The sequence below is a fragment of the Butyricicoccus pullicaecorum genome, assembly GCF_002160355.1.
GTDB classification, from domain to species: Bacteria; Bacillota; Clostridia; order Oscillospirales; family Butyricicoccaceae; genus Butyricicoccus; species Butyricicoccus pullicaecorum.
This window is the reverse complement of record NZ_NFKK01000013.1, coordinates 1-57,671: the sequence shown is the minus strand read 5'-3', so window position 1 is coordinate 57,671 and position 57,671 is coordinate 1. Positions and strand designations below refer to the sequence as shown.

At 58.0% G+C, this 57,671-nt stretch carries 50 protein-coding genes and 1 riboswitch (1 of these 51 running past the window's edge); of the genes, 22 read left to right on the top strand and 28 right to left on the bottom strand.

Features of this window, described 5'->3' with window-relative positions:
* The 3 genes in view from B5F17_RS10665 to B5F17_RS10655 are tightly spaced (at most 13 nt apart) and all read right to left on the bottom strand, a layout consistent with a single transcriptional unit that may run on beyond the window.
* On the bottom strand, window positions 1-246 hold the start of the coding sequence (locus tag B5F17_RS10665; protein ID WP_087373703.1) for a GltB/FmdC/FwdC-like GXGXG domain-containing protein. Its footprint begins 492 nt before the window's first position; 246 of the gene's 738 nt are visible here — the first part of the coding sequence; its start codon is at window positions 244-246; the stop codon falls past the left edge of the window.
* 13 nt (window positions 247-259) lie between these two features.
* Entirely contained in the window at window positions 260-1,765 is a 1,506-nt protein-coding gene (locus B5F17_RS10660) for a glutamate synthase-related protein (RefSeq protein WP_087373701.1), read from the bottom strand.
* Window position 1,766: 1 nt separating this feature from the next.
* Window positions 1,767-2,861 (bottom strand): class II glutamine amidotransferase, encoded by a 1,095-nt coding sequence (locus B5F17_RS10655; RefSeq protein WP_016149263.1) that lies wholly within the window; start codon window positions 2,859-2,861, stop codon window positions 1,767-1,769.
* 408 nt (window positions 2,862-3,269) lie between these two features.
* Between B5F17_RS10655 and B5F17_RS10650 the strand changes: the two genes are divergently transcribed.
* The gene (locus tag B5F17_RS10650) at window positions 3,270-5,348 is read left to right on the top strand and encodes a glutamine synthetase III family protein (RefSeq protein ID WP_087373699.1); all 2,079 of its coding nucleotides are present in this window, start codon (window positions 3,270-3,272) and stop codon (window positions 5,346-5,348) included.
* Window positions 5,349-5,514: 166 nt separating this feature from the next.
* Window positions 5,515-7,236: an ammonium transporter gene (locus tag B5F17_RS10645; protein WP_087373696.1), complete on the top strand. Its 1,722-nt coding sequence runs from the start codon at window positions 5,515-5,517 to the stop codon at window positions 7,234-7,236.
* 88 nt (window positions 7,237-7,324) lie between these two features.
* On the opposite strand, the gene B5F17_RS10640 is transcribed toward B5F17_RS10645, so the two are convergent.
* Window positions 7,325-8,713 carry an MATE family efflux transporter gene (locus B5F17_RS10640; RefSeq protein WP_087373694.1) on the bottom strand — a complete coding sequence of 463 codons (1,389 nt, stop codon included), beginning with the start codon at window positions 8,711-8,713 and terminating at the stop codon, window positions 7,325-7,327.
* Window positions 8,714-8,848: 135 nt separating this feature from the next.
* Between B5F17_RS10640 and B5F17_RS10635 the strand changes: the two genes are divergently transcribed.
* The gene (locus B5F17_RS10635) at window positions 8,849-9,856 is read left to right on the top strand and encodes a BRCT domain-containing protein (RefSeq protein ID WP_087373692.1); all 1,008 of its coding nucleotides are present in this window, start codon (window positions 8,849-8,851) and stop codon (window positions 9,854-9,856) included.
* Between the two features lie 80 nt (window positions 9,857-9,936).
* The gene (locus B5F17_RS10630; protein ID WP_087373690.1) at window positions 9,937-10,761 is read left to right on the top strand and encodes an undecaprenyl-diphosphate phosphatase; all 825 of its coding nucleotides are present in this window, start codon (window positions 9,937-9,939) and stop codon (window positions 10,759-10,761) included.
* Window positions 10,762-11,225: 464 nt separating this feature from the next.
* Here B5F17_RS10630 and B5F17_RS10625 read toward each other — a convergent pair whose 3' ends face one another.
* Together B5F17_RS10625 and B5F17_RS10620 are read right to left on the bottom strand one after the other, a co-directional pair.
* Window positions 11,226-12,218 carry a ParB/RepB/Spo0J family partition protein gene (locus B5F17_RS10625; protein ID WP_087373688.1) on the bottom strand — a complete coding sequence of 331 codons (993 nt, stop codon included), beginning with the start codon at window positions 12,216-12,218 and terminating at the stop codon, window positions 11,226-11,228.
* 3 nt (window positions 12,219-12,221) lie between these two features.
* Entirely contained in the window at window positions 12,222-13,097 is an 876-nt protein-coding gene (locus B5F17_RS10620; protein ID WP_087373687.1) for a ParA family protein, read from the bottom strand.
* 872 nt (window positions 13,098-13,969) lie between these two features.
* Between B5F17_RS10620 and B5F17_RS10615 the strand changes: the two genes are divergently transcribed.
* Together B5F17_RS10615 and B5F17_RS10610 are read left to right on the top strand one after the other, a co-directional pair.
* Window positions 13,970-15,052, top strand: coding sequence for a hypothetical protein (locus B5F17_RS10615; RefSeq protein WP_016149255.1), 1,083 nt, complete (start codon window positions 13,970-13,972; stop codon window positions 15,050-15,052).
* Between the two features lie 774 nt (window positions 15,053-15,826).
* Window positions 15,827-17,611 (top strand): DnaB-like helicase C-terminal domain-containing protein, encoded by a 1,785-nt coding sequence (locus B5F17_RS10610; protein WP_162608155.1) that lies wholly within the window; start codon window positions 15,827-15,829, stop codon window positions 17,609-17,611.
* Between the two features lie 39 nt (window positions 17,612-17,650).
* On the opposite strand, the gene B5F17_RS10605 is transcribed toward B5F17_RS10610, so the two are convergent.
* Window positions 17,651-18,268: an FHA domain-containing protein gene (locus B5F17_RS10605; RefSeq protein WP_087373683.1), complete on the bottom strand. Its 618-nt coding sequence runs from the start codon at window positions 18,266-18,268 to the stop codon at window positions 17,651-17,653.
* A gap of 166 nt (window positions 18,269-18,434) precedes the next feature.
* The gene (locus B5F17_RS10600; RefSeq protein ID WP_162608154.1) at window positions 18,435-18,785 is read right to left on the bottom strand and encodes a P-II family nitrogen regulator; all 351 of its coding nucleotides are present in this window, start codon (window positions 18,783-18,785) and stop codon (window positions 18,435-18,437) included.
* 272 nt (window positions 18,786-19,057) lie between these two features.
* Here B5F17_RS10600 and B5F17_RS10595 point away from each other — a divergent pair, with 272 nt between their 5' ends.
* From B5F17_RS10595 to B5F17_RS10575, 6 genes are all read left to right on the top strand, one after another.
* A complete protein-coding gene (locus B5F17_RS10595; RefSeq protein WP_016149251.1) occupies window positions 19,058-19,384 on the top strand; it encodes a (2Fe-2S)-binding protein in 327 nt (108 codons plus the stop codon).
* Entirely contained in the window at window positions 19,381-20,502 is a 1,122-nt protein-coding gene (locus B5F17_RS10590) for an NAD(P)/FAD-dependent oxidoreductase (protein WP_087373677.1), read from the top strand. The genes B5F17_RS10595 and B5F17_RS10590 overlap by 4 nt, the downstream gene beginning before the upstream one ends.
* Window positions 20,492-21,055 (top strand): ATP-binding protein, encoded by a 564-nt coding sequence (locus tag B5F17_RS10585; protein WP_242968740.1) that lies wholly within the window; start codon window positions 20,492-20,494, stop codon window positions 21,053-21,055. The genes B5F17_RS10590 and B5F17_RS10585 overlap by 11 nt, the downstream gene beginning before the upstream one ends.
* Window positions 21,056-21,067: 12 nt before the next feature.
* Window positions 21,068-21,337 carry a (2Fe-2S)-binding protein gene (locus B5F17_RS15090; protein WP_242968739.1) on the top strand — a complete coding sequence of 90 codons (270 nt, stop codon included), beginning with the start codon at window positions 21,068-21,070 and terminating at the stop codon, window positions 21,335-21,337.
* Complete coding sequence (locus B5F17_RS10580) at window positions 21,330-22,499, top strand: NAD(P)/FAD-dependent oxidoreductase (RefSeq protein ID WP_087373675.1); 1,170 nt, start codon at window positions 21,330-21,332, stop codon at window positions 22,497-22,499. Before B5F17_RS15090 ends, B5F17_RS10580 begins: the two co-directional genes overlap by 8 nt.
* 184 nt (window positions 22,500-22,683) lie before the next feature.
* Complete coding sequence (locus B5F17_RS10575; protein WP_087373673.1) at window positions 22,684-24,102, top strand: TRAP transporter large permease subunit; 1,419 nt, start codon at window positions 22,684-22,686, stop codon at window positions 24,100-24,102.
* Between the two features lie 462 nt (window positions 24,103-24,564).
* Here the strand turns inward: B5F17_RS10575 and bilR are convergent, their stop codons facing one another.
* Together bilR and B5F17_RS14875 are read right to left on the bottom strand one after the other, a co-directional pair.
* Window positions 24,565-25,686: a bilirubin reductase gene (bilR, locus tag B5F17_RS10570; RefSeq protein ID WP_087373671.1), complete on the bottom strand. Its 1,122-nt coding sequence runs from the start codon at window positions 25,684-25,686 to the stop codon at window positions 24,565-24,567.
* Complete coding sequence (locus B5F17_RS14875) at window positions 25,659-26,030, bottom strand: hypothetical protein (protein WP_162608153.1); 372 nt, start codon at window positions 26,028-26,030, stop codon at window positions 25,659-25,661. The genes bilR and B5F17_RS14875 overlap by 28 nt, the downstream gene beginning before the upstream one ends.
* A 316-nt stretch (window positions 26,031-26,346) precedes the next feature.
* Here B5F17_RS14875 and B5F17_RS10565 point away from each other — a divergent pair, with 316 nt between their 5' ends.
* Window positions 26,347-27,528 carry a polysaccharide deacetylase family protein gene (locus tag B5F17_RS10565; RefSeq protein ID WP_087373669.1) on the top strand — a complete coding sequence of 394 codons (1,182 nt, stop codon included), beginning with the start codon at window positions 26,347-26,349 and terminating at the stop codon, window positions 27,526-27,528.
* A gap of 354 nt (window positions 27,529-27,882) precedes the next feature.
* Here B5F17_RS10565 and B5F17_RS10560 read toward each other — a convergent pair whose 3' ends face one another.
* From B5F17_RS10560 to fabF (B5F17_RS10545), 4 genes are all read right to left on the bottom strand, one after another.
* Window positions 27,883-28,764 carry a LysR family transcriptional regulator gene (locus B5F17_RS10560; protein WP_087373667.1) on the bottom strand — a complete coding sequence of 294 codons (882 nt, stop codon included), beginning with the start codon at window positions 28,762-28,764 and terminating at the stop codon, window positions 27,883-27,885.
* 112 nt (window positions 28,765-28,876) lie between these two features.
* On the bottom strand, window positions 28,877-30,109 hold the full coding sequence (gene fabF, locus B5F17_RS10555; RefSeq protein WP_016149242.1) for a beta-ketoacyl-ACP synthase II: 1,233 nt from the start codon (window positions 30,107-30,109) through the stop codon (window positions 28,877-28,879).
* A gap of 63 nt (window positions 30,110-30,172) precedes the next feature.
* On the bottom strand, window positions 30,173-31,795 hold the full coding sequence (locus tag B5F17_RS10550) for a class I adenylate-forming enzyme family protein (RefSeq protein WP_206396729.1): 1,623 nt from the start codon (window positions 31,793-31,795) through the stop codon (window positions 30,173-30,175).
* Between the two features lie 12 nt (window positions 31,796-31,807).
* Window positions 31,808-33,052 (bottom strand): beta-ketoacyl-ACP synthase II, encoded by a 1,245-nt coding sequence (gene fabF, locus B5F17_RS10545; protein WP_087373732.1) that lies wholly within the window; start codon window positions 33,050-33,052, stop codon window positions 31,808-31,810.
* A gap of 309 nt (window positions 33,053-33,361) precedes the next feature.
* Here fabF (B5F17_RS10545) and B5F17_RS10540 point away from each other — a divergent pair, with 309 nt between their 5' ends.
* Together B5F17_RS10540 and B5F17_RS10535 are read left to right on the top strand one after the other, a co-directional pair.
* Complete coding sequence (locus tag B5F17_RS10540; RefSeq protein WP_087373665.1) at window positions 33,362-34,036, top strand: hypothetical protein; 675 nt, start codon at window positions 33,362-33,364, stop codon at window positions 34,034-34,036.
* 144 nt (window positions 34,037-34,180) lie between these two features.
* Window positions 34,181-35,020: a YwqG family protein gene (locus B5F17_RS10535; RefSeq protein WP_087373663.1), complete on the top strand. Its 840-nt coding sequence runs from the start codon at window positions 34,181-34,183 to the stop codon at window positions 35,018-35,020.
* Between the two features lie 54 nt (window positions 35,021-35,074).
* Here B5F17_RS10535 and B5F17_RS10530 read toward each other — a convergent pair whose 3' ends face one another.
* Window positions 35,075-36,148 carry a 6-phosphofructokinase gene (locus B5F17_RS10530; protein WP_087373662.1) on the bottom strand — a complete coding sequence of 358 codons (1,074 nt, stop codon included), beginning with the start codon at window positions 36,146-36,148 and terminating at the stop codon, window positions 35,075-35,077.
* A gap of 195 nt (window positions 36,149-36,343) precedes the next feature.
* Window positions 36,344-37,114: an IclR family transcriptional regulator gene (locus tag B5F17_RS10525; protein WP_016149236.1), complete on the bottom strand. Its 771-nt coding sequence runs from the start codon at window positions 37,112-37,114 to the stop codon at window positions 36,344-36,346.
* Between the two features lie 183 nt (window positions 37,115-37,297).
* Between B5F17_RS10525 and eda the strand changes: the two genes are divergently transcribed.
* The 4 genes from eda (at window position 37,298) to B5F17_RS10505 (ending at window position 40,918) form a co-directional block, all read left to right on the top strand.
* Complete coding sequence (gene eda, locus B5F17_RS10520; protein WP_087373660.1) at window positions 37,298-37,942, top strand: bifunctional 4-hydroxy-2-oxoglutarate aldolase/2-dehydro-3-deoxy-phosphogluconate aldolase; 645 nt, start codon at window positions 37,298-37,300, stop codon at window positions 37,940-37,942.
* Window positions 37,935-38,282, top strand: a complete 348-nt coding sequence (locus B5F17_RS10515) for a VOC family protein (protein WP_087373658.1) — start codon at window positions 37,935-37,937, stop codon at window positions 38,280-38,282. The genes eda and B5F17_RS10515 overlap by 8 nt, the downstream gene beginning before the upstream one ends.
* A gap of 90 nt (window positions 38,283-38,372) precedes the next feature.
* On the top strand, window positions 38,373-39,392 hold the full coding sequence (locus B5F17_RS10510; protein ID WP_016149233.1) for a sugar kinase: 1,020 nt from the start codon (window positions 38,373-38,375) through the stop codon (window positions 39,390-39,392).
* A gap of 179 nt (window positions 39,393-39,571) precedes the next feature.
* Window positions 39,572-40,918, top strand: coding sequence for a trimethylamine methyltransferase family protein (locus tag B5F17_RS10505; RefSeq protein ID WP_330396595.1), 1,347 nt, complete (start codon window positions 39,572-39,574; stop codon window positions 40,916-40,918).
* 50 nt (window positions 40,919-40,968) lie between these two features.
* Here the strand turns inward: B5F17_RS10505 and B5F17_RS10500 are convergent, their stop codons facing one another.
* The 4 genes from B5F17_RS10500 to B5F17_RS10485 form a co-directional block, all read right to left on the bottom strand.
* A complete protein-coding gene (locus B5F17_RS10500) occupies window positions 40,969-42,870 on the bottom strand; it encodes an ABC transporter ATP-binding protein (RefSeq protein WP_407922592.1) in 1,902 nt (633 codons plus the stop codon).
* Window positions 42,863-44,596: an ABC transporter ATP-binding protein gene (locus B5F17_RS10495; RefSeq protein ID WP_087373654.1), complete on the bottom strand. Its 1,734-nt coding sequence runs from the start codon at window positions 44,594-44,596 to the stop codon at window positions 42,863-42,865. The genes B5F17_RS10500 and B5F17_RS10495 overlap by 8 nt, the downstream gene beginning before the upstream one ends.
* A gap of 6 nt (window positions 44,597-44,602) precedes the next feature.
* On the bottom strand, window positions 44,603-45,055 hold the full coding sequence (locus tag B5F17_RS10490; RefSeq protein WP_087373652.1) for a MarR family winged helix-turn-helix transcriptional regulator: 453 nt from the start codon (window positions 45,053-45,055) through the stop codon (window positions 44,603-44,605).
* A gap of 168 nt (window positions 45,056-45,223) precedes the next feature.
* Window positions 45,224-46,603, bottom strand: coding sequence for an MATE family efflux transporter (locus B5F17_RS10485; protein ID WP_162608151.1), 1,380 nt, complete (start codon window positions 46,601-46,603; stop codon window positions 45,224-45,226).
* Window positions 46,604-46,791: 188 nt separating this feature from the next.
* On the opposite strand from B5F17_RS10485, the gene B5F17_RS10480 reads away from it, so the two are divergent.
* Both B5F17_RS10480 and B5F17_RS10475 read left to right on the top strand, forming a co-directional pair.
* Window positions 46,792-47,223 carry a MarR family winged helix-turn-helix transcriptional regulator gene (locus B5F17_RS10480; RefSeq protein WP_016149228.1) on the top strand — a complete coding sequence of 144 codons (432 nt, stop codon included), beginning with the start codon at window positions 46,792-46,794 and terminating at the stop codon, window positions 47,221-47,223.
* 201 nt (window positions 47,224-47,424) lie between these two features.
* On the top strand, window positions 47,425-47,895 hold the full coding sequence (locus B5F17_RS10475) for a TspO/MBR family protein (protein WP_087373648.1): 471 nt from the start codon (window positions 47,425-47,427) through the stop codon (window positions 47,893-47,895).
* A 72-nt stretch (window positions 47,896-47,967) separates the two neighbouring features.
* Here the strand turns inward: B5F17_RS10475 and B5F17_RS10470 are convergent, their stop codons facing one another.
* The 8 genes from B5F17_RS10470 to B5F17_RS10435 form a co-directional block, all read right to left on the bottom strand.
* Window positions 47,968-48,417 (bottom strand): GNAT family N-acetyltransferase, encoded by a 450-nt coding sequence (locus tag B5F17_RS10470; protein ID WP_087373645.1) that lies wholly within the window; start codon window positions 48,415-48,417, stop codon window positions 47,968-47,970.
* Window positions 48,418-48,528: 111 nt separating this feature from the next.
* Complete coding sequence (gene pflB, locus B5F17_RS10465) at window positions 48,529-50,763, bottom strand: formate C-acetyltransferase (RefSeq protein ID WP_087373643.1); 2,235 nt, start codon at window positions 50,761-50,763, stop codon at window positions 48,529-48,531.
* Window positions 50,760-51,476 (bottom strand): pyruvate formate-lyase-activating protein, encoded by a 717-nt coding sequence (pflA, locus tag B5F17_RS10460; protein WP_087373641.1) that lies wholly within the window; start codon window positions 51,474-51,476, stop codon window positions 50,760-50,762. Before pflA ends, pflB begins: the two co-directional genes overlap by 4 nt.
* A gap of 71 nt (window positions 51,477-51,547) precedes the next feature.
* Window positions 51,548-51,629: riboswitch (ZMP/ZTP riboswitch) on the bottom strand.
* Window positions 51,630-52,010: 381 nt separating this feature from the next.
* Window positions 52,011-52,349: a hypothetical protein gene (locus B5F17_RS10455; protein WP_087373639.1), complete on the bottom strand. Its 339-nt coding sequence runs from the start codon at window positions 52,347-52,349 to the stop codon at window positions 52,011-52,013.
* A gap of 38 nt (window positions 52,350-52,387) precedes the next feature.
* Window positions 52,388-53,782 carry an MATE family efflux transporter gene (locus tag B5F17_RS10450; protein WP_087373638.1) on the bottom strand — a complete coding sequence of 465 codons (1,395 nt, stop codon included), beginning with the start codon at window positions 53,780-53,782 and terminating at the stop codon, window positions 52,388-52,390.
* 73 nt (window positions 53,783-53,855) lie between these two features.
* Window positions 53,856-55,259: an MATE family efflux transporter gene (locus B5F17_RS10445; RefSeq protein ID WP_087373636.1), complete on the bottom strand. Its 1,404-nt coding sequence runs from the start codon at window positions 55,257-55,259 to the stop codon at window positions 53,856-53,858.
* Window positions 55,260-55,367: 108 nt separating this feature from the next.
* Complete coding sequence (locus B5F17_RS10440; RefSeq protein ID WP_087373634.1) at window positions 55,368-56,231, bottom strand: DNA/RNA non-specific endonuclease; 864 nt, start codon at window positions 56,229-56,231, stop codon at window positions 55,368-55,370.
* On the bottom strand, window positions 56,228-56,635 hold the full coding sequence (locus B5F17_RS10435) for a ribonuclease Z (RefSeq protein WP_242968738.1): 408 nt from the start codon (window positions 56,633-56,635) through the stop codon (window positions 56,228-56,230). Before B5F17_RS10435 ends, B5F17_RS10440 begins: the two co-directional genes overlap by 4 nt.
* Before the next feature lie 619 nt (window positions 56,636-57,254).
* Here B5F17_RS10435 and B5F17_RS15005 point away from each other — a divergent pair.
* The coding region (locus tag B5F17_RS15005; RefSeq protein WP_206396720.1) for a hypothetical protein at window positions 57,255-57,671 on the top strand (417 nt) is incomplete at its 3' end.

Genomic DNA, 57,671 nt, shown 5'->3' with positions numbered 1-57,671 from the left:
CATGGTGTCGCCGGTGGCCTCCTGCGCCGAGCCGAAGACCTCGATCTTGCCGCCGCTCAGGTACTGCCCGAGACCGTTGCCCGGCGTGCCGTACAGGGTCAGGTTCTTGTCCTGCATCGCGCAGCCCAGGTACCGCTGCCCCATCACGCCGCGCACGGTGATTTCGCTCGCGCCCTGTGCGCGTAAACTGTCGTTTAATGCTCTATAATCCATGCCTGCGGCCTGCATTTCAATCGTTTTGTGCATTGTTCTGCCCCCTTTACTCACCCGCGTGCTTGACACCGAGCACGCGCAGTTCGGCTTCGGTCAGACCCAGACCGCGCAGCATCAGACGGTTGCCGCGCAGCGCCTCGACCGCGTTGATGCCCATACCGCCCATGATCTCCTGCAGCTCGTGATCCCATGCCGTGACCAGATTGATAAGTCTGCGTGCGGCCTCGTCGGGGTCTAAGCGTGCGACCAGATCGGGGCGCTGGGTGGCAATACCCCAGTTGCACTTGCCCTGCTGGCAGCTGCGGCACAGATGGCAGCCCATGGCGAGCAGCGCCGCCGTGCCGATGTACACCGCGTCCGCGCCCAGCGCGATGGCCTTGACCAGATCGGCCGAGCTGCGGATGGAACCGCCCACGATCAGCGAGACCTCGTCGCGGATGCCCTCCTCGCGCAGTCTGGTATCGACCGCGGCGAGTGCAAGCTCGATCGGAATACCCACGTTGTCGCGGATGCGTGCCGGGGCTGCGCCCGTGCCGCCGCGCCAGCCGTCGATCGCGATGATATCCGCACCCGACCGGGCAATGCCCGAGGCGATGGCCGCGACGTTGTGCACGGCTGCCACCTTGACAATGATGGGCTTGCGGTAGCCGGTGGCCTCCTTGAGCGAGAACACCAGCTGTCGCAAATCCTCGATGGAATAGATATCGTGATGGGGCGCGGGCGAAATCGCGTCGGTGCCCTCGGGAATCATGCGGGTTTTGGAGATGTCCGGACCGACTTTGATACCCGGCAGATGACCGCCGATGCCCGGCTTTGCGCCCTGTCCCATCTTAATTTCAATCGCCGCGCCCGTGTTCAGGTAGTCGGTATGTACGCCGAAACGACCGGACGCAACCTGCACGATGGTGTTGTCGCCGTAGGCGTAAAAGTCCTCGTGCAGACCGCCCTCGCCGGTGTTGTAGTAGATGCCCAGTTCCTGCGCAGCGCGTGCGAGGGCTGCGTGGGCGTTGTAGGAGATCGAGCCGTAGCTCATGGCCGAGAACAGAATGGGCTTGCGCAGGGCAAGCTGCGGGGTCTGGTTGGGAATCAGCTTGCCATCCGGCCCGCGCAGGATACTGCCCGGCTTCTTGCCCAGAAAGACCCGGGTCTCCATGGGCTCGCGCAGCGGGTCGATGGGGGGATTGGTGACCTGAGAGGCGTTGAGCAGCAGTTTGTCCCAGTAGATCGGGCCGGGCTGCGGATTGCCCATGGACGCGAGCAGCACGCCGCCGGTCTGCGCCTGCTGGTAGACCTCGCGCATGGCATCGCCCGTCCAGTTGGCGTTCGCTTTATAGGTATTGTCGGTGCGCACGATCTTGAGCGCACGGGTCGGGCAGACCGCGACGCAGCGCTGGCAGTTGACGCACTTGCTGTCGTCGGCGGTCAGTACGCCCAGCTTTTCATTGAATGCGTGCACTTCGTTGGCGCACTCGCGCACGCACAGCTTGCACTTTACACACCGTGCCGGGTCGCGTGCGACCTCATAGAGCGGAAAAAATTCCCGGATGTTCATCTTATTGTGCGCTCCTTTCGTTCAGTGTCACAATGACCGGCTCGCCGCCGCGCGGCGCGTACAGACGGTCGAGGTCGGGTGCGATGGTGCGGATGGCGCTCTCCTCGGATGCGAGATAGACCGTGTCGCCCTGCTCGCCGACCACCAGCGAGCGCAGTTTGAGGCGGTCATTGAGCGCCATCAGGCCGCCGTCAAAGCCGACCATGATGGAGAACGGGCCGGTGATGAGCAGGCTGGAAAAGGCATTGCGCAGATAGGTGTAATACTTCTTCTGCTCCTCGTCCATGCGCTCGATGGTCTGCCAGAAGGGTGCGGCGATGACGTGGGCAATCTCCTCATGCGTCATACCCAGCTTGCGGCCAAGGTAGTCGACAATATAGGTGATGACCTCGGTGTCGGTCTGCAAGTTGCACTTGTAGCCAAACATCTCAATGGCGCGACGGTTGGCATCGTAGGACGAAATCTCGCCGTTGTGCACGACCGTCGTGTCCAGCAGCGCGAAGGGATGCGCACCGCCCCACCAGCCCGGGGTGTTGGTCGGATAGCGTCCGTGACAGGTCCAGCAGTACGCCTTGTACTCTTCCAGACGGTAGAACGCGCCTACGTCCTCGGGATAGCCGACTGCCTTAAAAACGCCCATGTTTTTGCCCGACGAGAAGATATACGCGCCGTCGATCTGGTCGTTGACCCGGATGACGCAGCGTGCGACGTACTCGCGCTCGTCCAGCTGGGATGCTTCCAGCTTGACATGCAGCGGACGCACAAAGTAACGCCAAATCATCGGTTCGTCCACGATGCGCGGATGGCGGCGGGTGGGAATCTTGGACAGGTTTACAATGTCAAAGTGCCGGTCTAAGAACGCTTCGCACGCGACGCGCGCCTCCTGGGTGTCAAAAAAGACGTGCAGGGCGTAATAATCTTTGTATTCGGGGTAGATGCCGTAGCCGGCGAAGCCGCCGCCCAGACCGTTCGAGCGGTCGTGCATGACCTTGATCGACTGCATAATGCGTGTGCCGTCCTCGCGCGTGCCGTCCCGGTGAAAAATACCCGAGATCGCGCAGCCCGCCGGGATACGTACCTGACCTTCCCTCAGCATAGCGTATGTCCTCCTTCTGTGCTCCATAGATCAAAAAAAGACGCCCGCACAGCCTTGACCCAAACCCCTGCGGGCGTGCGGTCAGACCGTGCGGACGTCGTTGTCCTCTTGCTCCTATTGTATGCACCCAAAATGCCCGCGTCAAGCGGAAAATGCAGGGTATTTCCCACTTTCTTGCAATTTGTACAGAAATCCCTGTCCTCGTTTGTCCTTTTGCTGTTTATTTCGTAAAAGTGCGAATCAGGCCGAAAAGTTTTTGCGTTTTGCGCTTGACAGCGGTTACACGACGGGCTATAATGGGCAGCGTAAACAGCAAAGGCGCTGCCGGTCAAAACGACCCGCGGCGCCTTTTTCGCGTATTTGCAGGAATGACACCGGCAGCTCTCACATGATAGGAGGCTTATTCTTATGAACCATCCAGTCCCTGAATTATTCGGCAGCATGGTCTTCGGTGACGCAGCCATGAAGGAACGCCTGCCAAAAGCAGTATATCAGTCACTCCAGCAGACCATCCGCGAGGGTTCTCCCCTCGACCCGGCGGTCGCTGATGTGGTCGCAAACGCGATGAAGGATTGGGCGCTGTCCAAGGGCGCGACCCACTTCACCCACTGGTTCCAGCCCATGACCGGCATCACGGCCGAAAAGCACGACTCCTTCCTGACCCCGGCCGACGGCGGCGCAGCGCTGATGGAATTTTCGGGCAAGGAGCTCATCAAGGGCGAACCGGATGCCTCCTCGTTCCCGTCGGGCGGTCTGCGTGCCACCTTCGAAGCGCGCGGCTACACCGCTTGGGACCCGACTTCCTACGCATTCATTAAGGACGACACGCTGTGCATCCCGACCGCGTTCTGCTCGTACACCGGCGAGGTGCTGGACAAAAAGACCCCGCTTCTGCGCTCGATGGACGCGATCTCGCGCGAGGCCTGCCGGCTACTCAAGCTGCTCGGCAAGGACTGCAAGCGCGTGACCACCACGGTTGGCCCCGAGCAGGAATACTTCCTCATCAATAAGGAGGACTACGCCAAGCGCCGCGACCTCATCCTGACCGGCCGCACACTGTTCGGTGCACCCGCACCCAAGGGTCAGGAGCTGGAAGACCACTATTTCGGCACCATCCGCCCGCGTGTCAAGGCGTTCATGGACGATCTCGACCAGGAGCTGTGGAAGGTTGGCGTATACGCCAAGACCGAGCACAATGAGGTCGCACCGGCACAGCACGAGATGGCGCCCATCTTCGAGACGACCAACATCGCCACCGATCACAACCAGCTGACCATGGAGCTCATGCGCAAGGTCGCCGATCGGCACGGCTTTGTCTGCCTGCTGCATGAAAAGCCCTTTGACGGCGTCAACGGTTCGGGCAAGCACAATAACTGGTCGATCTCGACCGACGCGGGCGAGAACCTGCTCGACCCGGGCAAGACCCCGGCCGAAAACCGTCAGTTCCTGCTGTTTTTGACCGCGGTTATCAAGGCGGTTGATGAGTATCAGGATTTGCTGCGCATCTCGGTCGCTTCCGCGGGCAACGATCACCGTCTGGGTGCAAACGAAGCGCCCCCGGCCATCCTGTCGGTCTTTGTGGGCGACGAGCTGGGCGGCATCCTGCACGCCATCGAGGAAGGCCGCGACTACACCGCCGCCGAGGCCACCAAGATGACCGGCGCGTCGGTTCTGCCGCCCATCTCCAAGGACACCACCGACCGCAACCGCACGTCCCCCTTCGCCTTCACCGGCAACAAGTTCGAGTTCCGCATGCTGGGCTCGGCCATGAACATTGCGTGTGCAAACATCATGCTCAACACCGCAGTTGCCGAGTCCCTGCGCCAGTTTGCCGACGAGCTCGAGCAGGCAGACGATCTGGCAGCTGCCAGCGCCCTGCTCATCAAGCGCGAAATCACCGCGCACAAGCGCATTCTGTTCAACGGCAACGGCTACGACGAATCCTGGGTCACCGAAGCCGAGGCGCGCGGCCTGTCCAACCTGCGCTCGACGCCCGAGGCGCTGCCCCACTACACCGACCAGAAAAACGTCGATCTGTTCGTCCGTCACGGGGTCTACACCCCGGCTGAAATGGCATCCCGTCAGGAAATCCAGCTGGAAGAGTACGCCAAGACCCTGGCGATCGAGGCGCTGACCATGGTCGACATGATTCGCCGCGACATTCTGCCCGCCTGCGTGTCCTACGTGCATGAGCTGTCCGACACGGCAGCTTCCAAGCAGACCATCGGCGTGGACAACACGACCGAAGTCACGCTCGCGCGCACGCTGTCGGCTGCGACCGCCGATCTGCTGACCCACGTCACCGATCTGGAAAACGCCCTGCACTGTGTACCCGACACCGATGCTGCCGGTACGGCGATGTACTACCACGACGCCGTGCTTGCCGCAATGGAAGCCGCACGCGCAGACGCCGACAAGCTGGAATCCATGGTACCCAAGACCCGCTGGCCCATGCCGACGTACAGCGACCTGTTATTCTACGTCTGATTTCATCTTTTTTCACGCTCATATCCATTTCTCTTTATCTTTTTTCCCCTGCACAATGGTGTGCACCGTGCAAAAGCGTCCTCACACTCCGGACGCGCACGGTGTGCACCATTCTTTTTTTCGTCTCACAAAAAAATAAACATACATCATTGGGAGGGAACCAACCATGAACGACATCACCGCACTGGGCAATGCCCTGAATGTCGGCTGGATTCTGTTGGGCGCAGCGCTGGTCTTCTTTATGCAGGCCGGCTTCGCCATGGTAGAGACCGGCTTTACCCGTGCAAAGAATGCGGGCAACATCATTATGAAAAACCTCATGGACTTTTCGCTGGGCACACCGATTTTCTGGATTTTCGGCTTTGGCCTGATGTTCGGCGGCACGGGCGCACTGATCGGCGGCATTGACCTGTTCACGACCGGCGGCGACGGCGGCTGGGCAACGCTCATTTTCCAGACCGTCTTCTGTGCAACCGCTGCGACCATCGTGTCGGGCTCCATGGCCGAGCGCACCAAGTTTTCGGCCTACTGCATTTACTCCATGCTGATTTCTGCCATCGTCTACCCGATCAGCGGCCATTGGATCTGGGGCGGCGGCTGGCTGGCCCAGCTGGGCTTCCATGATTTCGCCGGTTCCTGCGCCGTCCACATGGTCGGCGGTACGGCAGCTTTCATCGGTGCCAAGATTCTTGGACCCCGTATCGGCAAGTATACCAAGGACGGCAAGGCACGCGCCATTCCCGGCCACTCGCTGACGCTGGGCGCGCTGGGTGTGTTCATCCTGTGGTTCTGCTGGTTCGGCTTTAACGGCTGCTCGACGGTCGCTCTGACCGACGGCGCGGCAGACGTTGCAGCCCGTGTCTTTGTCACCACCAACCTTGCGGCTGCTGTCGCAACCGTCACCGTTATGTGCATCACCTGGGTGCGCTACAAGAAGCCCGATGTCTCCATGACCTTAAACGGCTCGCTTGCCGGTCTGGTCGCCATCACCGCCGGCTGTGACGCGGTCACCCCGGTCGGCGCGGCCATCATCGGCATCATTGCCGGTTTCGTGGTTGTCTTTGGCATCGAGTTTGTCGACCAGAAGCTCAAGGTTGACGACCCGGTCGGTGCAGTCGGCGTGCATGGTCTGTGCGGCCTGACCGGCACCCTGCTGACCGGCGTATTCGCCTACTACCTGACCGACGACCTCGGTCAGCCCCTCGGCCTGCTGTATGGCGGCGGCGTGCACTTCCTGGGCGTGCAGGTACTCGGTATCGTGTCCGTACTGGCTTGGGTCGGTGTGACCATGGTCATCATCTTCCAGGCCATCAAGCACACCATCGGCCTGCGCGTCACTGAAGCCGAAGAGATTTCCGGTCTGGACCTGCCCGAGCACGGTCTGACCTCGGCTTACGCCGACTTCATGCCCGTACCTGCCACCGTTCTGGGTACCCGTGCGGGTGAGGCTGCGGCGCTGGCAAATCAGACCGCGGCACCGGCTGCGGCTGTCCCGGTGACCCGCGTACAGACCGAACCCGCAGAGGGCAAGCCGACCGCCATTCACAAGGTCGTCATCATCACCAACCAGTCGCGCTTTGAGGCGCTCAAGAACGCCATGAACGAAATCGGCGTGACCGGTATGACGGTCATTCAGGCGGCTGGCTGCGGCATGCAGAAGGGCGCCCCCGAGTATTACCGCGGTGTTCCGGTCGAGGCTACCCTGCTGCCCAAGGTCAAATTAGAGCTTGTGGTTTCGGCTGTACCGGTTGAGACCGTCGTCGAGGCTGCCCGCCGTGCACTGTACACCGGTCACATCGGTGACGGCAAGATCTTCGTCTATGACGTTGCCGACGTCATCAAGATTCGCACGGGCGAAACCGGTTATGATGCCTTGCAGGACGACTAAACCTTGCTCATTTTCCTTTCTCCATAGATCGATGTCCCGGACATCAAAAGAGCGAAGCTGCTTACATGCGGCTTCGCTCTTTGGCTTTTTATGCAGTTTTTTGCTGCGCCTGTTCGAGCGCGTGGATTTTGCGGAACTCGAGCGCGATTAAAATTGCGGTTGCAACGAAGGCGGCAAAGTCCGCGACCGGACCGGCGAACAGGATGCCGTCCAGACCGAAAAACAGCGGCAGCAGGAGCACGGCGGGAATGAGGAAGATGACCTGTCGGGTCAGCGACAGCACCGCGCCCTTGATGGGCTTGCCGATGGCCGAGAAGAAGTTGGACGAGATGAGCTGCACGCCGTTGACCAGCACCATAAAGAGGAAAATGCGCATAAAGTGCACGGCGAACTCGTAATAGAGCGCGTCACCCGTACCGAACAGGGCAATGATGGGCTTGGGGAAGAACTGGAACAGGATAAAACCCACGAGGGAGACGACCAGATTGCAGGAGATCGCCAGCTTGTAGATGCCGCGTACGCGGGCGTACTGCTGGGCGCCGTAGTTAAAGCCGATGATGGGCTGGGAGCCCTGCGAGATGCCGATGATGATGGCGAGCAGGATGGCGTTTGTCTTCATGACGATGCCGCAGGCGGCTAAGGGGATGTCCGAGCCGTAGGGCGACTGCGCGCCGTAATAAATCAGCGAGTTGTTAATGACGATCTGCACGAAGGTCAAGGCGACCTGATTTAAGCTGCTGCTCATGCCGAGCGAGGCGATCTTGCGGCAGATGGCGGGCTTGAGGCCGAAGTGATGACGGGTCAGACGGACGTGACGGAAATAGCGCAGGTAACCCACCGCCATGATGCAGGACGCCAGCTGACCGATGACGGTCGCAGCAGCCGCACCGGCGACGCCCCACTTGCAGACAAAAATGAAAATGGGGTCTAAGATGGTGTTGATGACCGCGCCCAGCAGCATGCAGGCCATGGAATACTTGGGGCTGCCGTCAGCGCGCGCCAGATTGCTCATGCCGTTTGTCAAGATGAGCAGCGGCATACCGACCGCGGTGATGCGCGTATATTCCTGTGCATAGGGCAGCACGTCGGCGGTCGCGCCGAAGGCGTGCAGCAGCGGATTTAAGAAAATCTCGATGACGATGACGTAGAGCACACCGAGCGCGACCATCATGCACACGGCGGTTCCGACCGTCTGCGCCGCGTCGTCGGGCTGACCTGCGCCCAGTTTGAGCGAGAAGCGCGAGGCACTACCGATGCCGATGAGCAAGGCGATGGCAAGACAGATGGTCGTGAGCGGATAAGCGACGTTTGTCGCGGCGTTTCCGAGGTATCCCACGCCCTGACCGATGAAAATCTGGTCAACGATGTTGTAGAGCGAGCTGACCAGCATGGCAATGACGCTCGGGACGGCGTAGGTACGCAGCAGGCGGGACAGTTTCTCGTAGCCCAAGGGATTTTTTTGTACAGATGCGTCCATGATTTCCTCCTTTTGGTACGCGGACAGGTTTTTTCTCCCATATATCATACCATAATCGCGGTTTTGCGACAAGCGCGCATGCTTGACCGCGCCGGAGAAAGACGGGTATAATGAAGAAAAAAAGGGGGTTTTTGCATGCAGACCGAGATTCGCGCACGCACGCGCATACAGTTTATAAACCCCATTTTGGCCGATTGCCTCAGGCGGCACGCGGCGCTGTTCCAGTACGCAGGCATTGAACCGGACTTTGACCCGGAAGGGTGTTTTTTCACCGTCCGCGACGACCTCTTCCCCATGCCGCACACCCTGTCCGACTTTGCGCCCTGCCTTGTGCGCTTTCTGGCGGGATACAACGACCGCGCAGACGCTGCCGCTCTGCGTGATCGGCTGCGCGCACAGGGTGCGGCACTGACCGAGGGCTACACCGCGCTGTCCATCGACCAGCAGGCGGTCCTGACCGGGACGTATGCCGCGCGATGGAACACCCGACCGACCAGCTACGCCAAGGACTACTATGCTGCACTCGTGCGACGCATCGCAGAGCGCGACGGCCTACCGCTCGAGGCGGTCACCCTCGATCGCTTCGCCTGCGCCGTGCGCACCGTCCCGGCGCGGGTGTCGGCTATCTTCAATTTTGATGGGACACAGTCCACCTATCTGCGCACCTATCGCCTGCGCGGTTTTGAAACCGACGCCGACCCGCTGGTTTTGCGCGTGACCGTGACCTACGACGACCGGAACCAGCCCCGGCAGGCCGTGACCTACGACGCGCGCAACCGTCCAACCGCGCACCGCTCGATGGGCACAGATTTTGCCCGGCAGATCGGGCCAAAACCACGGACGCTGGACTTTGCCGGTAAGCATTTCGTGCTCACCGGCGGCGACAAGCCAGCCATGACGCGGGTCATCCAGTCACGCGGCGGCATCGTTCACCCGAGCGCGGTCAAGGCCACCGACTACCTGATTATCGGTGACGACGTGCGCCGGGAGACGGCCAAAATCGCCCGGGTTAAAGAGTTAAACGCCACGCGAGCGCAGCCCGTGACCGCACTCTGGGAACACGAATTCTGGCAGCTGTGCACGGTCTGTCCGCCGACCGAGCAAGACGGTCAAAACGTTCCGGAAAATCCCGATACGCCTTGACCGCCCCCTTGCAACCTGATACAATGTCTTTATTATCGATTTTTTCACACAAACTGACAGAGAGGACGTGAAGCAAACACGTGATCGAAATTTTAAAAACGATTCTGTTCGGCATCGTCGAGGGCATCACCGAATGGCTGCCCATCAGCAGTACCGGACACATGATTCTGCTCGATGAATTTGTCAAGCTGGACGTGAGTGAAGCCTTTTGGGATCTGTTCCTGGTCATCATCCAGCTGGGCGCTATCCTGGCCGTCGTTCTGATCTACTGGGATAAGATCTTCCCCTTCCGCGTGCGCGGACGCTGGGGTGTTGACCGCCAGAAAATGAACATGTGGGGCAAGATTCTGGTTGCCTCCATTCCCGCCGGTGTCATCGGCATCCTGTTCGACGATCTCTTCACGGCCTGGTTCTATAACTATCAGACGGTCGCCATCATGCTGATTCTGTTCGGCGTGCTGTTCATCGTCATCGAAAACCGCAACCGCAATTCGGTTCCGCGCGTGCGCTCGATCGCATCCATCACCTACCCCACCGCCTTTATGATCGGTGTCTTCCAGCTCATCGCCGCGGTCTTCCCCGGCACTTCGCGCTCGGGTGCAACCATCGTCGGCGCACTGCTGCTCGGTGTCTCGCGCACCGTCGCCGCAGAGTTTACCTTCTTCCTCGCCATCCCGGCTATGTTCGGCGGCAGCGCAATCAAGCTGCTCAAGGCTGGTTTCCACTTCTCGGCGAGTGAGGTTGGTTTGCTGGTTCTGGGCATGGCCGTCGCATTCATCGTCTCGATCTTCGCGATTAAGTTCCTGATGAGCTACATCAAGAAACATGACTTTAAGGTTTTTGGCTGGTATCGCATCGTGCTGGGTATTCTGGTATTGCTGTACTTCGCGATTTCCAGTATGTAAAAATGTGTTTGAGGCAGCGTCCTATACGGGCGCTGCTTTTTTTGTAAAGGAAAGCACCGCACCCATACTGAAGCTTTCGCCAGCCTTTCTCGAAAGGCTGCGGGTTCTCAGGGCAGAGCCCTGAGCCGCCCGTCGCAACGGGCGGAATCCTCTCTTTGATTCCCGGTGTCCGACCCGGGAATCAACTCAAACATACAAAAAAGGAAAGACCGTCCGAAGGGACGGTCTTTCCCATGAGCGGCCAATGACCGCGGAGTATTTCGCTCGCTGCGGCGAGCGATTATTTTTTTTATTTTGGTTGATTCCGGTCAAAAGACCGGAATCAAAAGGGGAGTTTCGCGGCTTGCGAGCCGCGACTTGAGGCTCTGCCTCAAGACTCCGCAAGCCTTTCGAGAAAGGCTTGAGCGAAAGCTTCATTTCGCCTGCGGGCGGGTTTCTCACTTTGTCCCGCACCGGGGACGAAGTCATTTCTCCCGGCGCATATCCGGGTGCTGTTCCAACCACGCTTCCAGCGCATCGACGATGATCGTACTCAAATCCTCATAACAAGCTTCATTAAAGTGACCGGCGACATATTTCCTTGCGTGCAGCATTGCCGTTCTCATACTGCTATCATAATTCTGTCTTTTACTCTTTTTCTTTCCGGTCACGATCTCGAAGGCGGTATTGTCGTCCCAACCGGTCTTTTCCAATTCCACGAGCTGTGCGCCGATGGACTCGGAAATCAGGTGGACATGAGGCATAATAGTCTTCTGGTGTTCGGGAGTCAGGGCGGCGATTTTCTCACCGGCACGCATGGACAGCTTGCCCTCATCGAGTGCGGGCAGCAGTTCGGGGATGAGCGAGCGCAGCGCGAGGTAGCGGTAGACCTGGGAGCGCGAGGTCTGCACGCCCTTAATGTAAGCGGTCAGGGTGTCCTGTGCGCCGAGGTCGGAGCGTGCGCCCTGATTGGAATGGTTTTCCACGACCAGACCCCAGCCGTAAATCTGGTCACTGATGACGGTCGAGCGGCGCTGGATGTTGGTCAGCGCGAAGATGTCCAGCGCTTCGCTGTCCGAGCAATTGCGAATCACGCGGGCGGTGATGGTCTTTGCCCCAGCTGCACGGGTGACGCGCAGGCGCTGCTCACCTGCGATCAGTTCAAAGCGGTCACTGCCCTGCTTCTGGCGTACAATGATCGGCTCAAAGCTGCCGCCGTACTGCCGGAAGGTTGGCACGGCGTTCTGCACTTCCTCATCCGACCAACGCGAGAAGTCTGACGCGCCCTTCATGGAAAACGGGTCGATCAGATCGACCGGGATCTCGTAAAAGTCCTGTGCCGCGGTCAGTTCCCGTCCGCTGCCGCGCACGATGTCCAGAATCTTCTGATCGCTGCGTCCGGTGTCCAGTGCAGAAATGTCCTCATCCAAAATGGCGTCCATCTCGGCCTCGTCCAACATAAATTTTTTCTTTGCCATCTCTTAACCTCCGAGCAGCTGTAAAATCTCGTCCGTCCACGCCGCGTAGTCCTGCGCTGCGGTCGACGACTTGGCATACGACCAGATGTCCTGTTTGCTGGCCATGGCCTCGGGCACGGCAACGCACTTGCGGATATGGGTGGAAAAGACGCGGGTATTCATCTTCTTGGCCATGCGCTGCATGAATTTCTCGTAGTGCCGGTGAATGCGCACATTCTCGTACCGGGTGAGCAGAAAGCCCAGAATCTCAATCCGACGGTTGAAGTCCTGCCGTTCCAGCACGCGGATGGTATCATACAGCTCGAGAATTGCCTCGCGCGACGACTCCTCGGCAAAAGCCGGGATGACCACTTTCAGCTCCGGCCAGCACAGCAGGGACAGCGTGGTCAGATAGCCGAGGTCGGGGTTGGAGTCCACGATCACATAGTCAAAGCGATCTTGTTCTGCCATGCGCTTAAGTTCACGCTCTAAACGGTGGGTGTCGTCCTGCATGGGGTCGGTCACCTGCGCATAACGCGCGCGCAGCTGCTCCATGAGTGCGTCCGGATTATCGCACAGATTGCGGTATTCCTCGAGCGACAGCAGCGGCGTGCCCGTCCACTGATACATCAGATTGGACGCCGGCGCCAGCGTTCCAACATCGGTCTGGACAAAGATGTCCTCGAGGTGCTTGTCCCCCTTGAGCACGTCGTACATGCTCGGCTGCTCACTGCCGCGCGGAATAGGTGCGCCGCAGATAATGTCCAAATTGCGCTGCGGGTCCATGGATACCAATAACACACGCTTTTTGTGTACCTGGGTCAAAATCGAGGCCAGCGCCGCCGCCGAAGTCGTCTTGCCAACGCCGCCCTTCTGTAAAATAAATAACAGCACTTCCATTGTCTTTGACTCCTCTGTCCTGCCGTTTTTATGTTTTCGAAATCATATCTTTTGTGCGGTGATTTTCTCTTTTGATTGTATCATGATTTCCAAATACTGTCCAGCACGCTTTCAGTCGAATGACTGGAGTTTCTGCCGATGATTCCCGCAGTTTCACTTCGTCCCCAGTGCGGGACAAAGTTAAAAACCCGCCCGCAGGCGAAATGAAGTTTCGATCAAACCTTTTCAAAGGTTTGCGGGTTCTCAGGGCAGAGCCCTGAGTCGCGCTCCGCAGAGCGCGAAACTCCCCCTTTCATTTTCGCCTGGGCGAAAATGAACCAAACCAAAAATAAAAAGCGCGGCCGCAGCCGCGCAACTCCCCTGCGGCCAAAGGCCGCTCATGCAAACCAACCGGCCGGATTGGTTTGCCGCGACTTCGTCCCGCACCTAACCTTGTCCCGCACGTGGGACGAAGTGCGATGTGGGACGAAGTACCGATAAAGGGGGAACCGTCCTTTCGGGACGGTTCCCTCCATGAGCGCGCCTGGCGCGCAAAGAGTCTTGCCGCCCACTCATTTTATCCGCGCACAGCGCGGAAATAAGGATAGTGACCTACGGGCTGTGGGCGGCGCTTTGAACGAGAGTTTAGTTGATTTTCCCTTGCGGGGGACGGGAAAATCAAAAGGGGATTCCGCCCGTTGCGACGGGCGGCTCAGGGCTCTGCCCTGAGAACCCGCAGCCTTTCGAGAAAGGCTGGCGAAAGCTTCAATAAGGGGTGCGGTGCTGTTTTGGGTTTTGCGCATTTTCGCCTCAAAACCCGCGATTGATTGACAAAAACAGTCGGAAAGATTATACTAGCAATACATCATTGACAGCAAAGGAGAGAATTTCATTTGGATCATCCAACATATACCGACGATGAAGAGCTTGACCTCATCCGACTGGCTGAAATCGACAAATTGATGAGCGATTTTGAGGATCAAGTCGCGGAGACGGTAAAGCTGGAACCGGAAGTCGTCTCCATCAGCTCGGAGCTGCCCGCCAAGGTGTACAAGAGTAATGACAAGATCTCGAACAGTCTACCCGATCTTATGGGACAGGGGCCGCAGGATCTGCGCATCGAGGGACGGGACAGCCCGTATGAAATCACGACCCGTGTGACGCTGTCATGGGAGAGTCTACAAAGCATCTCCAAGGACCTGCAAATGCTGACCGAAGATCAGCGCTTTTCGCTCTTTGACCGCTCGGTGTTCGACGCGGTGTGCTCATTGTTCTACTCGGGCACGGTCTACTTTACCGCCTCGACGGTCTTCAAGACCATGACCGGCAAAGGACCGGAAGCCAAGGTCACCGAATCGCAAAAAAAGGCGGTCACCGAGAGCATTGAGAAGTGCCGATACTGCAACATCACGGTAGACTTCTCGCAGGAGTCCACGTACTACCCCGAGCTTAAAAACATCGGCGGCGATCAGGCCGCATCGGCATCGTTTTCCGAGAACCTGCTCAACCTGCGCCGCATGACCATTGTGGTCAACGGCAAGAAGGTCGAGGGCTGGAAAATCCTGTCGAAACCTATGCTTTTTGCGTACTCTTTATCTAAAAAACAGATCATGTCTTTCAGCTCGCACCTGCTCAACAGTCCGGTATCCAAGAAGGAAGATATCATCGTTATTCAGGACTATCTGCTCCGCCGCATTCAGCAGATGCGCCGCCGCAAGCAGCTGACCAAGCGTTCCGACCGCATCATCCTGATGGACACCATCTACAAGGTGGCCGACATCCCCAAAGAGTTCTCACTAAAAGTCCGGCAAAACAAGAAGCGCCGTCTGCGCGATACCATCACCGAGATCCTCAAATACTGGGAAGAGATGGAGTTCATCGGCGGCTTCGAATTCCTCACCCAAAACCGGGAGATCCAGAAAATTCTCATTCTGTTCCCCGGAGAAAATGCAGAAGATTTCAAAGACCCGACCTAAAATCGGGTCTTTTGCCGTTTTTAGAGGTACCATCAAAAATACCTAGTCCCCTTGGACATATGTCTGAGAACGATGACCCATCACTTTTACATATTCGAACATTTGTTCTAGTTTTAGGCATGTTTTTTGCCGTTTTTCGCCCCAAAAACAGCCCGATTTTACCCCTGACCCATCAAAAATACCTAGTTCATTTTCGGCCAATCCGTGCAGAAAGCGCCGGTTCGCCTGTCCTGGCATCATTTTTACCTAGTCCCCCGAATTCTCTCAAAAGAACAAACTTTTAGAGCAGTTGAACTAGGTAATTTTGATGCCGAACTAGGTATTTTTGATGGGTGGACTAGGTATTTTTGATGGTATAACTAGGTAAAAGTGATGCCGAAGGCCAAAAATTTACCCTCAAAAATAATTCAGAGAAGCCCCATAAAAATACGATATTACCAAACTATCCCAAAGTATAAATTCTCAAATCTGCCAATTTTGAAAACCGGAAAAAAACGTATAAGTCTTTATAAGTCTTTATAAGTAATATAAGGCTAAAAAGGGACGAAAAAAGGGAACTAGGTATTTTTGATGGGTGACTAGGTAATTCTGATGGGTCACTAGGTAAAAGTGATGGTATCTGAAAATTTATAAATCTCGGTATAAGTTATAAAAATAGGGTATATATGTAAATTTTCCGGGCTTATACGCCTTAAAAATTGCAAAAACCGTCTTATTTGACAAATCATTCAAGGATCTGATATGCTTACAGCGGTGAAAAAGGGGGTGGGCAGCATGGATTATACGACATATGTCCGGGAAAGGTTTGGCGCCGATCTGACCCGGCTGAAGGAACATCTGCCCGATTTCTTGTCGCGAGAAATGGGCATCTCGCCGAACAGGAAATTTCATTGCTTATCCCCCCAACATCAGGACCGGCATCCGTCCATGTCGTACTACGAAACCGGTCAATGCGTCAAATGTTTTTCCTGTGGCTTTACAGCCGATCTGCTCACGGTAGCAAAGTTGCACTGGGGACTGACCGAGGACGCAGACAGTATTGACCGTTTGCTCTCGCTTTATCCCGATTGCCGGGTGCAAAATTTCCGGGAATTGCAAAAAGCAGGATTTTCGCCATATCTGCAATCTCGCGGTTTAACCGCGGATACGCTGAAATGGGCCGGAGTCTTTGAGACGATGGACGGCAAGCTGGGGCGAGCGGTTGCGCTGCCGTACCATCAGGGGCAGTATATGGCTTATCGGTCGATCGAGGGCAAGGCCTTTCGCAAGCCGTCGGGACTGACCGAACCGGTCTGTTTTCCCGAGTGGCTGGACAGCAGCGAGCCGGTTTTTCTGGTCGAGGCTTATATTTGCGCACTGTCGGTGTATCAGTGCGGCGGCAAAGCCATCCCGTGTAACGGTGTGGGATACCGGCAGGTGCTTGATGCATTGGGCGAACGTCGACCGACTTTTCTGGTGGCATTCGATCACGATGAGCGCGGCGAGCAGGCTGCCAAGCGATTTTGTGAAGAATATGCCGAGATGGGCGGCAAAGCGCGGATTGTTGACCTGTCCGGCGCGTACAAAGACCCGAATGAGCGCTTGATGCATGACCCGGAAGGGCTGAAACAGGCAGTGCAGCAGGCTCTGTCGGGCAGTGCGGATTTGTCGCCGTTTCCGACCTTACAGCAGTATCTCAGCCGTCAGTTTTTTACCGATCTGTCGACGCGTGCTGATCGTTCGGGATGTCTGACTGGCTGGGACGGCATTGACCGTCAGCTGGGTGGATTGACACCCGGATTGTACATTCTGGGTGGTGTGCCCTCGGTGGGCAAGACGACGTTTTTGGGACAGATGGCTGTGCATTTGGCCGAACAGGGTGGCTCGGTGCTGTTTTTGTCCTACGAGCAGTCGCCGTTTGAGTTTACTTGTAAGGCGCTTGCGCGAATGTCTTATCGCACGCAGCAAAAGCCTTTCGTCTCGCGCGACTTGGTGCACGGTTTTTGTGATGACCGTGTGCGGCAGATGGCGCAGGTGTACGAGCAGAAAATGCTCGATCTGTGTGTACTCAAAGTGCGGGATACGGCCGAGCAGCTGGGTGAGCGCATCCGGCAGTTTGCAGCCGACCGGGAGCACCCGGTGGTTGTGATCGATTACCTGCAATTTATTCCCGGTATGGGCAGCGATCCGCGTCTGAATAACGACCGGGCGCTGCAAATTTTATCGCAGGCGACAGCCGGTTTGGAAGTCATTTTGATTCTGGTTTCCAGCTTTAATCGTTCGTCCTATCTGCTGCCGGTAACCTTCGAGTCGTTTAAGGAGTCGGGCAACGTGGAGTATTACGCCGACGGTCTTTGGGGATTGAGTTACTCGATTTTGTCTTCGTCGGTGTTCCAGAAAGATGGTCAGCTGGCCGAAAAGCAGGCGGCGCTCGCCCATGCCAGAGAACAGGCCGTGCGCAAGCTGGATTTCTGCTGTGTCAAGGCACGGCACGGCGGTCTGTTCACGGTCGGACTGGATTATTATGCCGCACACGATTATTTTGCTGAGGCCACGACGGTCAAGCGCAAACGTATCTAAAAAACCCCAAGCCGGTGTTTTGGCTCGGGGTTTTCGTATTCAGCGATAGGAATTTGCGGCTTGCAGGCGCAGGGTGAAGAACAGTTCGCCTGCCCAGAAGCGCAGCGTACCGGTGTCGCGGTCGATCGGGATGACGACACCCGGCTGCAAAATGGGCTCTTCCACATTGCCCGTCCGTTCGTCGATGGGCACGATGCCGTTGGTACGCGACAGGTTGCGCACCGAGACTTCTCCGTAAGCGTCGCGGAAGATTTCGAAGTGCTGGCGGCTGATGGTGTCGTTGTCGATCACGCAGTCGCAGTCGCTGCGTGCGCCCACACATAGTGGCAGATGGTCGACCGGTACGTATCGTGCATTGCCGTCGATCTCGGTCGAATAACACAGCGTGATCTCGGTCGGCTGCGGCGGTCTGCGGGTCGGTCGGATGTAGGCGGTCTGGTCAGCGTCCGGCTTGGTACGTCTGGGTGCCGACGGACGGTGCGCCGCTTGTGCCGGTCGGGATGCGCGCTTTTGCGGCTTTTCCTCGGCAAGCTCGCGGGCGAGCAGCCAGTCGATCAGACGCTGCGGGAAGGGTTTTTTGCTCTTGTGATTGCGGCGGCGTGCGATGAGCCATATAATCAGCACGATGACCAGCGCGCCGATGATAAATTTCAGCATGGTTTTGATGCCTCCAAACCTTGTGTCAAATCATTTCCGTCCCCTATTATAGCGGAAAAGACCGATTTTGTCGCGGGCTCTGGACAGATTTTCACGAAAAATTCATGCTTTGCGTGTCAGAGCAATAAAAGACCCGCACCCAGAGCCCTGGGTGCGGGCTGTTTTTTTACAGAGCGGTTTCGCCGCGCTCACGGGTGCGGATGCGGATGGCATCTTCGACCGGCACGATGAAAATTTTGCCGTCGCCGAAGCGGTCGGTGGCAGCGGCCTTGCAGATCTCGTCCACCAGCGTATCGACCACAGCGTCGGGTACGACCGTGTACACGCGCAGCTTGGCGGCCAGGTGTTCGGGCTCGAGTGCAGGAATCGCGGCAACGTCCTCGATGTCAATCTGCCGCTTGCGGCGGCCGCAGCCCTCGACGTTGGACACGCTGAAGCCTGCCGCGTTGTGCCGTCTGAGGACAGCGCATACTGCGTCCAGTTTTTCCCGTCGGATGTAGATGACAAGTCCTTTCATGGGCCTGTGCCTCCTTTTCAGCTTCCTAGATGGCCATTCTGACCTCATTATAGCAAGCGTCCGGCAGGTTGTAAAGCCGGGGCGAGAGATTTGGCCGAAGGGGAGGGTGAGGGGCTTATATTTTTGGAGAAATTTTAGGCTGATAGACTGGAAAAATCCGGGTTATGGGATTATAATGACAGGAGATTCCAAGAGATTTGCCGGGAAAGACGGCGAAAATGTACCGAACGGACGATACGCGTCCGTTTCAGATAAAGGAGAGAGAGCGACAGATGAGAGTGAGCGAACACCCGATTTTAGGCGCCCTGCCCGAGGCCGAGTCCGTGACCATCTACTTTGACGGTCAGCCCATCCCGGCGCGTGCGGGCGAACCCATCGCGGCCGCCCTGATGAACGCGGGCATTCGTGCCTTTCGCACGACGGCCAAGCGGCACGAGCCGCGCGGTATTTTCTGCGCGATTGGACGGTGCACCGACTGCATGATGATTGTCGACGGCGTGCCCAACACCCGCACCTGCGTGACGCTGGTGCGCGACGGCATGCAGGTCGAGACTCAGCACGGCCTTGCCGCCATGCGCACCGAGGAGGACAAGGCATGAGAGAGATCACAACCGATATCGCGGTCATCGGCGCGGGTTCTGCCGGCCTGTCGGCAGCCTATCAGGCGGCCAGTGCGGGCGCGGACGTGCTGGTGATCGACGAAAACCATCTGCCGGGCGGTCAGCTCTTCAAGCAGATTCATAAATTTTTCGGCTCCCGCGCCCATCAGGCGGGTACCCGCGGCTTCCAGATCGGACAGGAGCTGCTCGAGCGCGTGCAGAAGAGCGGTGCGCGCGTGTGGCTCGACACGCTGGTTTACGGCATTGAGCGCGACTGCTCGCTCGGTGTCATCCACGACGGCGGGCACTATGTCGTACGTGCCAAGAAGGTCATCGTGGCCACCGGTGCAAAAGAAAACTACATGGCCTTTCCGGGCTCCACGCTGCCCGGTGTCATGGGCGCGGGCGCTGCGCAGACCATGGTCAACGTCAATCGCGTGCTGCCCGGCAAGCGTGTAGTCATGCTGGGTTCGGGCAACGTCGGCTTGATCGTGTCCTATCAGCTCATGCAGGCGGGTGCCGACGTGGTCGCGCTGGTCGAGGCGGCACCCAAGATCGGCGGCTACGCCGTGCACGCGGGCAAGCTGCGCCGTGCAGGCGTGCCCATTCTGGTCGGTCACACCATCACCCGCGTCATGGGTGATGGTCAGGTCGAGCGCGTGGAGATTGCGCAGGTAGACAAGCAGTTTAACCCCATCCCGGGCACCGAGCGCGTCTTAGAGGCTGATACCGTGTGTCTTGCGGTCGGACTGAACCCCATGACCGAGCTGGTCTGGATGGCTGGCTGTAAGTTCTGCTTTATCCCGGCGTTTGGCGGTCATGTGCCCATGCACGACGGCAACATGGAGACGACGGTACCCGGTCTGTACGTCGCGGGTGACGTGACCGGTGTTGAGGAAGCGTCCTCTGCGATGGAAGAGGGCAATCTGGCAGGCGTGTGCGCCGCGCACGCGCTGGGACTTTTGACCGACGAACAGGCGGCAGACAAAAAGGCCGAGATCAATGCGCGTTTGGATGCGCTGCGCGCCGGTCTGTTCGGCGAGCGCCGCCGCACGGCCAAACAGCAGCAGCTCGATGCCATGCAGGCCGAACAAGGAGGGAACGAGGATGTGGGGTGACCCGAACAAGTTGAGCCGAGATAATTTGCAGAAAGAAGACATCAACCCGGGCGTACAGTATACCGGCGTACCGTCGCAGGATGAGCTGTCGCGCTGTCCGGGTGTACCGACCGAAACCCGCGTCAAGCTCGGACGTGTGGCCTGCATTGAGTGCGTGCAGGAGATTCCGTGCAATCCGTGCGAAGGGTTGTGCAAGTTCGGCGCGATCACGATCGGCGAGCAGATCACCAACCTGCCCCGCCTGCATGAGGATAAGTGCGTGGGCTGCGGGCTGTGCGTGGCAGGCTGCCCGGGTCTGGCCATCACCATCTTGGACCGCTCCTACTCGGACACCGAGGCGACCATCGATTTCCCGTTTGAGTACCTGCCGCTGCCCGCGGTGGGCGATCAGGTGGACGCGGTCGACCGCGCCGGTCAGGTGGTGTGCAAGGGGCGCATCGTGCGCGTGCTCAGACCGGCCTTATATGCGGGCACGGCGGTCATCTGCATGGCCATCCCGCACGAATACATCGACAGGGTGCGCAGCATGAAGCGGCTGCCGCGCCGGGACTGAGGAGGCGAAACGATGGAAGACATTATCATCTGCCGGTGCCAGGAAGTGACCGAGCAGGAAATCATAGATGCAGTACACGAAGGCGCAACCACCGTAGACGGCGTCAAACGCCGCACAAGGGCCTGTATGGGCCTCTGCCAGGGAAAGACATGCGGAAGGCTGGTAGAACGCATTGTAGCCCGCGAGAGCGGCCGCAGCGCGGCAGAGGTCACCCCGCAGCATAGCCGCATGCCGGTCAGACCGGTCAAGATCGGCACGTTTGGAGGGGATGACGATGCGTGAGAGCTATGATGTGATCGTAGTCGGCGGCGGCATCATGGGCTGTTCGGTGGCCTGGCAGCTGGCAAAGAAAAACAAGCGCGTGCTGGTCATCGAGCGGCGCGACGTGGCAAGCGGTGCAGCCGGTGCGACCGACGGCGTGGTCGGCTACCACACCAAAAAACCCGGTCCGCAGATGGACCTTGCCGTTCAGTCGATCGCCATGTTTGAGACGCTGGGCGAGCAGCTCGGGCAGGATATTGAGTACGGTCTGCGCTGCGGCGGTTTGCAGCCGGTCGAGGATAAAATGCAGTGGGACATCCTGTCCGAGATCGTGGAAAAGCAGCGCGAGAGCGGTGTGGACATCCGCATGATCTCGGCCGACGAGGCGTGCGCGCTCGAGCCCCAGCTCAGCCGTGACATTTACGGTGCCCTGTATTCGCCCACGGGCGGCAAGGTCAATCCGCTCCGGCTGACCATGGGATATGCAAACGCGGCGCGTCGTCTGGGTGCGCAGTTTTTGACCGAGACCACCGTGACCGGGTTTGCGATCGAAAACGGACGGGTCACCGGCGTGCACACCGACAAGGGCGATTTTGCAGCCGACGTGGTGGTCAATGCAGGCGGCGCGTGGGCGGGAAAGATCGCCGCGCTTGCCGGTCTGGACTTGCCCATCACCCCGCGTAAGGGACAGCTCATCGTGACCGAGCCCATCGGCCCGTTTATGACCGCGACCGTGCAGTGTGCGCGCTACAACGTGGTCAAGTTCAAGCCCGAGGCGGTCACCGACCCGACGGCCATCCGTCTGGGCGCGTCGCTGTCCATCGAGCAGACCGAGGACGGCGGTCTGATCATCGGCGGCACACGCGAGTTCGCCGGATATGATACCGACAACACCTTTGAGGCCATCGAGGTCATGCTGCGCCGTGCGCTGCGCTTTTTCCCGGCGCTGCGGGATGTCAGCATCATTCGCTGCTTCTCCGGTCTGCGACCCTACACCCCGGACGGCCTGCCGCTGCTCGGACCGGTGCACGCGCTGCCCGGGTTCTACATGGCAGCCGGACATGAGGGCGACGGCATCGCGCTGTCTCCGATCACCGGCAAGCTGATTGCCGAATGGATCGTGGACGGCAAGCCGTCCTATGATCTGTCCGACTTTGATCCCAACCGATTTTTAAAGGCTTGATGCGGTCGAAGTCTGATTGGGGTCTTGACGAAATACCCCCCGAACAGATATACTAAACTTATGCAAAAGCTACAAGGCGTCTGCGATTACAGACGCCTTTCTTTGTATGGCTTGTGCAAGTCAGGCAACCGGGGGTACAGACTGCGCCCGGTCTGTACACTGTGATTCGGGAGGGAAATTAAGCATGCTCAAAGTCGCTGTCCCCATGGCCGTCCTGCTCATCCTCGTGCTGTGCAAGAAGATTCCGCTCATCGGCGGAAAGATCAATGCGGCGCTGGTCATCACCGGTGCGCTCACCCTGCTGCTCGCGGGTATTTACAGCCCCGAGACCTGGATTGCCGCCTGGTTTGATGGTCTGAACCGTCTGGCGTGGATTATTGCGCTGTCTATTTCGGGCAGCCTGTTCGCGGAAATCTCCATGCGCCTCGGTACGATTGACACCATCATCGGCGCGATGACCGCCAAATTCGGCAGGCATCCGCGCATCCTGATTGTGAGCATTCTGCTTGCGCTCACCATTGCCGGTTCGCTGCTGGGCGACGCGATTGCGGCTTCCACGGTCATCGGTATGCTGACCATCGGCATTCTGGTTTCCATGAACCTGTCTTACGAGAAAATCAGCGCCATTATCGTTATGGGCGCGTGTGTCGGCTCGATCATGCCCCCGATGACCCAGGCGCTTGCGCTGGCGTCGTCTCTGGTTGGCACCGAGCCCGACCCGGTCATCAACATCGGCTATGTGACCGTGTCTATCATCTTCGTCGTGGTTGCTATTTACTGCGCGTTCTTCCTCATCCACAAGGATAACGTGCCGGGTGCAAACGACACGGTCGTGCTCAAGTTCACCGACCAGGCCGCAGGCCAGATTCTGCGCCACAACTGGAAGTCGCTCATTCCGCTGATGTTCCTGATTGCAGTCGTCCTGCTGCGCACCGTGCCCATCCCATACCTGTCGTTCGACCTCGGCCCCACCCTGCTCAAGAATCTGAGTTATACCAGCGCCGACGGCGTGACGACCAGCTTGTATGACCTGCTGGCCGGTACGACCGTATTAAACGGCCTGACCAACGGTATCGTGCTGTCCATCCTGTGCGCGATTGGCGTCTCGTTCTTCTTCCCGGCCGTCCATAAGAACGCCGGAAACATCGTCCGCGAGAGCTTTTCCAAGGTCAAAATGACCGTCGTGCTGCAAATCTGCTGCGCGTTCATGCTGGGCAGCTTTTACGTCGCCGGTTCGGTGGATGCCGTGTCCGAGTTTGCGCAGAGTCTGGACAGTAACGTCCTCAAGATCGGCGGCGCAGTCGCTATGATTCTCATTGGCATGCTCACCGGTTCGCAGTCCACCAGTCAGAACGTCGTCTTTTCGTTCTTCGGCCCCGCCCTCGTCGCTTTCGGCGTCGATGCCACCCATGCCGCTGTCGCCGGTGCACATCTGGCCTCGGCTGGTCAGGGTTTGCCCCCGGCGGATCTGACGACCTTCGTTGTCGTCGGTATCGTCGCTTCGCAGTTTGGTAAGAAGGTCGATCCGCTCAAATCGATGTTTTATTCCATGCCTATGTGTATCTGTATGGCAATTATCGGTATGGTTTTCCTGTATGTGTGAGAAAAAAGCACCGTACCAATCCCGCCCGGCCCGTAGGTCACTATCCTTATTCCCGCGCTGTGCGCGGATAAAATGAGTGCTAGGCGAAATAAAGCTTTCGCCAGCCTTTCTCGAAAGGCTGCGGGTTCTCAGGGCAGAGCCCTGAGCCGTGTCCCGCAGGACACGGAATCCCCTTTTGATTCCGGTCTTTTGACCGGAATCAACCAAAATAAAAGCAAAAGCGCGACCCGCAGGTCGCGCAATCTCTGGAAAGACCGTCCGACGGGACGGTCTTTCCCTTTTTGTATGTTTTGATTGAAACCCGGGGCGGACACCGGGTTTCAATGGGGAGTTTCGCGGCTTGCGAGCCGCGACTTGAGGCGCTGCCTCAAGACTCCGCAAGCCTTTCGAGAAAGGCTTGAGCGAAAGCTTCAATTTTGGCTGCGGTGGTTTTTCTCACCTTGTCCCGCACCGGGGACGAAGTTATTCCCCACGCGCTGCGCGGCGCTTTTCATCAAACACACAGTGTGTGCCCTGATGCTGCTGCATACCGCCAAGGCATGCGCGATTGCAGCGGACACAGCGGAAAATCTGGTCGGTCTGTCCATTCTGCACCAGACGCGGCCAATCGGGGTCGGCGATGAGCGGACGGCTGAGAGCGATATAGTCGACGCGGCCGCTGTCTACCTGAGCGGCGGCAAAGTCCGGGTCACCCAGACCGCCGACACCGCACAGCGGGCGATCGGTCAGCGGACGGACGAGGTCGCAGAACTTCAAAAAGCAGCCGGGCTCACTGAAATAGGGGTGATTGTGCGGCGGGATGGTGTCGGTCAGTGCGCCGTGATTGGCCAGCGCAACTTCGTAGCAGTCTACCCCGGCCTCGTCCAGCAGCGGCACAAAGACCGGCAGTTCGCCGGTCAAAATACCCGCGTTGCCGTAGTGCGGGTTTTCCTGCCGCACGGCAAGTTTGTACTCGATGGGCATGTTAGGTACGGCGCGGCGCACGGCCTGCACGCAGGACACGGCAAAGCGCGCGCGGTTCTGCGGACTGCCGCCGTATGCGTCGGTGCGGTGGTTGTAAATACTCGAGCTGAAACTGCCGCACATGCGGTCGCCGTGGATCTGGATCATGTCGAATCCCGCGTCACGCGCCAGAATGGCGGCCTGTCCAAAGCCGTCGATGATGGTCTGAATGCGCTCGACCGGCAGGCCGGTGATGAAGTCGCCGGTCAGGTCGTTGAGCTTGCGGCGCAGATCGTCGGGCGTGATGCGTCCGGCGCGCAGGTCGGGCAGATAGCGCTGCAAGCCTTGCACGTCGCTGTCGCTCATGTGCAGCTGGGCGGAAATCTTCGCACCGCCTGCATGTGCGGTCTGGGTGATCTGGCGGTAGAAGTCCAGCCCTTCGGGCGTGTAGAGCGAGAACATGGGCGACGGCAGCACGGGCACGTCGCCTATGACGATCAGACCGGCACCGCCGCGGGCGATGCGGTCAATGTGCGCCAGAAAGTCCCCGGATTTTAAACCCATCGAGGTGGGCGCAAAGACGATACGGTTTTTAAGCGTCAAGCCGCGCACGATCAGCGGCTGAAAGAGCGATTCATACATGGACGATATCCTCCCATGGAAATTGAGTTTTTTCTTATCATACCGCAATACTTGTATTTGTCAACTGTTGTATTGTAAAATCTTTTTGAATGCGCTTGCGGAAGATGGATGACTTTGTCCCGCACCGGGGACAAAGTGAGGGACTCCATCCCGCCCACAGGCGAAATGAAGTTTGGATCAAACCTTTTCAAAGGTTTGCGGGTTCTCAGGGCAGAGCCCTGAGCCGTGTCCCGCAGGACACGGAATCCCCTTTTGATTCCGGTCTTTTGACCGGAATCAACTAAAATAAAAAAATAATCGCTCGCCGCAGCGAGCGAAATACTCTGCGGCCAATGGCCGCTCATGGGAAAGACCGTCCGAAAGACGGTCTTTCCTTTTTGTAAGTTTTAGTTGAAACCCGGGGCGGACACCGGGTTTCAAAGGGGAGTTTCGCGGCTTGCGAGCCGCGACTTGAGGCTCTGCCTCAAGACTCCGCAAGCCTTTCGAGAAAGGCTTGAGCGAAAGCTTCAATTTTGGCTGCGGTGGTTGTTTCTCACCTTGTCCCCGATGCGGGACAAAGTGGCTGTAGCCGCCTTGTAGCTTGAGGCAGAGTCCAACATCTGTTATACTAAACCCATACAAACTGCCGGGTCAGACGGTCGGAAAGGACGGGAAATCGGGATGAATCATCGCATCAAACGGGGACTGTGTGCGCTCTGTGCAGGCGTGCTGCTGAGCAGTGCAGCCGGGGCGATCAACTGGGGCTTATGGTACGGAAACGGCACTGGAAAGCCGCCGAACGGCGAGGATAGCGTGCAGACGCTGGCGAAATACGGGTCGTACTACATGGGTGACACGGACAGCAAGGTTATTTATCTGACTTTCGACTGCGGTTACGAGAACGGCAACACGTCCAAGATCTTAGACGTGCTCAAAAAGCACCATGCACCGGCGGCATTTTTCATGGTCGGTGACTATCTGGACACAGCGCCTGAGCTGTCCAAGCGCATGGGCGACGAGGGGCATATTGTGGGCAATCACACGAGCAATCACCCCAACATGTCCAAGGTATCCAAGACCAAATTCGAGCAGGAACTGACCAGCCTGTCCAAGCAGTACGAGCAAGTGACCGGGCGCAAGCTCGACCCGTTTTATCGCCCGCCCGAAGGGTCGTACACGCATGACAATTTGCAGTGGGCGCAGAATTTGGGCTATCACACGACGCTTTGGAGCGTAGCCTATGCCGACTGGGACCAGAACAAGCAGCCCAGCCGCGAGAGTGCATTAAAGACGCTCAACAGCCGCGTGCATCCGGGTGCAATCGTGCTGCTGCACGCAGTGTCGTCGACCAACGCAGCCATCTTAGACGAACTGCTGACCGGCTGGGAGAATCAGGGCTATCGCTTCGATTATCTCAGCGCCCTGCCCGGTCTGCCCGATCCGGCCAAGACCGCGATTCCCAGCGACTGCACCTTTGCCGTGGACGGCACAGCTGCACCGCTGACCGCTTACCTGATCGACGGTGCCAATTATGTCAGCCTGCGCGACTGCGCCGCCGCACTGCGTGCGACCGGCTCGGCCTTCGCAGTCGGATATGACGAGGCGACCGACACCGTCACCCTGACCCGTGGTCAGACGTATGAACCCATCGGAACGGAACTCAAAGGCACGCCAGACGTGACCGCGATGCAGGCCAGAGCAGGCAGCAAGGGTCTGTTGGTGGACGGCCAGACGGCGACTGTCTCGGCGTATACCATTGACGGCGCAAATTACGTAAATCTGCGTGATTTGACGGCATTGGTCGGCGGTACAGTTGGGTATGATGAGACGAGTAAACAGGTCACGCTCACAAGCGTAAATTAGCACCGCACCAATTCCCGCCCGCAGGCGAAATGAAGTTTGGATCAAGCCTTTTCAAAGGTTTGCGGGTTCTCAGGGCAGAGCCCTGAGACGCCCGTCGCAACGGGCGGAACTCTCTCTTTGATTCCCGGTGTCCGACCCGGGAATCAACCAAAACAAACAAAATAGAAAAGACCAACCGAATGGTTGGTCTTTTTAGAGATTGCGCGACCTGCGGGTCGCGCTTTTTTGTTCTTTGTTAGTTGATTTTCGCAAGGCGAAAATCAAAAGGGGAATTTCGCGTCCTGCGGGACGCGACTTGAGGCTCTGCCTCAAGACTCCGCAAGCCTTTTGAAAAAGGCTTGAGCGAAAACTTCATTAAGGCAACTGCTGCCGTAGGAACGCGACAAATTCCCGTTCCGCGTTCGACAATTCCCCGCGTCCGCGCTTGACGAGTCCCAAACAAATACGCTCCTCGCACCTTGCAATCGTCACCGGATGCAGCGTACAATCCTCCGGGAACATCCACCGGCAACCGATCATACACGCCGCGCCAGTTTCGGTCAATCGCCGCGAGAGAAGCGGGCTATTGGTCTGGATGCGTCCGGGGCTGTCTGCGTCCTGACCGATGAGCGCGGACGGCTGGAGGGCAAACAGACCGTCGGGCGGCTGGATGAAAGACAGGGTGCGCAGGGCTGCCGCGTCGACCGAACCGGTCTGCCGGAGCGGATGGTCTGCGCCGACGAACAGGCAGGGGCTATCCTCGCACAGCACCTCGAGCGTCAGCCGTTTTTTATCGATGATCTGTCCAAACCCGGCGAGTTTGCGGCGGGTCAGGGCGACCAGGCCCAGATTAGCTTCGTGCCGGTGCAATTTTTGCAGGATATCCTCCATACTGCCCTCGTGGTAGCGCAGATCGAGTGCCTGCCGGTCGCGGCAGAACTTTGCGGTCAGGTCGGCCAGAAAACCGCTTGGGGTGGCGGCAACGTGCAGCGGTTCGCACCCGCCATCGGCTTCGACCTGTGCAATCTGTCCGCAGCGGCGCAGAATGTCGCTTGCATGGGTGTAGACCTGCTTTCCGGCTTCGGTGATGGTGACGCCGACCGGGTGACGGTCGAACAGGGTCAGACCCAGCTCATCTTCCAGCGCCTTGATGGTCTTGCTGACGTGTGGCTGGGTGGTGTAGAGTGCGTCAGCGGCCTTTTTGAAGCTGCCCAAATCGACGCTTGTGACAAAATATTGCAGTTGTTTGAGTTCCATGGCCGCCTCCGTGTCCGGTATTCCTGCCCTTTATCTTACGGGAAAGCATGCGCGCCGTCAAGCGGTAAAAAAACGCACCGCCTGAACCTGTCAGACGGTGCGAAAGGGGAATTTACGCAAATTTCTTGATGACAATGCAGGCATTGTGACCGCCAAAACCGAGCGAATTGGAAATCGCGACGCGCACGGGTGCGTGTACTGCGACGTTGGGGGTGATATCCAGATCGCAGTCGGGGTCGGGCTCCTTGTAGCCGATGGTCGGCGGGATGATATCCTCGCGGGTCGCCATGGCGCAGGCGATGGCCTCAACGGCAGCCGCACCGCCCAGCAGGTGACCGGTCATGGACTTGGTCGAGGACACATGCACGCTCTTTGCCGCCTCGCCCAGCGCCTTCTTGATGGCGATGGTCTCGTACTTTTCATTCAGCGGTGTAGAAGTACCATGTGCGTTGATGTAGTCAACATCCTCCGGTGTCAGACCAGCGTCCTCAATCGCGCCCAGAATGGCAGCCGCTGCTGCGTCGCCCTCGGGCGAGGGGCTGGTGATGTGGTAGGCGTCGCCCGACGCGCCATAGCCTGCGACCTCGGCATAGATGGTCGCACCGCGTGCCTGAGCATGCGACAGGCTTTCGAGCACCAGTGCGCCCGCGCCCTCGCCCATGACAAAGCCCGAGCGGCGCGCGTCAAAGGGAATGGACGCTGCGGTGGGATCGTCGCCCGTGTGCAGCGCCTTCATGTTCTGGAAGCCAGCGAGCGAGAACGGGATGATACCGTTTTCCGTACCGCCGCACAATACGATATCCTGATAGCCGTGGCGAATGGCACGCATAGCCTCGCCGATGGCGTGGTTTGCGGTCGCGCAGGCCGAAACCGGGCAGTAGTTTTCGCCCTTGAAACCGAAGCGCATGGACAGGTGCGCGGCGACGATGTTGGGGATGAGTTCGGGGATGGCGAAGGGCGAGACGCGGCCGGGGCCCTTGTTGATGAGCTTTTCGACCTCGGTCTCGGTAATGTACAGACCGCCGATGCCCGAACCGTAGATGACACCGGTGCGATAAGGGTTGAAGGTACCCGGGGTCAGACCGGCCTGATCGACGGCCTGCTGGGCAGCAGCGATGGCAAAGTGCGAGCTCTTGTCCATGCGCTTGGCCTCTCTGCCCTCGACGTACTGGGAGATGTCGAAGTCCTTGACCTCGGCGGCCAGCTTGACCTTGTAATCGGACACGTCAAAGCGGGTGATCGGGCCGATGCCGCATTTGCCGTCCTTGAGCGACTGCCAGAAGGTCGGGACATCGTTGCCGATCGGGGTCACCGCGCCCATACCTGTAATGACGACTCGTTCCATGATGTTTTTTCCTCCTAATTTCCAAATCATGCAGCCCGCCGGGGTGCGGCGGGCGCAAAATATTTATTCTTTCTCTAATACCTGCTGACGCAGTTTGTAGTGCATGAGTTTACCGGTTGCCGTGTGCGGCAGCTCCCTGACTAACGTATACGACCGCGGCCACTTGTACGAGGACAGCATGGGCGACTGGACACAGTACGCCTTGATCTCCTCGACGGTCAGGCTGTCGTCGGACGGGACGATATAGGCCGCGACGACCTCGCCGCGCAGGCGGTCGGGAATGCCGATCACCGCGCTCTCGGCAACCTTGGGATGCTCATTGAGCACCGCTTCGATCTGGGTCGGATAAATGTTCTCACCGGCTGATACAATCATATCATCTTTTCGGCCGCAGATGGTGACAAATTCGTTCTTGTCCCACGTGCCCATATCGCCGGTGTACAGCCAGCCCTTGTAGAACTTCTGCGCGGTCATTTCCGGGTTGTTGTAGTAGCAGAACGCTGACTTGGCAGGTGAGCGGATGATGATTTCGCCCGGGGTCTCACTGTCGTGCGGCACGACTTCCTCGGGCTCGGCGTGCGAGCCGTCCGGGTGCACGGCGACCACGCGCACGTCGTCATCGGTGCACGCACGTCCGGCAGAACCGGACATTTCGGGCAGGTCGTAGGGACGAAGGAAGGTGTTCCAGAAGGTCTCGGTCGTGCCGTAGCCGTTGAAGATATTGGGGGTCAGCAGCTTCATATACTTTTCGCACGCGGCCTTCTCGAAGGGTGCGCCCATGGTGACGATGCCGCGCAGGGCGGACAGGTCGACCGGGGTGCGCTCCTGGGCGCGGGCGAGCATGGCCAGGATGGTCGGCACGCCGATGAGGAAGGTGACCCCATAGCGCTCGGCGTATTCCAGACAGGTGCGCGGGTGGAAATCGCGCAGGATGACCACCTCACCGCCGACGTAGAGTGTCGGGCACGGGCCGCCTGAGTGGATGCCGCCGCGGTGGAACCACGGGGTCATGTTCATGGTGCGGTCGGTCGGGGTGAGCGGAAAGTGCATAATGACGTCGTGTGCCGACAGCACCTCATTGATGTTGTTGATCGGCACGCCCTTGGGGCGGTTGGTCGTGCCCGAGGTGTAAAGACGGGTGGTTTCATCGTAGATATGCGGGTGAAAATCGATGGGCGGGTCGGTCTCGGACTGACCGTCCATATAGCCATCAAAGGACGTATCCCCCTGTCCACCAGCCACCAGCACCCGGTCGGGCTTGTGCTCAGCCAGCGCGAGCGCGTCCTGCGACAGCGTGCCGAACTGTGCGTCGTAGACGAATACCTTGGGGCGGCTGTCGTCGATGACCAGCGCGATTTCGCCCGCGCCCTGTCGGTAATTGACCGGGCAGACGATCGCGCCGACCTTGTGCGCGGCCAGATAGCAGAAGATGAACTCGGGCGAGTTCAAGAGCGCAAACATGACCACGTCATTTTTGCCCACGCCGTCCTGCCGCATGGCGTGCGCCAGCCGGTTGACCTGGGCATTGAGCTGTCGGTACGTCCACCGTCTGCCCGACTGGGGATCGTGCAGGGCGGGTGCGTCGCCAAAGCGCGCGACATTGCGCAGAAAGCCGTTGAGATAGGTGTATTGGGTCTCGAAGGTATCGCGGAACATCGAAACGTCATAGGTGTATCCATCAAACAAAGTAATCGCTCCTTATCGGGTGTATTGCGTGAAAATGAGGCTGGAGTTTTGACCGCCAAAGCCGAGCGAGTTGCTCATGGCAGCTGTGATTCGGGTTTTGCGTGCCTCATTGGGGATATAGTCGAGATCGCACGCCGGGTCGGGGTGTGCAAGGTGCAGGGTGGGCGGCAGGATGCCGTCGCGGATGGCCAGAATGCAGGCGATCGACTCGGTGATGCCGCCTGCGCCCATGAGGTGACCGGTCATGGACTTGGTGGAGGACACCGGCGGCGCCGACTCCCGTCCACCAAAGACCGCCTTGACCGCCTGAGTCTCTGCGATATCACCCAGACCGGTCGAGGTGCCGTGCGCGTTGATGTATCCGATATCCGACGGGGTCAGACCCGCACGTTTGAGTGCACGGCGCATGCAGGCTGCCGCGCCTGCGCCCTCGGGATGGGGTGCAGTGACGTGGTGCGCGTCCGAGGTGTTGGCATAGCCTGCAAGCTCGGCGTAGATGTGCGCGCCGCGTGCGCGGGCGTGCTCCTCGGTCTCCAAGATCAGCGCACCGCCGCCCTCACCGATGACGAAACCGTCCCGGTCAGCGTCGAACGGACGGCAGGCCTGTTCGGGGTCATCGTTGCGGCGCGACAGGGCGTGCGCCTGGGACAGACCGGCGACCACGATCGGACACAGAATGGACTCGCCGCCGACCGCGAGCACCGCGTCGGCTTCGCCCGTGCGCAGCAGCATGGCAGCGGTCATAATCGCGTCACCGCCTGCCGAACAAGCGGTATTGAGCGTCATGCTCGGGCCGGTGATGCCGTGGGCGATGGAGATCTGCGCGGCGGCAATGTTGCCGATGGTCATGGGCACAAAGCGCGGGCCGACGCGCTTGCCCGCGTCATACGCCTGCTGCGTGCCTGCGACCGTGGTCACGCCGTCCATGGCCGTGCCCATGACAATGCCGACCCGGTCGGGGTCTGCTGCGATGTCCAGACCGCTGTCGCCCAGCGCCTCTTCGGCCGCGACGAACGCATACTGCATAAACGGGTCCATGGTACGCGCAAGGGTCTTGGGCATGTAAGCGGCCGGGTCAAAGTCCTTGAGCTCGGCTGCAATCTGTACGGGCAGGTCGGATGCGTCAAAGCGGGTGATGCGGCCGATGCCGCACGTGCCCGCAGTCAGCGCCTGCCAATAGGCCGGAACGCCCACCCCGATCGGGGTCACAGCGCCCATGCCGGTAATTACAAGTTTTGTCTGATCCAAATGGTTCACCATCTTTCCTAAGGTGTTTGTTGACAGTCCAATTATATCAAAAAAAGCGACAAAACAAAAGAATGTTCCGCACCGGAATTTTTGTAGATTATGAACATAAATATAACCATATTCTGAAATTCTATGCAGATTTGTTCGGAATTCCGACCATTTGTCGGCATGTCGCGGAACGCGGTGCGCGTCTGTTTTCCAGTGTTCCAAACGGACGGTTTACAGCAAGAGACGGGCGCGGTAAGATAGAGACAGGGACACTGACAGAACCGAGCAAAACAGAACGTATGATCGAGGAGATGGAGAAAGGAGCGCAATATGGAATTTGTACTCATTGGACCGGGACAGCTCGGGCAGCTCTTGCTGCGGCAGGCCGGACGGGACTGCTTGGTGATCGGACAGGATGCCGACAGCACGCGGCAGGTAGGCGAGCTGTACGGCTGCCCGTGGACGACAAAAATCGAGCGCGCAGCGGACGGGGAGGTCATCGCGGTGGTCGTTCCGGCTTCTGCCGTGCCGTCGGTGCTTGAGCAGGTGGCGAGCTGTGCCAAGCCGGGCGCAGTCGTACTCAACTTTGCGACCGCGGTCGATATCCCGCGTGCGCTGCGTGAAAAACGCCCCGACCTTGTCTGGTCGGAAGCCAAGCTGGTGGGCTCGGCGGTGGGCATGGCGCATGGCCTGCCGTGCATGATCGTGCTGGGTGAGCACGACCCGGCTTTGCTGCGCCGGGTGCAGAACAGCCTGCCCGGCCTTGCCGACCAGATCATTCTGGGCGACGCGGCACTGGTGCCGACGGTCAACCGCGCCGCGACCGAAGCCGCGCTGCGCGCCGTGATTGCCCTCGAGCGTGAACTGACCGACCTGGGCGTGCCCCGTGCGCTCATCGACGCCGCACTGGGCGGCACAGTGCCCGGGGTATCGCTGTCTTACCAGCGCGGCACGCTGGGCGGTTTTGCGCGTAAGATCGTCCAGCAGATCGAAGAAGAGGGCTGACCGCATGACAAACAGCCGTGCAGAGCACCTGCACGGCTGTCTTTCTGGGCGGAAAAGGTTGCCCCGGCGGGAAGAATGCGGTATGATAAGGAAAATGCAGCGCAAGCTGCACCGAGTTCTGAACACTGCTTAGAGGAAACGATTATGGATAAAATTTTGAAATTACTGGAAGCCATGCAGCGCGGCATGATCCGCCTGAATGTCGGCGCGGACGGGCCGATCGTGTGGGGACGCACCCGTTTCGGCGGCTGTCCGGACGTGCCCGAGGGCTTTGTCTGGCCGACCTTTACCTCGGATACCTTTTACGACGACACGGTCAAGCCCCGACCGCTGACCTTTCTGGCGCAGTTCGACTGCGGCGCGCTGGCCGCGATGGACCCCGAGGGACTGCTCCCGCGCACGGGCATTCTGTCCTTCTTCTATGAGATGGAGTCGGCGCGCTGGGGCTTCGACCCGGCGGACGCGGGCTGCGGACGGGTGTACTGGTTCGACGGCAGTCAGCCGCTTGCGCCCGCACCCTTCCCGCGTGAGCTGGACGAAGAATTTCGCCTGCCGCGCCTGCGCGTGCAGGCCAAGGCCGACCGCTCGTTTGCATCGTGGGCAGACTTTGCCCAGCTGCACCCGGAACTGGACGAGCTGTTCGAGGACTACGCCGAGGCGCACGAGGTCATGGGCGGCAGCGGCGAGTGCAGCAAGCTGCTGGGCTGGCCGGATGTCATCCAGGATAACATGACGCTCGAGTGTGAGCTGGTCAGCCGGGGATACAACCTCGGCGGACTGGAGGACTTTCCGACCCATCTGGCCGAGCGCGAGGGCGCGGCCTCAGTGGAGAACTGGCGGCTGCTGTTCCAGCTGGATTCGTTTGAAATGGAAGATTTTGACTTAAATTTCGGTGACGACGGCGCGCTGTACTTCTACATCCGCACCGAAGACCTGAAAGCGCGGCGGTTCGACCGCGTTTGGGTGATTTTACAGTGCGGATAAGCGGATAAAAAGACAAACCCGATGCAGATACTGAGTCTGCATCGGGTCTTTTTTTTAGTCGCCCATGGAAAGGCCGAGGTCACGTGCGGCCTGTACGATATCGCCGTCGGGCGGGACGGTCTTGAGTTTGCCGGCAACTTCGGACAGCGGAACGGGTACGATCTTGCCCGCCCGGATGGCAACCATATTGCCGAACTTGCCGTCGCGAATGAAGTTTGCCGCCGCAACGCCCAGACGGGTGGTGAGCAGACGGTCGGCCGGGCAGGGCGCACCGCCGCGCTGATAGTGTCCGGGGATGGTGACGCGGATTTCTTGACCGGTCAGCTCTTTCAGCTCGTCGGCCAGACGGTAGGAGATCGAGGGATAGGGCATATTCTTGCGCGCTTCCTTGAATTCCTTCTTGCTCATTTTGGCTTCCTGCTGGCTGATCGCGCCCTCGGCAACGGCCAGAATGGAAAAGCGCTTGCCGCTCTCGGCGCGCTTTTCGATGGCGCGTGCAATCGCCTTGGCGCTGTACGGAATCTCAGGAATGACAATCACGTCCGCGCCCGATGCAATGCCCGCGTACAGGGTCAGCCATCCGGCCTTGTGTCCCATGGTCTCGACGATAAAGACGCGGCTGTGCGAGAATGCGGTCGAGTGGATGGAATCGATGACGCTGGTGGCGATGTTGACCGCCGACTCAAAACCGAAGGTCAGGTCGGTGCCCCAAAGGTCGTTGTCGATGGTCTTGGGCAGGGTGACGACGTTGACACCGTGCTCGGACAGCAGATTTGCCGTCTTGTGCGTGCCGTTGCCGCCCAGAATCACCAGACAGTCAAACCGTGCCTTCTTGCAGGTTTCCAGCATCTTTTGCAGCTTGGTTTCCTCGTTTTCATCGGCTTTCTGCATCATCTTGAACGGCTGGCGCGAGGTGCCCAGAATGGTGCCGCCCAGGGTCAGGATGTCGGAAAACTCTTCGGGCTTCATCGGGTGGTAATCGCCCTCGATCAGACCGCGATAGCCGTCGCGGATGCCGTAGAGCGTCACATCCTTGCCGAATTCATTATAAAGCGTCTTGGCTACACCGCGCAGGGCAGAGTTCAGGCCCTGGCAGTCGCCGCCGCTGGTTAACATGCCAATTTTCATAAACGGTTACCTCCTGCTTGTCTCTTTTTATCATACGCTATTTTGCCGGCCCTGCAAAGTCTTGCAGGCGATTTTACCAGAATTTGACACAAGCGGGCAGCGCATGGGCTACCGTTATGATGGCACGTCCAGCCGGTCGAACGATGTCATTTTGCGCGTGAAAAAAGGCTGGGAAAGCTTCCCAGCCCGGTTTTTTCATCCATTCCATCCCATATCACGCGCAATGCGGTCGCGGGTCGCGAGCAGTGCAGGCTGCAGCTGCGCGAGATAACTGTCGCTCATACGCATGAGCGGTGCCGAGATGGACAGTGCACCGCACACCTTTCCGGTATAGTCGCGGATGGCGGCGGCGATGCAGCGCACGCCCAGCTCGTTCTCCTCGTTGTCGAACGCGCAGTCCCGACGGCGCACGGCCTCGAGCACGTCGTGCAGACGCTCGCGGGTGACGATGGTGTGGGGCGTGTACGCCTGAATGTCGCTGCTGTCCCAGATGCGGTCAACTTCCTCGTCGCTCATGCACGCCATCATGGCCTTGCCTACGCCCGTGCAGTACATCGGGCGGCGCATGCCGATGCGCGAGAACATGCGGATAGCGCCCTGCTCAACGTCCACCTTGTGCACGTATACGATGTCGGTGCCCTCGGGCACGACCAGATGAACGGTCTCGTGTACCTGACGGGACAGCGCTTCCATGGGTGCGCGTGCGATCTGCACGAGGTCGAGGTTTTCCACCACCTGACCGGACAGCGCATAGAGCTTGGTGGTCATGCGGTATCGTCCGCTCTCCTCATCTTTGCGCACGTAGCCGCGTGCCGCCATGGACGAGAGCATACGGTGCACCGTGCTCTTGTGCAGACCGGTGCGCTCGGTCAGCTCGTGAATGGGCAGGCCGTCGCGCGCCCCGCACAACTGTTCCATGATATCAAATGCACGATCGAGCGACTGCACCGTTCCTTTTTCCGCCATTTTAGACCACTCCGTTTCATATTATAAAACTGTGTTTTGATTTTAACAAAAATCCATAAAAAATGCAAGGGATTTTTATGACGAAAGCCGTATTGATTTTTCAAACAGATTTACTATAATAAGAGCAGTTAAGATTTTAAAACAATGTTTCACATTATGAAACTATCTTGGAGGCTGACTACGATGGACAAGTTATTACAGCAGATTAGTGAAATCGGTGTTGTTCCGGTTATCAAGCTCGGTCATCCGACCCGCGACGCAGCGCCGCTTGCAAAGGCTCTGTGTGAGGGCGGCGTACCGGTCGCAGAGGTTACCTTCCGTGCAGCAGGCGCTGCACAAGCCATTCGCATCATGAAGGAGACCTGTCCGGACATGATCGTCGGCGCCGGCACCGTTCTGACCACCGCACAGGTAGACGAGGCGCTGGCAGCAGGCGCGCAGTTCATCGTAACCCCCGGTTTTGACCCCGAGCTGGTTGCATACTGCCAGGAGAAGCAGGTCATCATCCTGCCCGGCTGCACCACCCCGACCGACTACCACGCTGCATACAAGTTCGGTCTGGAAGTTCTGAAGTTCTTCCCGGCTGAGCAGTCCGGCGGTGTTGCAAAGATCAAGGCAATGTCCGCTCCCTTCCCGATGTTCAAGATCATGCCCACCGGCGGCGTTTCGCTCAAGAACCTGGCCGAGTATATCAAGTGCCCGGTCATCACCGCTTGCGGCGGCTCCTACATGGTCACCGCTGACCTGATCGAGAACCAGAAGTGGGACGAGATCATCGACCTGTGCCGCAAGTCGGTCGAGATCGTCAAGGAGGCGCGCAATGGCTGAGTTTTCGCTCGCCCATGTCGGCATCAACGCGCAGAATCCTGAGGAAGCGCGCCGTGCTGCCGAACTGTTCTGCACCCTGTTCGGTTTTGAGCTGAAAGACGGAAACAGCTCGATCTTCGCAGGTGCAGGCGTTGAGGTCATGAAGACCCCTTACCGCGGAACCATGGGTCACATCGCCATCGGTACCCCCGATGTCGCGGCGGCTCGTGCCGAGCTGGAAGCACGCGGTTTTCAGTTCGATGAATCGACGGCCAAGTTCAAGGCGGACGGACGCCTGAACGCAATTTATCTGACCGACGAGATCTGCGGTTTCGCCGTCCATCTGGTCGGCAAGGCCTAAAAACTTTTTTACAAAATACGTTACCCTACCAAAAAAACAATCCAAAATCCACGTTACCACCCTCAAAGATCTGAAAAGGAGTTTATACCCATGAAGGTTGTTACCTTTGGCGAGCTCATGCTCCGCCTTGCCCCCAACGGCTATTATCGCTTCTTCCAGGACGACCAGCTGCAGGCCACTTTCGGCGGCGGCGAGGCAAACGTCGCTGTTTCTCTGGCAAACTACGGCATGGACGCTTCGTTTGTCACCAAGCTGCCCACCCATGCGATCGGTCAGGCTGCTGTCAACTCGCTGCGCAAGTACGGCGTTGACACCTCCAAGATCGTACGCGGCGGCGACCGCGTCGGCATCTACTTCCTCGAGAAGGGTGCATCCCAGCGCGGCTCGGTCTGCATTTACGACCGTGCACATTCTGCCATTCAGGAAGCTGCTCCCTCTGACTTCGATTGGGACGCAATCTTTGAGGGCGTGGACTGGTTCCACTTCACCGGCATCACTCCGGCACTGGGTGAGAATCTGGTCGAGATCTGCCGCGAGGCCTGCAAGGCTGCAAAGGCACACGGCGTAAAGATCTCCTGTGACCTCAACTACCGCGGCAAGCTGTGGACCCGCGATCAGGCGCGCGCAGCAATGACCGATCTGTGTCAGTATGTTGACGTGTGCATCTCCAACGAGGAGGACGCAAAGGACGTATTCGGCATCGAGGCAGAGAACACCGACATTTATGGCGGCAAGCTCAACAAGGAAGGCTATAAGTCTGTTGCAAAGCAGCTGGCTGACAAGTTCGGCTTTGAGAAGGTCGCAATCACCCTGCGTACCTCGATCTCTGCAAGCGACAACGACTGGGCTGCTATGCTGTACGACGGCGAGAACTACTGCTTCTCCAAGGAGTACCATCTGCACATCGTTGACCGCGTTGGCGGCGGCGACTCCTTCGGCGGCGGCCTGATCTACGCGCTGCTGAGCGGCAAGAACACCCAGGACGCAGTCGAGTTCGCAGTCGCAGCATCTGCACTCAAGCACTCGATCGAGGGCGACTACAACCTCGTGACCGTTTCCGAGGTCGAGAAGCTGGCAGGCGGCGACGGTTCCGGCCGCGTACAGCGCTAAACCATCCATTTTTGCCCCATTGGGGAAACATCTCCTATTTATATTTCAAGTTCAAATCTCCTTTCACGAGAAGAACCCCTGCGGAAATGCAATCCGCGGGGGTTTTTCTTTGTCTGACGCGCCGTTTCAGACACACGGGCGAAAGCACATAAAATGACAGCAAAGAGGGAGCAAATTCCATTGCCCGGGGCGGGGAAATCTGGCAGACTGATGGAAAGAAAGAAAAGGAGAGCCAAACCATGAACCGGATTCAGGCGAATATCCGCGTACTGAGCGATGACGAGATCGTACGCATTCACAATACATCCATGCGCATCCTGTCCGAGATCGGCCTGCACGTACCCAATGAGATCGTGTGCGGCATGGCACAGAAACTGGGTGCAAAGGTGGACGGGGAGACCGTGCGCATCCCGGCCGAGGCGCTCGATCCCATTCTTGCCCTGGCACGCGCGGGCGATCACGCCTTTGCAGCCTCCGGCCAGACCGTGCGCAAGATCTCGGGCAACGTGTCCACCCAGATTTTTGTCTTTGACGAGCAGACCGGCACGCGCCGACAGGGCACCATGCAGGACGTGCGCGACGGCATCGCGCTGATCGAGGGACTGCCCAACATTGCGCGTTCCAACGCGGTCGTCGTGCCCTCCGATGTGCCCATGCCCGATTTGCTGTCCTTCCGTGAGATCTACAAGCACGCGCGCAAGGACGGCGGCACCTACATTCTGTCCGACCGCTCAGCGCCCTACATCCTGCAAATGGCGCAGGTCATGGGACGCACGGTGTCCTATCTGCTGGACACGGTCAGCCCGCTGGGATTTACCCGGGAATCGCTCGAAATCGCCCTGCAATTTGCCGCAGCCGGCATGCCGCTTGACATGACCCCGCTGGTCATGGCCGGTTCGACCGCGCCGGTCACGCTCGCCGGTGCACTCGCCCAGCAGAACGCCGAAGTGCTCGGCTCGCCCAATCAGGCGCTGTTCGGCATCGCCACCGCCCAGATGGCCGCATTTTACGGCCTGACCAGCGGTTCCAACAGCGGTTTGACCGACGCGCCCTATCCCGACTTTCAGGCAGGCTTTGAAAAGTCGTTCTCGGCGGTGTGCAGCGTGCTCGCGGGCAGCGACGCCATCGGCGGACAGGGCATCGTGGGCGCAGATCAGGGCTTCAGCTTTGCCCAGCTGGTGCTCGATGACGCATGGCTGGATGCGTTCAACTACACTTTGCAGGGCTTCACCGTGGACGAGGACACGCTGGGCTTTGAGACCATCGAGGAAGTGGGCATCGGCGGCAACTTCCTGAGCGAGTGGCACACGGTTGAGTACATGCGCGCAAGCTGGTGGAAGCACGACCTCTTCCCGCGTCAAACCTTCCAGGACGGCGAGCCCATCCAGACGGCGCGTCAGCGTGCGCAGGAACGTGCGCAGGCCATCATCGAGGAAAACCGCACCGACGAGCCGGTCATCGACGGCGCACAGTGCGCAATGCTCGATAAGATCGTACAGGATGCACTCGATCATCTGGACGCATAACTGTTTTACGCAAAAAAATAAGACCCACCGGTTTCGGTGGGTCTTTTGCGTTATTCCATTTCGAATGCGCCGGTGTAGAGCTGATAGTAGACACCCTTTTGGGCAATCAGTTCGTTGTGGCTGCCGCGCTCGATGATGCGTCCGTGCTCAAGTACCATGATGGCATCCGAGTTGCGCACGGTGGACAGACGATGCGCGATGACAAAGACCGTTCTGCCGTACATCAGACCGTCCATGCCCTGCTGTACGAGTGCCTCGGTGCGGGTATCGATGGAGCTTGTCGCCTCGTCGAGGATCATGACCGGGGGATCGGCGACCGCTGCGCGCGCGATCGCGATCAGCTGGCGCTGACCCTGGGACAGGTTTGCGCCGTTGTCGGTCAGCATGGTGTCGTAGCCCTCGGGCAGACGGCGGATGAACTCGTCGGCGTTTGCAAGCTTTGCCGCGACTTCGATTTCCTCGTCGGTCGCATCCAGACGGCCATAGCGGATGTTTTCGCGCACGGTGCCGGTGAACAGGTTGGTATCCTGTAAAACGATGCCCAGCGAGCGGCGCAGATCGTCCTTTTTGATCTTGTTGATGTTGATGCCGTCATAGCGAATCTTGCCGTCGGCAATGTCGTAGAAACGGTTGATGAGGTTTGTGATCGTGGTCTTGCCCGCGCCGGTCGAGCCGACAAAGGCCAGTTTCTGACCGGGCTTTGCAAAGAGCGTGATGTCGTGCAGGATGGGCTTTTCGGGAGTGTAGGCAAAGTCCACGTCGAAGAAGCGCACGTCACCGGTCAGCTTGGTGTAGGTGAGCGTACCGTCCTCGTGGGGGTGCTTCCACGCCCAAATGCCCGTGCGCTCGGTGGTCTCGACGAGCTCACCGTTCTGGTCGTACTTGGCATTGACCAGCGTCACATAGCCCTCGTCCTGCTCAGACTCCTCATCCATGAGCGCAAAGACACGGGATGCACCGGCCAGCGCCATGATGATCGAGTTTAACTGCTGGGAAATCTGGCTGATGGGCTGGGTGAAGCTCTTGGACAGCTGTAAGAAAGCCGCAATCGCACCCAGCGTCAGACCGCCGCCGTTTAATGCGATCGCGCCGCCGACGATGGCGAGAATGACGTATTGCAGGTTGCCGATGTTGTTCATGGCGGGCATCAAGATGTTAGCGTACTTGTTTGCCAGACGTGCCGAGCCTGCCAGCTTGTCATTCAAGCGGTCAAAGCCTTCCTTTGCCTTCTCCTCATGGCAGAAGACCTTGACGACCTTCTGACCCTCGATCATTTCCTCGATGTAGCCGTTGAGCTTGCCGAGGTCGGCCTGCTGCTGCATGAAGTACATGCCGCTCTTGCGTGCGATCTTGCGCACGACGACCAGCATGAAGGCGACGCAGATCAGAACGACGATGGTCAGCTGCCAGCTCATGACCAGCATGGAGCAGAACACGGCGATGATGCTGATGACCGAGGACATGGCCTGCGGGATGCTCTGCGAGATCATCTGACGCAGGGTATCGACGTCGTTGGTATAGACCGACATGATATCGCCGTGCGGGTGGGTGTCGAAGTAGCGAATGGGCAGCGACTGCATGTGCGAGAACATGCGGTCACGGATATCCTTGAGGGTGCGCTGGGAGACCGTAACCATGATGCGGTTGTAGAGATAGGTTGCGATCAGACCGGCGGCGTACAGACAAGCCATGCCGGCCAGGGCGTGCAGCAGGTCGGTAAAGACCGGCGCGTCCATGAGCAGAAGCGGTTTGATGTAGTCGTCAATGAGCGACTCGAGGAAGACCGAAGCGCCGACCGATGCAGCTGCGCTGACGATGATGGCCAGAACGACCACGACAAGGCGCAGGACGTTGCCGCGGGCGATCATGGAGAACAGGCGCTTTGCCGTTCCCTTGGGTGCCTGCGCGTGCGGCGCACCCATTTTCGCATTCATCTTGTTGAAATTAGGCATCTTCCTCGCCTCCCTTCTGCTGCGATGCAAAGACTTCCTGATAAATCTGGCTGGTGCGGAGCAGCTCCTCGTGCGTGCCGTATGCACTGATGTGACCGTCGTCCAGCACCAGGATATGGTCGGCATCCTGTACCGACGAGATACGCTGTGCGATGATAAACTTGGTCGTGTCCGGGATTTCCTCGCGGAATGCCTGACGGATGAGCGCGTCGGTCTTGGTGTCGACGGCAGAGGTCGAGTCGTCCAGAATCAGGATCTTGGGCTTTTTGAGCAGGGCGCGGGCGATACACAGACGCTGTTTCTGACCGCCCGATACGTTGGTGCCGCCCTGTTCGATGTAAGTGTCGTACTTGTCAGGCATTTCCTGAATGAAGGGGTCGGCCTGCGCCAGACGGCACACGCGCTCGATCTCCTCGTCCGTGGCGTGTTCATTGCCCCATCTGAGGTTTTCCTTGATCGTGCCCGAGAACAGGGTATTCTTTTGCAGCACCATGGCAACCTCGTTGCGCAGCACTTCCAGATCGTACTCGCGCACGTCGATGCCGCCGACCTTGACCGTGCCCACGGTCACGTCGTACAGACGCGGGATGAGCTGAACGAGGGTGGTCTTAGACGCACCGGTGCCGCCCAGAATGCCCACGGTCTCGCCCGAGCGAATGTGCAGGTCAATATGATTGAGGCTGGTGTTGTTCGGGTCGTTTACATAGCTGAAGGAGACGTTTTCGAAGTCGACCGAACCGTCGGGCACTTCACGTACGCCGTCCGGCTTGGACTTGAGGCTGCTCTCTTCCTCCAGAATTTCCTCGATACGCTCGGCAGACGAGCGCGCCATGATGACCATAACCATGACCATGGACAGCATCATGAGACTCATGAGAATCTGGAAGGTGTAGTTGAACATACTGGTCAGTGCGCCCGTGGTCATGGAACCGCCGACGACCAGACGCGCGCCAATCCAGGAGATAAGCAGCAGGCAGGCGTAGACGCAGAACTGCATGAGCGGCATGTTGAGGATAATCAGACGCTCGGCCTTGAGGAAGCCGCGGAACAGCTTCTCGGAGATCGTGCCGAACTTCTTCTTTTCGAAGTCCTCACGCACGAAGGACTTGACCACGCGGATGCCGGTGAGGTTTTCCTGCACGACGTTGTTGAGCTCGTCGTAGGTGTCGAATACCTGCGTAAACAGACCGTGCACGCGGCTGATAATCAGCGCCAGACCGATGCCCAGAATGGGAATCGCGCACAGGTAGATGGTCGCAAGGCGTGGGCTGATGTATACGGTCATAGCAAAGGCAAAGACCAGCATGACAGGGGCGCGCACAGCGACGCGAATAATCATCTGATAAGCGTTCTGCACGTTGGTGACGTCGGTCGTCAGACGGGTGACGATACCGGCGGTGGAAAACTTATCGATGTTGGCGAAAGAAAAGTTTTGTACGTGGTGGTAGATGTCATGGCGCAGATTGCGTGCCAGGCCTGCCGAGGCATCGGCTGCTGCGCCGCCGGCCAGTACGCCGAAAATCAGGGCGCATACGGCCATAACGATGAGGATGCCGCCAAGGCGCAGAATCTCGCCCTGATCGCCCGCATCAATGCCCTTGTCGATGAGTACGGCCATGACGACGGGAATCAATACCTCAAAGATAACCTCAAAGCAGACAAAGACCGGCGCCAGAATGGACGCTTTTTTGTTGTCGCGGATGGCGGCTGTGATGTGATTGACCATGGTGTATCACTCCTTTTGCTGGGGTAGTTCGGCCAGATTGGCCTGAATTTTTTTTGCGGTCGCAAGAAATGCGTCCACTTCTTCGCGGGGAATGCCCCGGATGATCTGGGCTTCCAGCGCATCGCGCTGGGCGATGAACTGCGCGTGAATTGCGAGCGCCTTTTCGGTCGGAACGATGATCTTGCGTCGTGCGTCGTTCGGTGCGCTCACACGCTCGATCATCTCTTCCTTCTCGAGCGCGATCAAAAAGCGGGACGCGGTCGAGCGGCGGATACAGAAGACCTGCTCGATGTCATGCTGGCACAGCTGGTCGCCGACATGCTCGCACAGATAGCCCATAATCATGCCCGCGGTCTCCGAACACGGCTTGCCGTCAGGCGGCTGGTGGCTCATCAGCTGCCGCCGAAACAGGTTGGACAGCGCGCGGATGGTGTATCCGATCAAATGCTCTGACTCCATGTTTGGGAATACACTCCTTTCGAGAAATTTGTTAGCTTACTTACAATTTTAGCAAACACTAAAAATCATGTCAATTGATTTTTTGTTAGCTTGCTTACATTTTGTCAGCCTGCACAAATTCAAACCGAAAATGAAAAAAAGCCCTGACAAAAGTCAGAGCTTTTTGGGTTATACGACAGCCAAGGAAGGGGTTGGGGCATCGGTAAATTGCCGCCACATCTTGCCGCGCAGGGCAAAGAGCAGCACACAGCGCACAATCTCGTCGGTCATAATGGCAATCCACGCACCGCACACGCCCAGCGGGCCGGCCAGCAGATAGACAAGCGACGGACGGACCAAGACGATGCCCACGGTCGTAATGATCGAGGGAATACCCGCACGCCGACAGCTGCGCATACCGCTGGCGTAGATGAGTGCGACCGCTTGGAACGGCTGATACAGGAAGATGATGCGCAGAATGCGCACACCCTCAGACAGCACCTGCGGGTCGTCCGAGTAGCACGACATGAGAAAGCCCGGAACGGCGAAAAACAGCACCGCGCACAGGCTGGAAAAGGCAAGTCCGTACACCATCGCAGCCGAAAACGCATCTTGTGCCGCTTTTCGGTCGTGGTTGGCGTATGCCTTGCTCAGGAAGATGAGCGCGGTGGTCGCGACGGCTTCCGCGCCCAGATAGGCGAAGTTTTGCAGCGAAATCAAGATGCGATAGGCGGCAAAGGCGGTCGTGCCCAGGGCTGCAATGCGCGTGATGGACAGGAAGATACCCAGACGAATCATGACCTTTTCGCCCGCCATGGGCAGCGCCTCGGTACAGATCGCTCGGGTTTCGCGCCAGGTCGAGCGCAGCCAGTCGGACAGCGGAATCCGAATCTCGCGTGCCCGCAGCTGGTCACGCATGACCACCACGGCACAAAGGAGACCCACCGCGCAGCCGCTGACCGTCGCCACGGCTGCACCGAGTGCGCCCAGCTTGGGGAAGGGGCCATAGCCATTGATGAGCACGACGTCGCCGACGATATTGATGCCGTTTGCGATCAGATTGAGCAAAAATGACCACTGCGGCTTGTCCAATCCCTTTAAAATGGTGGCCATCGCGCCGTACATGCGGCGGCAGACAAAGGCCAGCAGGGAAATCTGAAAATAGGGCACGGCAATGGGCAGGGTGTCTGCCGTGCCGCCGAACAGGGTCAGGAAGGGGACGGCAAAGACACCGGTCAGGACGGCGAGCAGCGCCGCCGAGGCCAAGGTCAGTTTGAGGTATCCCCGGATGATGGCGTGGATAGCGTTTCGGTCATTTTTGGCCGACGCACGCGCCATGCGTGCGATGACCGCAGTCTGAACGGCGAAAAACAGAAATTCCAAAACGTTTATGGGCTCGGCGGTCAGACCGACGGCCGCAATCGCGGTCGTACCGCAGGGCTTGAGCAGCGCAGTGTCCACCATGACAAACAGGCTGACGAGAAACAGCTCAGCGAAAATGGGTGCGCCAATGTGCAGCATGTCCCGCATGGTCTTTGCCGTGGGACGTGTCCAGCTGGATCTTTGCATAATGCCCTCCTTTTTGTGCACTTTACACATCTTTTACGAACAACCCGCAATGGAATATCGTGAGACATGACCATGATAGCACATTTGTTTGCCCGCTGCAACAAAATCCGATATCTTTTCTTGACATTGCAGGTACAGCCCACTATAATAATTTGCAGGCAAACTATTTTTCGTTGGGAGGCGATCACATGGAAAACACCGACCTCAGCTTTTACATCCACAAGCTCAGCAACCACACCGATCGTATTTCCCATGCGATCTACAACCGCAAGGAACTAGACGAATGCTCACTGACCAGCCTGTTCGTGCTCGATTTTCTCTACGCCCATCGCGACCAGCGGCTGTGCCAGCGCGATATCGAGGACGAATTTTTCATCAACCGCGCGACCGCATCCAAAATGCTGCGGCTGATGGAGGAAAAGCAGCTCATCCGGCGCACGGTGTCGGACGAGGACAAGCGCAGCAAGACCATCGAGCTGCTGGAAAAAGGGCTGGAGCTCCAGCGCAAATGCGGCGCCATTCGGCAGGGAACCGAAGAGGCGCTGGGCGAGGCGCTCACGCCCCGCGAAATCGAACAGTTTAAGGCCATCTGTCGGAAAATGCTCGCGCATCTGGAATAACAGGATGCGCGAAAATTTTGTCCAATTCGCAGGCTCCGCGTAGTTTTTTGCCACATATTCAGGTCGTGACCCGGAAAAAGCAGACGGGAACATGAAAATTCTTTGCATATTTCACAGATCGCCTCCAATTTATGACCGCATTCGCCTGCCGGACGGTGTATCATAGCAGACACAAGGTAAGCGATCGGAGGCAAATAAACCATGAAAAAACGAACTTATCTCTGGACGATCGGCATCACACTCGTTATCGGCGCCCTTTCCAGCTTTTTGACCCGTAACGACATGTCCTACTATACAGAACTCGTCAATAAACCCATGCTGACCCCGCCCGCGTGGATCTTCCCGGTGGTGTGGACGATTTTGTACGTGCTCATGGGCATCGGGCTGGGGCGTGTGCTGGAGTCTGACGGCTCACAAGCGGACAAGCAGGCCGCCACCCGCATTTATGCCGTCCAGCTGTTCTTTAACTTCGCGTGGAGCATTGCATTTTTTACCTTCCGCGTCTATCTCTTTTCCTTTGTTTGGCTGCTCGTCCTGTGGGCACTCATCATCTGGATGATCTTCATCTTTGCCCGCTCCGACCGTCTGGCAGCGCGGCTGCAAATCCCGTATTTCCTGTGGGTGACCTTTGCAGCCTATCTCAATCTGATGATCTATCTGCTCAATCGATAATTCACCCCCCAAAAAAACGCATCCCGTCCAAATTCCGGCGGGATGCGTTTTTATTTGGCGTTAAAAAGAGGGTCACGGTTTGCGCATGACAAAATTGGTCAGCTTTACCCCGTGTCGCACGACCTGCTGTTCGGTGATCGTCCGGTAGCCGCGCGCAGTAAAGAAGGGATGAGCGGTAATGGAGGCGTGCGTCTCGATCGGACGACCCTTGACCGCGCTTTCCAACGCGTCGCAAAGCGCGGTTGCGATGCCCTGCCGCTGGAAGCGGGCGTGGACGTACAGGCGGTCGAGGTATCCGTCCCGGCTGATGTCGCCAAAGCCGACAATCTGCCCATTTTGCTCGGCAATCCAGGTCGTGTGCTCCAGAAAAGAGCGGTTCCAGGCCGCAAGATCGACCATCCCGTCCGCCCACGCGTCGCACTGGTCAGCCGAGTAGTCCCCGCAGTTCACCGTGTGCACGGTATCGAAAAAGAGGGCGGCGAGCACCGGGCAGTCGTCCGGGTGATAGGGGCGCAGATTCATATCTTTGACACTTCCTTTCCTGAAAACCGGCAAATGCGGAAAGGATGCACCGCACGGCGCATCCTTTCTCGTGAGAATTGGAAAAAAAGAGGAAAATATGGGTTTCTATCCTTACAGCGAGGCGTGGAAGGTGCGCTTGATGACCTCTTCCTGCTGCTCGCGGGACAGACGGTTAAAGTTGACCGCATAGCCGGATACGCGGATGGTCAGGGTCGGGTACTTCTCCGGGTGATCCATCGCGTCCATGAGGGTTTCGCGGTTCAAGACATTGACGTTTAGGTGGTGGGCACCCTGCTGGAAATAGCCGTCGAGCACGGCGACCAGATTGGCTTCGCGTGCGGCCTCGTCGTGACCAAGCGCGTCGGGTACAATCGAGAAGGTGTTGGACACGCCGTCCTGGCATACGTCACGGTAAGGAATCTTTGCGACCGAGTTGAGCGACGCGAGCGCGCCGTTTTCATCGCGTCCGTGCATGGGGTTTGCACCCGGTGCGAGCGGTTCGCCGCCCTTTCTGCCGTCCGGGGTCGAGCCGGTCTTTTTGCCGTACATGACGTTGGACGTGATGGTCAGGGCAGACAGGGTATGCTTTGCACCGCGGTACAGGGGATGCTTTTTCAGCTCAGACGAGAACTTACGCACGATGTAGACGGCCTCATCGTCGGCGCGGTCGTCATCGTTGCCATACTTGGGGAACTCGCCCACGGTCTCGAAGTCGACCGCGATGCCCTGTTCGTTGCGAATCGGGCGTACCTTGGCGTAGCGGATGGCAGAGAGCGAATCGGCAGCGACCGACAGACCGGCGATGCCGAAGGCGGTCAGGCGCTCGACGTGGGTGTCGTGCAGCGCCATCTGGCTGGCCTCGTAGGCGTACTTATCGTGCATAAAGTGGATGATATTGACCGTGTCGGCGTACAGCTCGGCTGCATAAGCCAGTACCTTGTCGTAGTTTGCACGCACCTTGTCATAGTCCAGAATGTCGTCGGTGATCGGCTCGATACCCGGGACAACCAGTTCGCCCTTCTTTTCGTCCACGCCGCCGTTGATGGCGTACAGCAGGCTCTTTGCCATGTTGCAGCGTGCGCCGAAGAACTGCATCTGCTTGCCGACCTGCATGGCCGAGACACAGCAGGCGATGGCGTAGTCGTCGCCGTAGATCGGACGCATCACGTCGTCGTTTTCGTACTGGATAGAATCGGTCGCAATGCTCATCTTGGCGCAGTAGGTCTTGAAGCCCTGCGGCAGGTGCTCGCTCCAGAGCACGGTCAAGTTGGGTTCGGGCGCAGGGTTTAGGTTGGTCAGCGTGTGCAGGTAGCGGAACGAGTTCTTGGTCACCAAGGGCTTGCCGTTGATGCCCATGCCGCCGATGGACTCGGTTACCCAGGTCGGGTCACCGCCAAACAGCTCGTTGTACTCGGGCGTGCGCAGGTGACGCACCAGACGCAGCTTGATGATGAACTGGTCAATGAGCTCCTGTGCACCGGCTTCGTCCAGAATGCCCGCGTCCAGATCGCGCTGGATGTAGATGTCGAGGAAGGTGGACGTGCGGCCGAGCGAGGTCGCCGCGCCGTTGTTCTCCTTAATACCGGCCAGATATGCCATGTACAAAAACTGCACCGCCTCGTGCGCATCCTTTGCCGGCTCGGACAGGTCGACGCCGTAGCGTGCCGCCATGGCCTTGACCTTGCCCAGTGCGCGAATCTGCTCGGAAACCTCCTCACGCAGGCGGATTCTTTCCTCGTCCATCGGGCCGTCGATCGCCTTGAGATCGTTCTTTTTCTCCTCGATCAGGCGGTCGATGCCGTACAGCGCGACGCGGCGATAGTCGCCGATGATGCGGCCGCGGCCATACGCGTCGGGCAGGCCGGTCAGCAGGCCGACATGGCGGGCGACGCGGGTGCGCTCGGGGTAGGCGTCAAAGACACCTTCGTTGTGGGTCTTGCGGTACTCGGAGAAGTGGCGCTCGATGGTCGGGTCGAGCTGGTAGCCGTACTGCTCGAGCGAAGACTTTGCCATGCGCATGCCGCCGTACAGGTTGACAATGCGCTTTAAGGGCGCGTCGGTCTGAAGTCCGACGATGACCTCGTTTTCCTTGTCGATGTATCCGGGCTCAAAGTTGTCGATGCCCGAAATCCGGTCGGTATCGACGTCCAGAATGCCCTTTTTCAGCTCCTCGAGAATGAGCTTCTCGCACTTTTCCCACACGCGGCGCGTGCGGTCGGTCGGGGGAACCAGAAAGCTGTCGTCACCCTCATAGAGCGTGTAGTTTTTCTGAATGAACGAGCGGACGTCGATGGCGCGCTGCCATTCGCCGCCGCGAAAACCGTTCCACTGGCTGTACTGCATCATTTAGACCAACCTCCAAAATATGTGTCCTGATATTGCTCACACCGCGCGCGATCCATCGCGGGCACGCCCTCGAGTGGATAGGGGAGGCCGAGCGCGGCATACTTATTGACCCCAAGCAAATGATAGGGAAGCAGCTCGACGCGCTGCGCGTTCGGCAGCGTGCGGATGTACCCGGCGAGCGCCTGCATGTGCGCCTCGTCATCGGTCACACCCGGCACCACGACATGCCGCACCCACATGGGTGTCCCGGCCTTTCGCACGGCCTCGACAAAGGCGTGCGTGCGGTCGATCGGCTGGCCGGTCAGTGCCCGGTAAGCGTCCGGCGCTTCGTGCTTGACATCGTACAAAACAAGATCGGTGTTTTGCAGAATGCCGTCGTAGTCACCCAGACCTACGCCCGCCGTGTCAATGCAGGTGTGAATGCCCTCGGCCTTGCACAGCCTGAGGCACTCGGACAGGAATTCCGGCTGCAAGAGCGGCTCGCCGCCCGAAAAGGTCACACCGCCGCCCGAACGGGTGTAGTACGGCACATAGCGGCGCAGCTTGCGCACCAGTGCCTCGGGTGTGATCTGCTGCCCGCCGCCGGTCTTCCAGGTGTCCGGGTTGTGACAGTACCGGCAGCGCAGTGCGCAGCCCTGTAAAAAGACCACCGTGCGAATGCCCGGTCCGTCCACCGTGCCCATGGATTCGATCGAGTGTAAGTATCCGGTCATTTGCTTGCTCCTTTTGCTGAAGATGCGCTTTTTTTGAGCCAAAAAGGCACAAAAAAAGCCGCACCTCCAGGCAACTGTGCCCAGACGGTCGGCAAAAACAGGATCATACTTCATGTGGTGAGCCCCACGATTCCGTCAGTCATATGATCTGGGAGTAGGATACCACGGATTTGGTATCCTGTCAAGAGCCGGGGGGCCATATTTTGTGTTGCCGCCTTGTCGGCCATCCGGGAACGGTGTATTTTTGTTATAAGTTAGTCAAAACTAACCCAAGCATGATTGTAATCTGTCTCACCGGAAAAGTCAATGGAAAAACCCGGATTTTACCCATTTCAGCACATCGAACAAGAGCGCAGCAAAAGAAGTCGCGCCGTTCCATTCGATGTGACAAAAGACAGCGCGGCAGGGATTTTTCTGTCCCCACCGCGCCATTGCATCTGCTATTAGTTATACAAAATTTATATTTTGTATAATTTTATAGATCTTCTTTGCGAACTAAAAGGGATACACCCGATATCAGGTGCATCCCTTTTATTACGCACAATATTCCCCGCCGTCTATGCCATAATAGGCATTGATTACACGGCGCGCAGCTTCTCCAAATTCAATCATCTCAGTACCGCTGCACATTCCAAAACTGGTTTTGGGCTTTTCTTCGATCTGCATGATAACCGTATGCAGCATATCTGCCCGATACGGCCCGTCTAATCTCGGTGGAATTTCGACGCCATGCTCACTTAAAAAGAGAATTTGCTCCTGCGTGGACAACTCCGAGATGCGCACACCGGTCTTGACATACTCCGGGATGTTTTGCTCTGCGGCTACTCCACATAGAATACACAGCAAAACAATGACAAAAATACGTCTTTTCATGGCTGATTCTCCATACATGGAAGCATACGCCCAGATGCTTATACTTCCTGCTTTGCCTCCACCTTTTCCTGCTCCCTAGCCTTTCTCATGCGCGCAAACACCGTGCGGCGCACGATGCAGTAGCAAGCCACATGTGCACAGACGGTCAGCGCCCACGAGATCGGGTAAGAAATGTACAGGTTAAACAGCGTGTGCTGCCACTGGAAAATCGTGAAAATCCAAATGATACGGAACAGGCACGCGCCCACGAACGAGACCAGCATGGGCAAAATGGAGTAGCCCAGACCGCGCACGCTTCCCGCGACGACATCCATCATGCCGCACAGGAAATAGGTTACGCTGACCACGCTCAGACGCATCATGCCGAACTGGATAACCTCGGGGTCACTCGAGTAAATGCCCAGCAGATGTTCACCCAGCAGGTGCGCACCGTTGCCCAGCACCAGACCGATGATGATGACCAGACCCATGCAGTAGAACAGCACACGGTCGATGCGCTTGTCGTTCTTTGCACCCAGGTTCTGACTGGTAAAGCTCAGCGAGGTCTGATAGAGTGAGTTCATCGAGGTGTAGACAAAGCCCTCGATGTTGTTCGCCGCCGTGTTGCCTGCAACCGCAATCGCGCCGAACGAGTTGATCGACGACTGAATCAGTACATTCGAGATGTTGAAAATCACACTTTGCAGTCCGGCAGGCAGACCGACCTGCATGATACGGAAGAACTTATCCCGATAAAAGTGGACGTTCTCCAAATTCAGGTGACAAACGCCGTCCATGCGGGTCAGACACATGACAATGAGCGTCGCAGAAATGAGCTGCGCAATGACGGTCGCAGCCGCCGCACCGGCAACACCCCAATCGAGTGCGACGATGAACAGTACATCACAGCCGACGTTAAACACACCGGCAAACAGCAAAAAGTACAGCGGTCTGCGCGTGTCACCGACCGCGCGCAGGATGGCCGCGCCAAAGTTATAAATCATGGTTGCGGGCATGCCGACAAAGTACAGACGCATGTACAACGTCGCCTGATCGATGACCTCTTCCGGGGTCGCCATGAGCGTCAGCATGGGACGCGAGGCCACAATACCCAGTACAATCAAAATCAGACCGCCGGCCAAACCGGTCAGAAGCGCGGTCTGTACGGTCTCCTTGGCGTCGCGGTACTCACCGCCGCCGCAAAAGCGCGCGACAAGCACGTTTGCGCCGACCGAAATACCGATAAAGAAGTTGACCAGCAGGTTGATGAGTGAGCTGGTCGCACCGACCGCCGCCATAGCCTCGCTGCCGACAAATCGGCCGACGACGACAATGTCCGCCGCATTAAACAGCAGCTGCAAGATACCCGAGCACATGAGCGGAAAGGCAAACAGCAGGATACGGCTGAGCAGCGGCCCATGGCACATATCGATTTCATACGATTTTCGTCTCATTTTTTCAGAAATCCCTCTTTTTTCCACATACCGGCCTCTGTATGCCGGTTCATCCAATCTTTTCGTCTCTATCTTATCCCTGTGTGTTGTCTGTGTCAACCCTGACCGTTTTCGGGCGCTCGGAACGGCAGAACAAATACACAATACCGGCAAGATCGGCCAGCGCCCAGCCGATCGGCACCGAAACCCAAATGCCAATCACGCCGATCTGCGGAATGGCCGACAGGGCGTAAGCCAGCGCAACGCGCGTGCCCAGGGAAATGACGGTCAGCACGACCGACATACCCGGTTTGCCAACCGCACGGTAATAACCGTACAGCAGGAACAGGATGCCGATACCGCAGTAAAACGCCGCTTCAATGTGCAGATACTGCACGCCGATGGCGATGATTTCGGTCTCTGCCGGGTCGACAAAAATGGTCATCAGCGGACGAGCAAACAGGCACACCGCACCGCCGACCACGACACAGAACGCAGCCGCGCACGCTGCCGCGCTGCGGATACCACCCCGGATGCGGTCGGCCTTGCCTGCGCCGAAGTTCTGCGCCACGAAGGTGGAAAAGGCGTTGCCGAAGTCCTGCACCGGCATGTAGGCAAAGGAATCGATCTTGACCGCCGCGGCAAAAGCTGCCATGACCGACGTCCCGAAGGAATTGACCCTGCCCTGCACCATCAGGATGCCGAAATTCATCACCGATTGCTGCACCGAAGTCAAGCCGGACAGCCCCGCGATCTCACGCAACACGCGCCCATCCCACTTTCGGTGTTCTCTCCGGGGTACAAGCTCGGGGAATCGCCAAACCGTGAACGCTGCCAGTCCCAACCCGGACACATATTGCGCAAGCACGGTCGCACCGGCCGCACCGCCCACGCCCCAATCCAGCGTGATGACAAAAAACAGGTCAAGCACGATGTTCAAGACCGCAGACACCGCCAGAAACAGCAGCGGCGTGACCGAATCACCGATCGCACGCAGCAGATTTGCAAAATAGTTGTAGAGGAAGGTTGCCGGGATGCCCAAAAACACGATCACAAGATAGGCGCGAATGAGCGGCACAATCACATCGGGAATCTGTAAAATCCACAAAATCCCGTCCATGCCCAGATAAACGATGGCGCACAACACGGCCGTCATCGCTGCAATCAGTACAAACGACAGGAATATACCGACTTTGAGCCGGTCAAAGTCCCGTTTTCCGTACTGTACCGCAAAATCCGCGCCGCTGCCCATGCACAGCCCCAACAAAATCGAGGTCAGAAAGACCATCAGCGTATAGGCCGAACCGACCGCCGCGAGCGCGTCCGCACCCAAAAAACGGCCGACTACCCAGGTATCGGCCACGTTGTATAGCTGCTGCAATAGATTTCCCGCCATGAGCGGCAGGGCGAACAAAAGCAGATTGCCCGTAATGCTGCCCACCGTCAAGTCCTGTGTTTTGCGCGTTCGCGCACCGGATAAGCCAACCGATCGCTTCATCTCAATCCCCCTTTTTTCCGTAAGTTCTATTATACGAGTCCGCACGCGCCTGCGCAATGTCCGGGGCATACAAAAAGAGAGCCGTTTGCTTCGGCTCTCTTGTCAGTCTTACGGTTTGCACCTTCCGCAAGGCGTGTATCCCTGATTGATTAACTCTTGTCGACTACCTGTGTAGGTTTTCTTATTAGACGGGCTGATCGAATCCACACTGCTGCAATCTGGATTATGGAATCTCTTGGAACTGCTGCTGGTGTTTAAAATATACGTGCTCTCCTTGCTCGTGTCCGACGGTGCTTCATCGGACACCCAACTGTCACCGGTTGCATAGTCGATGGTCACGCCCGGCTGGTTGTTGTAGACGTACACATTGAAACATACACCCTCGCCCTTGTCCTCGACCGACTGGGCTTCCATCTGTACGCCGCTCGCTACCAGATTATCGCCCTCAAAAATGGGCGTCACCCGGTACAGCACGTGGTTTTCGGTTTCCTTGACGTAGTCGGCAACCAGGTTCTCAAACGGCAGCATGCCGTCGACGTTCATGTACCGCGTGCCGGTAATCAGGTTCTGACGGTTGGCGTTCTCGCCCGTCAGCTGAAAGCCGATCAGATGGCAGCGATTATACAGACTCTTTCCGTCTACAAAATCATATTGCACACTCTGCCAGCCGGTCGGCTTGACGTTGCTGATGCTGCCGCGCTCCTCGGTCGGCATGGTCTCCAGACCGACATTGGCATACGCCACACCGCAGCGTCCCAGATCGTCCAGCGGACTGTATTCCTCAAAGCCTTCGCTCGTGAAATCCTCCGCCGGGAAACTCGGCTCGTTGTCATTGATAACCACATAGGGCTCGCCGGAAAACTCCGGAACGTCGGACAGCGCAACCACCTCAGCCGTGTTAGACGCCGTCGGTGCACAGCCGCTCAGTACCATAATCAGCAGTAAACCTACTGCAAACAGCCGCTTTTTCATCTTATGTACCTCTCTTTCGTGATTTTTTCATGGGAATGTCCCGGGAATTCTTCTTGTTCGATCAGTTTCCATTCGGATAAATCCAGATCAAAACGCATGTCGGACGGGTAAACTCGATTCCAGCGGTAAATAATCAGACCTTCCAAGCGATCGAAATAAGGCGCTAACGCCTGGTTTTCCACAAAACAATAGGCTCCATCGGGCGCTTTACCCAGAAAATCTTCCGCGATGCATAAGTTTTCCTGCTCACTATCGCAAAATTGACGGGCTGAATAAGTATTCAGCCATAGTTTGTGACCCTGCAGATGGGTCAACAGATCAGATCGCACACAGCGGTCTTGACTTAACCGCCGACCGTTAAATAACATGCCCAGATGGTCGTCTAAACAGATTGCAGCTATCATCATTTGCACTCCTTTCATATTCTCGCCCAAATGCGAAATGAAGCTTTCGCCAGCCTTTCTCGAAAGGCTGCGGGTTCTCAGGGCAGAGCCCTGAGTCGCGTCCCGCAGGACGCGAAATCCCCTTTTGATTTTCCCGTCCCCCGCAAGGGAAAATCAACTAAACTTTCGTTTCAGGCGCCGCCCGCAGGCGGCGAATCTTCCGTTCTCCGTTCATGGCTTGGCCGAACAAGTCGGCCACAGCCTTACGGGAAAATACCCCACCGGGGTATTTTCTGATTCCGCAAGGCTCCTTAGAAGGAGAACGAAGGCCAAAGGATGGGGAACCTACGGTTTGCCTCCATCGCTAAAAAATATTCCACTGGAATATTTTTTACGGTACGCTCGAAAATCGCGTACCGCCGCTCACCTCGAGCACGCACGCCTACGGCGTATTTTAAGGCGCGCTCTCGTCCCTTTGGGAACCCGTCTTCCTTTCCATCAGATATACATTTCAGCCGCCGACAGGGTGAGAATGTACGAACTCCGCACAGCGGGTGCGTGCTGTCCGGCGCTCCCGGTTGTGCTGGGGCTGCGTTGTGAATGTGAACTTTATGGAACGGCTGCGAGCCAAGTAAAGGTTTTGTACGGTCAGGGCGCTCAGTACGGCAGTATGATCTGCTTTTGCGGTGCTTATCTGCGCGCCCTGGCTTTCTTATTGCTCTATCATCCAGAATTCTCTCATAAAATGAGAATATCCTCAAGATCAAACAAAATTTTTCAGTGTGCGCGTCGAGTTATCTTCCCGGGCCGTCGCCAGTCACCTTGCGGAAATAGAAAATGTCCCGGTGGGACATTTTCCCGGAAGGCTGTGACCGGCTTGTCCGGTCAAGGCCCTAACGGAGAACGGGTTTATCGCAAATTTCCAGTCTTCTTATCTAAATCTTATATTACTTTTTCAGATAAAACAAAAAGCAGTCTTTTCAGACTGCTTTTCAGTGTGCGCGTCGAGTTATCTTCCCGGGCGGCGTCAGTCACCTTACCGATTCAGAAAATGCCC

Excerpts from the sequence above, each read along its gene's own strand:
- B5F17_RS10480 (WP_016149228.1), top strand. The coding sequence starts at position 46,792 with ATGGAAAACACCGACCTCAGCTTTTACATCCACAAGCTCAGCAACCAC.
- B5F17_RS10655 (WP_016149263.1), bottom strand. The coding sequence starts at position 2,861 with ATGCTGAGGGAAGGTCAGGTACGTATCCCGGCGGGCTGCGCGATCTCG.
- fabF (WP_016149242.1), bottom strand. The coding sequence starts at position 30,109 with ATGGAACGAGTCGTCATTACAGGTATGGGCGCGGTGACCCCGATCGGC.
- B5F17_RS10580 (WP_087373675.1), top strand. The coding sequence starts at position 21,330 with ATGCGTGAGAGCTATGATGTGATCGTAGTCGGCGGCGGCATCATGGGC.
- bilR (WP_087373671.1), bottom strand. The coding sequence starts at position 25,686 with ATGTATGAATCGCTCTTTCAGCCGCTGATCGTGCGCGGCTTGACGCTT.
- B5F17_RS10435 (WP_242968738.1), bottom strand. The coding sequence starts at position 56,635 with ATGATAGCTGCAATCTGTTTAGACGACCATCTGGGCATGTTATTTAAC.
- B5F17_RS10590 (WP_087373677.1), top strand. The coding sequence starts at position 19,381 with ATGAGAGAGATCACAACCGATATCGCGGTCATCGGCGCGGGTTCTGCC.
- B5F17_RS10565 (WP_087373669.1), top strand. The coding sequence starts at position 26,347 with ATGAATCATCGCATCAAACGGGGACTGTGTGCGCTCTGTGCAGGCGTG.
- B5F17_RS10490 (WP_087373652.1), bottom strand. The coding sequence starts at position 45,055 with ATGGAGTCAGAGCATTTGATCGGATACACCATCCGCGCGCTGTCCAAC.
- B5F17_RS10485 (WP_162608151.1), bottom strand. The coding sequence starts at position 46,603 with ATGCAAAGATCCAGCTGGACACGTCCCACGGCAAAGACCATGCGGGAC.
- B5F17_RS10635 (WP_087373692.1), top strand. The coding sequence starts at position 8,849 with ATGCAGACCGAGATTCGCGCACGCACGCGCATACAGTTTATAAACCCC.
- B5F17_RS15090 (WP_242968739.1), top strand. The coding sequence starts at position 21,068 with ATGGAAGACATTATCATCTGCCGGTGCCAGGAAGTGACCGAGCAGGAA.
- B5F17_RS10640 (WP_087373694.1), bottom strand. The coding sequence starts at position 8,713 with ATGGACGCATCTGTACAAAAAAATCCCTTGGGCTACGAGAAACTGTCC.
- B5F17_RS10645 (WP_087373696.1), top strand. The coding sequence starts at position 5,515 with ATGAACGACATCACCGCACTGGGCAATGCCCTGAATGTCGGCTGGATT.
- B5F17_RS10440 (WP_087373634.1), bottom strand. The coding sequence starts at position 56,231 with ATGAAAAAGCGGCTGTTTGCAGTAGGTTTACTGCTGATTATGGTACTG.
- pflB (WP_087373643.1), bottom strand. The coding sequence starts at position 50,763 with ATGATGCAGTACAGCCAGTGGAACGGTTTTCGCGGCGGCGAATGGCAG.
- B5F17_RS10530 (WP_087373662.1), bottom strand. The coding sequence starts at position 36,148 with ATGAAAATTGGCATGTTAACCAGCGGCGGCGACTGCCAGGGCCTGAAC.
- B5F17_RS14875 (WP_162608153.1), bottom strand. The coding sequence starts at position 26,030 with ATGAGCGGCCATTGGCCGCAGAGTATTTCGCTCGCTGCGGCGAGCGAT.
- B5F17_RS10455 (WP_087373639.1), bottom strand. The coding sequence starts at position 52,349 with ATGAAAAGACGTATTTTTGTCATTGTTTTGCTGTGTATTCTATGTGGA.
- B5F17_RS10600 (WP_162608154.1), bottom strand. The coding sequence starts at position 18,785 with ATGAAAGGACTTGTCATCTACATCCGACGGGAAAAACTGGACGCAGTA.
- eda (WP_087373660.1), top strand. The coding sequence starts at position 37,298 with ATGGACAAGTTATTACAGCAGATTAGTGAAATCGGTGTTGTTCCGGTT.
- B5F17_RS10475 (WP_087373648.1), top strand. The coding sequence starts at position 47,425 with ATGAAAAAACGAACTTATCTCTGGACGATCGGCATCACACTCGTTATC.
- B5F17_RS10535 (WP_087373663.1), top strand. The coding sequence starts at position 34,181 with ATGGATAAAATTTTGAAATTACTGGAAGCCATGCAGCGCGGCATGATC.
- B5F17_RS10620 (WP_087373687.1), bottom strand. The coding sequence starts at position 13,097 with ATGGAAGTGCTGTTATTTATTTTACAGAAGGGCGGCGTTGGCAAGACG.
- B5F17_RS10525 (WP_016149236.1), bottom strand. The coding sequence starts at position 37,114 with ATGGCGGAAAAAGGAACGGTGCAGTCGCTCGATCGTGCATTTGATATC.
- B5F17_RS10450 (WP_087373638.1), bottom strand. The coding sequence starts at position 53,782 with ATGAGACGAAAATCGTATGAAATCGATATGTGCCATGGGCCGCTGCTC.
- B5F17_RS10445 (WP_087373636.1), bottom strand. The coding sequence starts at position 55,259 with ATGAAGCGATCGGTTGGCTTATCCGGTGCGCGAACGCGCAAAACACAG.
- B5F17_RS10515 (WP_087373658.1), top strand. The coding sequence starts at position 37,935 with ATGGCTGAGTTTTCGCTCGCCCATGTCGGCATCAACGCGCAGAATCCT.
- B5F17_RS10605 (WP_087373683.1), bottom strand. The coding sequence starts at position 18,268 with ATGCTGAAATTTATCATCGGCGCGCTGGTCATCGTGCTGATTATATGG.
- B5F17_RS10625 (WP_087373688.1), bottom strand. The coding sequence starts at position 12,218 with ATGGCAAAGAAAAAATTTATGTTGGACGAGGCCGAGATGGACGCCATT.
- B5F17_RS10660 (WP_087373701.1), bottom strand. The coding sequence starts at position 1,765 with ATGAACATCCGGGAATTTTTTCCGCTCTATGAGGTCGCACGCGACCCG.
- pflA (WP_087373641.1), bottom strand. The coding sequence starts at position 51,476 with ATGACCGGATACTTACACTCGATCGAATCCATGGGCACGGTGGACGGA.
- B5F17_RS10500 (WP_407922592.1), bottom strand. The coding sequence starts at position 42,870 with ATGCCTAATTTCAACAAGATGAATGCGAAAATGGGTGCGCCGCACGCG.
- B5F17_RS10585 (WP_242968740.1), top strand. The coding sequence starts at position 20,492 with ATGTGGGGTGACCCGAACAAGTTGAGCCGAGATAATTTGCAGAAAGAA.
- B5F17_RS10575 (WP_087373673.1), top strand. The coding sequence starts at position 22,684 with ATGCTCAAAGTCGCTGTCCCCATGGCCGTCCTGCTCATCCTCGTGCTG.
- B5F17_RS10595 (WP_016149251.1), top strand. The coding sequence starts at position 19,058 with ATGAGAGTGAGCGAACACCCGATTTTAGGCGCCCTGCCCGAGGCCGAG.
- B5F17_RS10610 (WP_162608155.1), top strand. The coding sequence starts at position 15,827 with ATGGATTATACGACATATGTCCGGGAAAGGTTTGGCGCCGATCTGACC.
- B5F17_RS10470 (WP_087373645.1), bottom strand. The coding sequence starts at position 48,417 with ATGAATCTGCGCCCCTATCACCCGGACGACTGCCCGGTGCTCGCCGCC.
- B5F17_RS10540 (WP_087373665.1), top strand. The coding sequence starts at position 33,362 with ATGGAATTTGTACTCATTGGACCGGGACAGCTCGGGCAGCTCTTGCTG.
- B5F17_RS10560 (WP_087373667.1), bottom strand. The coding sequence starts at position 28,764 with ATGGAACTCAAACAACTGCAATATTTTGTCACAAGCGTCGATTTGGGC.
- B5F17_RS10510 (WP_016149233.1), top strand. The coding sequence starts at position 38,373 with ATGAAGGTTGTTACCTTTGGCGAGCTCATGCTCCGCCTTGCCCCCAAC.
- B5F17_RS10495 (WP_087373654.1), bottom strand. The coding sequence starts at position 44,596 with ATGGTCAATCACATCACAGCCGCCATCCGCGACAACAAAAAAGCGTCC.
- B5F17_RS10650 (WP_087373699.1), top strand. The coding sequence starts at position 3,270 with ATGAACCATCCAGTCCCTGAATTATTCGGCAGCATGGTCTTCGGTGAC.